The organism is Leifsonia sp., from assembly GCF_051955155.1.
Taxonomy (GTDB): domain Bacteria; phylum Actinomycetota; class Actinomycetes; order Actinomycetales; family Microbacteriaceae; genus Leifsonia.
The window spans coordinates 1-54027 of record NZ_JBQCGZ010000115.1 but is presented as its reverse complement, the minus strand read 5'-3'; the positions used below and the strand labels follow the sequence as shown (position 1 = coordinate 54027).

The 54027-nt window shown below is 70.9% G+C and carries 52 protein-coding genes and 1 tRNA gene; 38 read left to right on the top strand and 15 right to left on the bottom strand.

Annotation, left to right across the window (positions count from 1 at the left end; all coding sequences use genetic code 11):
- Positions 1-54: 54 nt before the first annotated feature.
- From ACTHMF_RS12605 to ACTHMF_RS12575, 7 genes are all read left to right on the top strand, one after another.
- Positions 55-1080, top strand: a complete 1026-nt coding sequence (locus ACTHMF_RS12605; RefSeq protein ID WP_440318006.1) for a LacI family DNA-binding transcriptional regulator — start codon at positions 55-57, stop codon at positions 1078-1080.
- A 125-nt stretch (positions 1081-1205) separates the two neighbouring features.
- Positions 1206-2534, top strand: a complete 1329-nt coding sequence (locus ACTHMF_RS12600; RefSeq protein ID WP_440318004.1) for an ABC transporter substrate-binding protein — start codon at positions 1206-1208, stop codon at positions 2532-2534.
- A 59-nt stretch (positions 2535-2593) separates the two neighbouring features.
- Positions 2594-3505, top strand: a complete 912-nt coding sequence (locus tag ACTHMF_RS12595) for a carbohydrate ABC transporter permease (RefSeq protein WP_440318002.1) — start codon at positions 2594-2596, stop codon at positions 3503-3505.
- A complete protein-coding gene (locus tag ACTHMF_RS12590) occupies positions 3502-4404 on the top strand; it encodes a carbohydrate ABC transporter permease (protein WP_440318000.1) in 903 nt (300 codons plus the stop codon). The genes ACTHMF_RS12595 and ACTHMF_RS12590 overlap by 4 nt, the downstream gene beginning before the upstream one ends.
- A gap of 119 nt (positions 4405-4523) precedes the next feature.
- Positions 4524-5546: a glycoside hydrolase family 130 protein gene (locus ACTHMF_RS12585; RefSeq protein ID WP_440318007.1), complete on the top strand. Its 1023-nt coding sequence runs from the start codon at positions 4524-4526 to the stop codon at positions 5544-5546.
- 100 nt (positions 5547-5646) lie between these two features.
- Complete coding sequence (locus ACTHMF_RS12580) at positions 5647-10164, top strand: discoidin domain-containing protein (RefSeq protein WP_440317998.1); 4518 nt, start codon at positions 5647-5649, stop codon at positions 10162-10164.
- Between the two features lie 38 nt (positions 10165-10202).
- The gene (locus ACTHMF_RS12575) at positions 10203-10961 is read left to right on the top strand and encodes an HAD-IIB family hydrolase (protein ID WP_440317997.1); all 759 of its coding nucleotides are present in this window, start codon (positions 10203-10205) and stop codon (positions 10959-10961) included.
- A 13-nt stretch (positions 10962-10974) separates the two neighbouring features.
- On the opposite strand, the gene ACTHMF_RS12570 is transcribed toward ACTHMF_RS12575, so the two are convergent.
- The 4 genes from ACTHMF_RS12570 to ACTHMF_RS12555 form a co-directional block, all read right to left on the bottom strand.
- Positions 10975-11445 carry a hypothetical protein gene (locus tag ACTHMF_RS12570; protein WP_440317994.1) on the bottom strand — a complete coding sequence of 157 codons (471 nt, stop codon included), beginning with the start codon at positions 11443-11445 and terminating at the stop codon, positions 10975-10977.
- Positions 11442-12902, bottom strand: coding sequence for a dihydrolipoyl dehydrogenase family protein (locus tag ACTHMF_RS12565; protein WP_440317993.1), 1461 nt, complete (start codon positions 12900-12902; stop codon positions 11442-11444). The genes ACTHMF_RS12570 and ACTHMF_RS12565 overlap by 4 nt, the downstream gene beginning before the upstream one ends.
- Complete coding sequence (locus tag ACTHMF_RS12560) at positions 12902-13345, bottom strand: VOC family protein (RefSeq protein ID WP_440317991.1); 444 nt, start codon at positions 13343-13345, stop codon at positions 12902-12904. Before ACTHMF_RS12560 ends, ACTHMF_RS12565 begins: the two co-directional genes overlap by 1 nt.
- A gap of 82 nt (positions 13346-13427) precedes the next feature.
- Positions 13428-14867, bottom strand: a complete 1440-nt coding sequence (locus tag ACTHMF_RS12555; protein ID WP_440317990.1) for an MFS transporter — start codon at positions 14865-14867, stop codon at positions 13428-13430.
- Between the two features lie 90 nt (positions 14868-14957).
- Between ACTHMF_RS12555 and ACTHMF_RS12550 the strand changes: the two genes are divergently transcribed.
- A complete protein-coding gene (locus ACTHMF_RS12550) occupies positions 14958-15497 on the top strand; it encodes a TetR/AcrR family transcriptional regulator (protein ID WP_440317988.1) in 540 nt (179 codons plus the stop codon).
- Positions 15498-15532: 35 nt separating this feature from the next.
- Here the strand turns inward: ACTHMF_RS12550 and ACTHMF_RS12545 are convergent, their stop codons facing one another.
- Positions 15533-18262 carry an Ig-like domain-containing protein gene (locus ACTHMF_RS12545; RefSeq protein WP_440317986.1) on the bottom strand — a complete coding sequence of 910 codons (2730 nt, stop codon included), beginning with the start codon at positions 18260-18262 and terminating at the stop codon, positions 15533-15535.
- A gap of 130 nt (positions 18263-18392) precedes the next feature.
- Positions 18393-18848, bottom strand: a complete 456-nt coding sequence (locus ACTHMF_RS12540; RefSeq protein WP_440317984.1) for a MarR family winged helix-turn-helix transcriptional regulator — start codon at positions 18846-18848, stop codon at positions 18393-18395.
- A gap of 62 nt (positions 18849-18910) precedes the next feature.
- Here ACTHMF_RS12540 and ACTHMF_RS12535 point away from each other — a divergent pair, with 62 nt between their 5' ends.
- Entirely contained in the window at positions 18911-19279 is a 369-nt protein-coding gene (locus ACTHMF_RS12535; RefSeq protein ID WP_440317982.1) for a VOC family protein, read from the top strand.
- Positions 19280-19314: 35 nt separating this feature from the next.
- Here the strand turns inward: ACTHMF_RS12535 and ACTHMF_RS12530 are convergent, their stop codons facing one another.
- The gene (locus ACTHMF_RS12530) at positions 19315-19854 is read right to left on the bottom strand and encodes a TetR/AcrR family transcriptional regulator (RefSeq protein WP_440317980.1); all 540 of its coding nucleotides are present in this window, start codon (positions 19852-19854) and stop codon (positions 19315-19317) included.
- 90 nt (positions 19855-19944) lie between these two features.
- Here ACTHMF_RS12530 and ACTHMF_RS12525 point away from each other — a divergent pair, with 90 nt between their 5' ends.
- Positions 19945-20658 carry an SDR family NAD(P)-dependent oxidoreductase gene (locus ACTHMF_RS12525; RefSeq protein WP_440317978.1) on the top strand — a complete coding sequence of 238 codons (714 nt, stop codon included), beginning with the start codon at positions 19945-19947 and terminating at the stop codon, positions 20656-20658.
- 15 nt (positions 20659-20673) lie between these two features.
- Here ACTHMF_RS12525 and ACTHMF_RS12520 read toward each other — a convergent pair whose 3' ends face one another.
- On the bottom strand, positions 20674-21240 hold the full coding sequence (locus tag ACTHMF_RS12520) for a TetR/AcrR family transcriptional regulator (protein WP_440317976.1): 567 nt from the start codon (positions 21238-21240) through the stop codon (positions 20674-20676).
- Between the two features lie 84 nt (positions 21241-21324).
- Here ACTHMF_RS12520 and ACTHMF_RS12515 point away from each other — a divergent pair, with 84 nt between their 5' ends.
- Positions 21325-22194, top strand: coding sequence for an NAD(P)H-binding protein (locus ACTHMF_RS12515; RefSeq protein ID WP_440317974.1), 870 nt, complete (start codon positions 21325-21327; stop codon positions 22192-22194).
- Here the strand turns inward: ACTHMF_RS12515 and ACTHMF_RS12510 are convergent.
- Positions 22191-23081, bottom strand: a complete 891-nt coding sequence (locus ACTHMF_RS12510; protein ID WP_440317972.1) for an aldo/keto reductase — start codon at positions 23079-23081, stop codon at positions 22191-22193. The two genes, ACTHMF_RS12515 and ACTHMF_RS12510, sit on opposite strands and share 4 nt — an antisense overlap.
- 83 nt (positions 23082-23164) lie before the next feature.
- On the opposite strand from ACTHMF_RS12510, the gene ACTHMF_RS12505 reads away from it, so the two are divergent.
- The 4 genes from ACTHMF_RS12505 (at position 23165) to ACTHMF_RS12490 (ending at position 26375) form a co-directional block, all read left to right on the top strand.
- Positions 23165-23749: a TetR/AcrR family transcriptional regulator gene (locus ACTHMF_RS12505; RefSeq protein WP_440317970.1), complete on the top strand. Its 585-nt coding sequence runs from the start codon at positions 23165-23167 to the stop codon at positions 23747-23749.
- Between the two features lie 76 nt (positions 23750-23825).
- Complete coding sequence (locus ACTHMF_RS12500; RefSeq protein ID WP_440317969.1) at positions 23826-24746, top strand: S1C family serine protease; 921 nt, start codon at positions 23826-23828, stop codon at positions 24744-24746.
- A gap of 64 nt (positions 24747-24810) precedes the next feature.
- On the top strand, positions 24811-25479 hold the full coding sequence (locus tag ACTHMF_RS12495) for a TetR/AcrR family transcriptional regulator (protein ID WP_440317967.1): 669 nt from the start codon (positions 24811-24813) through the stop codon (positions 25477-25479).
- Positions 25476-26375, top strand: coding sequence for an alpha/beta fold hydrolase (locus ACTHMF_RS12490; RefSeq protein WP_440317965.1), 900 nt, complete (start codon positions 25476-25478; stop codon positions 26373-26375). Before ACTHMF_RS12495 ends, ACTHMF_RS12490 begins: the two co-directional genes overlap by 4 nt.
- A gap of 22 nt (positions 26376-26397) precedes the next feature.
- Here the strand turns inward: ACTHMF_RS12490 and ACTHMF_RS12485 are convergent, their stop codons facing one another.
- Positions 26398-26829 carry a VOC family protein gene (locus tag ACTHMF_RS12485; RefSeq protein ID WP_440317963.1) on the bottom strand — a complete coding sequence of 144 codons (432 nt, stop codon included), beginning with the start codon at positions 26827-26829 and terminating at the stop codon, positions 26398-26400.
- A 108-nt stretch (positions 26830-26937) separates the two neighbouring features.
- Here ACTHMF_RS12485 and ACTHMF_RS12480 point away from each other — a divergent pair, with 108 nt between their 5' ends.
- The 13 genes from ACTHMF_RS12480 to ACTHMF_RS12420 all read left to right on the top strand — a co-directional run bounded on the left by ACTHMF_RS12480 (position 26938) and on the right by ACTHMF_RS12420 (position 40016).
- Positions 26938-28413, top strand: a complete 1476-nt coding sequence (locus tag ACTHMF_RS12480) for a glyceraldehyde-3-phosphate dehydrogenase (RefSeq protein ID WP_440317961.1) — start codon at positions 26938-26940, stop codon at positions 28411-28413.
- Positions 28414-28525: 112 nt separating this feature from the next.
- Positions 28526-29050 (top strand): DUF488 domain-containing protein, encoded by a 525-nt coding sequence (locus ACTHMF_RS12475; RefSeq protein ID WP_440317959.1) that lies wholly within the window; start codon positions 28526-28528, stop codon positions 29048-29050.
- Positions 29051-29083: 33 nt separating this feature from the next.
- A complete protein-coding gene (locus tag ACTHMF_RS12470) occupies positions 29084-31384 on the top strand; it encodes an FUSC family protein (RefSeq protein WP_440317957.1) in 2301 nt (766 codons plus the stop codon).
- 47 nt (positions 31385-31431) lie between these two features.
- The gene (locus tag ACTHMF_RS12465) at positions 31432-33027 is read left to right on the top strand and encodes an alpha-amylase family glycosyl hydrolase (RefSeq protein ID WP_440317955.1); all 1596 of its coding nucleotides are present in this window, start codon (positions 31432-31434) and stop codon (positions 33025-33027) included.
- A 126-nt stretch (positions 33028-33153) separates the two neighbouring features.
- Positions 33154-33855, top strand: a complete 702-nt coding sequence (locus ACTHMF_RS12460; protein WP_440317954.1) for a helix-turn-helix transcriptional regulator — start codon at positions 33154-33156, stop codon at positions 33853-33855.
- Positions 33856-33957: 102 nt separating this feature from the next.
- The gene (locus ACTHMF_RS12455) at positions 33958-34329 is read left to right on the top strand and encodes a VOC family protein (protein ID WP_314145991.1); all 372 of its coding nucleotides are present in this window, start codon (positions 33958-33960) and stop codon (positions 34327-34329) included.
- Between the two features lie 247 nt (positions 34330-34576).
- Complete coding sequence (locus ACTHMF_RS12450) at positions 34577-35002, top strand: hypothetical protein (protein WP_440317952.1); 426 nt, start codon at positions 34577-34579, stop codon at positions 35000-35002.
- A 294-nt stretch (positions 35003-35296) separates the two neighbouring features.
- Positions 35297-35755, top strand: a complete 459-nt coding sequence (locus ACTHMF_RS12445; protein ID WP_440317950.1) for a hypothetical protein — start codon at positions 35297-35299, stop codon at positions 35753-35755.
- A gap of 342 nt (positions 35756-36097) precedes the next feature.
- Positions 36098-36574, top strand: coding sequence for a hypothetical protein (locus ACTHMF_RS12440; RefSeq protein WP_440317948.1), 477 nt, complete (start codon positions 36098-36100; stop codon positions 36572-36574).
- A 229-nt stretch (positions 36575-36803) separates the two neighbouring features.
- Entirely contained in the window at positions 36804-37166 is a 363-nt protein-coding gene (locus tag ACTHMF_RS12435; protein ID WP_440317946.1) for a hypothetical protein, read from the top strand.
- Between the two features lie 259 nt (positions 37167-37425).
- A complete protein-coding gene (locus ACTHMF_RS12430; protein ID WP_440317944.1) occupies positions 37426-37932 on the top strand; it encodes a hypothetical protein in 507 nt (168 codons plus the stop codon).
- Positions 37933-38493: 561 nt separating this feature from the next.
- Entirely contained in the window at positions 38494-38808 is a 315-nt protein-coding gene (locus ACTHMF_RS12425; protein WP_440317942.1) for a hypothetical protein, read from the top strand.
- Between the two features lie 47 nt (positions 38809-38855).
- Positions 38856-40016, top strand: coding sequence for a MalY/PatB family protein (locus tag ACTHMF_RS12420; RefSeq protein WP_440317940.1), 1161 nt, complete (start codon positions 38856-38858; stop codon positions 40014-40016).
- On the opposite strand, the gene ACTHMF_RS12415 is transcribed toward ACTHMF_RS12420, so the two are convergent.
- From ACTHMF_RS12415 to ACTHMF_RS12405, 3 genes are all read right to left on the bottom strand, one after another.
- On the bottom strand, positions 40003-41037 hold the full coding sequence (locus tag ACTHMF_RS12415; RefSeq protein WP_440317938.1) for a YeiH family protein: 1035 nt from the start codon (positions 41035-41037) through the stop codon (positions 40003-40005). The genes ACTHMF_RS12420 and ACTHMF_RS12415 overlap by 14 nt on opposite strands.
- Positions 41038-41207: 170 nt before the next feature.
- The gene (locus ACTHMF_RS12410) at positions 41208-41879 is read right to left on the bottom strand and encodes an NADPH-dependent F420 reductase (protein ID WP_440317936.1); all 672 of its coding nucleotides are present in this window, start codon (positions 41877-41879) and stop codon (positions 41208-41210) included.
- 5 nt (positions 41880-41884) lie between these two features.
- Complete coding sequence (locus ACTHMF_RS12405) at positions 41885-42700, bottom strand: DeoR/GlpR family DNA-binding transcription regulator (protein ID WP_314145998.1); 816 nt, start codon at positions 42698-42700, stop codon at positions 41885-41887.
- 111 nt (positions 42701-42811) lie between these two features.
- On the opposite strand from ACTHMF_RS12405, the gene melA reads away from it, so the two are divergent.
- The 7 genes from melA to ACTHMF_RS12370 all read left to right on the top strand — a co-directional run bounded on the left by melA (position 42812) and on the right by ACTHMF_RS12370 (position 50203).
- Positions 42812-44137, top strand: coding sequence for an alpha-galactosidase (gene melA, locus ACTHMF_RS12400; RefSeq protein ID WP_440317935.1), 1326 nt, complete (start codon positions 42812-42814; stop codon positions 44135-44137).
- Positions 44134-45009 (top strand): class II fructose-bisphosphate aldolase, encoded by an 876-nt coding sequence (locus ACTHMF_RS12395; RefSeq protein WP_440317933.1) that lies wholly within the window; start codon positions 44134-44136, stop codon positions 45007-45009. The genes melA and ACTHMF_RS12395 overlap by 4 nt, the downstream gene beginning before the upstream one ends.
- A 131-nt stretch (positions 45010-45140) precedes the next feature.
- Complete coding sequence (locus ACTHMF_RS12390; protein ID WP_440317931.1) at positions 45141-46022, top strand: SIS domain-containing protein; 882 nt, start codon at positions 45141-45143, stop codon at positions 46020-46022.
- Between the two features lie 49 nt (positions 46023-46071).
- A complete protein-coding gene (locus tag ACTHMF_RS12385) occupies positions 46072-47391 on the top strand; it encodes an ABC transporter substrate-binding protein (protein ID WP_440317929.1) in 1320 nt (439 codons plus the stop codon).
- Between the two features lie 9 nt (positions 47392-47400).
- A complete protein-coding gene (locus ACTHMF_RS12380; RefSeq protein ID WP_314146004.1) occupies positions 47401-48354 on the top strand; it encodes a carbohydrate ABC transporter permease in 954 nt (317 codons plus the stop codon).
- Entirely contained in the window at positions 48354-49241 is an 888-nt protein-coding gene (locus tag ACTHMF_RS12375; RefSeq protein WP_440317927.1) for a carbohydrate ABC transporter permease, read from the top strand. The genes ACTHMF_RS12380 and ACTHMF_RS12375 overlap by 1 nt, the downstream gene beginning before the upstream one ends.
- Positions 49238-50203, top strand: a complete 966-nt coding sequence (locus tag ACTHMF_RS12370) for a carbohydrate kinase family protein (protein ID WP_440317925.1) — start codon at positions 49238-49240, stop codon at positions 50201-50203. The genes ACTHMF_RS12375 and ACTHMF_RS12370 overlap by 4 nt, the downstream gene beginning before the upstream one ends.
- A gap of 101 nt (positions 50204-50304) precedes the next feature.
- Here the strand turns inward: ACTHMF_RS12370 and mraY are convergent, their stop codons facing one another.
- Complete coding sequence (mraY, locus tag ACTHMF_RS12365; RefSeq protein WP_440317924.1) at positions 50305-51405, bottom strand: phospho-N-acetylmuramoyl-pentapeptide-transferase; 1101 nt, start codon at positions 51403-51405, stop codon at positions 50305-50307.
- Positions 51406-51512: 107 nt separating this feature from the next.
- Between mraY and ACTHMF_RS12360 the strand changes: the two genes are divergently transcribed.
- Both ACTHMF_RS12360 and ACTHMF_RS12355 read left to right on the top strand, forming a co-directional pair.
- Complete coding sequence (locus tag ACTHMF_RS12360; protein WP_440317922.1) at positions 51513-52151, top strand: DUF2510 domain-containing protein; 639 nt, start codon at positions 51513-51515, stop codon at positions 52149-52151.
- Between the two features lie 79 nt (positions 52152-52230).
- Positions 52231-52322 (top strand) — tRNA-Ser (locus ACTHMF_RS12355).
- Positions 52323-52491: 169 nt separating this feature from the next.
- Here the strand turns inward: ACTHMF_RS12355 and ACTHMF_RS12350 are convergent.
- Positions 52492-52974, bottom strand: coding sequence for a hypothetical protein (locus tag ACTHMF_RS12350; protein ID WP_440317920.1), 483 nt, complete (start codon positions 52972-52974; stop codon positions 52492-52494).
- Positions 52975-53260: 286 nt separating this feature from the next.
- On the opposite strand from ACTHMF_RS12350, the gene ACTHMF_RS12345 reads away from it, so the two are divergent.
- Positions 53261-53680 (top strand): hypothetical protein, encoded by a 420-nt coding sequence (locus ACTHMF_RS12345; protein WP_440317918.1) that lies wholly within the window; start codon positions 53261-53263, stop codon positions 53678-53680.
- The last annotated feature ends 347 nt before the right edge of the window (positions 53681-54027 follow it).

Here is a 54027-nt window from a genome sequence, read left to right as displayed (position 1 = left end):
GTTTCGGCATAGGATGGCCGTCGCTCGGGGGAGAGCGGGAGGCGAGGTGTTGTGGTGGCTGACCCACGGGTGACCATCGTCGACGTCGCCAACAAGGCCGGGGTCGCCATCAGCTCCGTGTCGAGCGCGCTCAACGGGCGGCCGGGGGTGTCGGATGCGACGCGGGCGCGCATCGTCCAGGTCGCCTCCGAGCTCGGCTTCGTCCCGTCGCTCCGGGGAAAGAGCCTGTCGGGGCGGCGGGCGTTCACGGTCGGGCTCGTCCTGCACCGGGATCCCGACGTGCTGGAGCTCGACCCGTTCTTCGGCGGATTCATCGGCGGGATCGAGGACGCGATCGACCCGCGGGGCTACGCGCTCGTGCTGCAGATCAGCTCGCAGACCGACGAGGTCTTGCAGCGCTACGAGAAGCTCGCCGCCGGCCGGCGTGTGGACGGCGTGTTCATCAACGACATCGAGGTCGACGATCCGCGGATACCGCTCCTGCAGAAGCTCGAGCTTCCCGCTGTCGCGATCAACCCGGGGGCGCCCTTCCCGTTCCCCGCGGTGCGTCAGGAGCCGGAGTCCGGCATCGCGGCGGTGATCGAGCACCTCGTGGAGCTCGGCCATCGGAACATCGCGTACGTCGGCGGCCGGCCGGACATGTGGCACTCCGTGCAGCGCGAGCGCGCGTGGCGCGCCGCCCTCGACGATCGCGGGCTGCGGCCGGGGCCCGTCGTGCCAGGGGACTTCACCTACCTCGGCGGCGCGTCGGCGGCCAGCTCGCTGCTCGAGCTCGCGGACCCGCCGACCGCGGTGGTGTGCGCGAACGACCTCTCCGCGATCGGGCTGATCGCCCAGGCGCAACACCTCGGCGTCGACGTTCCGGGCGAGCTGTCCGTCGCCGGCTTCGACGACATCCGGCTCGGGACGTACGTGCGCCCGCGCCTGACCACCGTCCACACGAACCCCCGTGAGCTCGGACGGGAGGCGGGGAAGATGCTCCTCGACCTGATCGACGACGGGACGGTCGAGGACGTCCGCGTCCCCGACGCCGCACTCGTCGTCCGCGGCTCCACCTCCCGCGTCCGAGCCGCCGGATAGCGCAGGTTGCAGGAACGGCTCGGGGCGTGCCATCATGGCCGAACCGAAACGTTTCGGTAGAAACGTTTCGGCAAGAGACATCATCCCGATACCCGCATTCCAGTTACTCGACGAGGAGACATCACATGGCAACGAAGAGGTTGCGCGGCATCTTGGGCCGGCGGCTGATCGCCGGCGCGGTCGCCGCCGCCACGATCGGCGCGCTTGCCGCCTGCTCCGGCGGCGGCGGCGGTGCCGGAGACGGCGAGCCGAACGGGAAGCTGCAGCTGCTGGTCTCGAGCAGCGACGCGACGGACGCCGGCTTCCGGGCGATCAACGACGCGTTCGAGAAGCAGTACCCGAAGGTCGACGTGGTCTTCTCCACCGTGTCGAACGACAACTACCCCGCGACCAAGTCCTCGCGCCTCACCGCCGGCAACCTCGACCTGTTCGTGGTCAAGGGCCTGATGGAGACGCCGTCGTACGCCAAGGACGCCGCGACCGACGACGCCCGCCTGGCGAAGGCCGGCGGCCTGGTCGACCTGAGCGGGGAGTCGTTCCTCAAGCAGTACACGCCGACCCTGCTCGACGCGCAGGCCATCGACGGCAAGCAGTACGCGGTGCCGACCGGCGTCAGCTACTACACCGGCGTCTTCTACAACAAGAAGATCTTCGCCGATAACGGCCTGAAGATCCCCAGCACCTGGAGCGAGTTCACCGCGGTCGTCGACGCGCTGAAGGCCAAGGGGATCACCCCGTTCGGCCTGGGCGGGAAGGACAGCTGGCCGGCCGGCCTGCCGATGCTCGCCTCCGTCGCCTCGCTGTACCCGACGGTGGCCGACAAGCAGCAGCTGGCGAAGGAGCTGTGGACGAACGCGGCCAAGCTCACCGACCCGACCGAGGTCAAGGTCCTGGAGCAGACCGAGTACGTGCTGAAGAACGCGCAGGAGGGTGCGGCCGGCGCCGACTACACGTCGATCCCGTCCGGGTTCGCGGCGGGCGACTTCGCCATGACCGTCGACGGCACCTGGGACCAGCCGACCATCGACGCGGCCGTCGCGAAGAAGTTCGACTACGGCTACTTCCCGTTCCCCGGCTCCGATGACGCGGCCGACAACGCGCTGCTGAACGGGAAGACCGAGCTGCAGCTGGCCGTCCCGACCTCGGCCAAGAACAAGACGGCGGCACTCGCCTGGCTGAAGTTCTTCTCGGACAAGAAGAACTACGAGCTGTTCCTGCAGAAGTCCGGGTTCTCGTCAGCGCAGCCCGGCATCTCCACCAGCCCGTTCCTGCAGTCCATCGGCCAGTACACCAAGTCGTACGAGCCGGCGTGGGACCAGGTCTGGTTCGCCAACAACAAGGCGGGGCAGGACGCGGTCTTCCCGTTCAACTACCCGGCACTCACCCCGCTTGGCTCGTCCACGCCGGAGCAGGCCGCCCAGGCCGCTCAGAAGGCCTGGTCGGCGGCCGGCTGACCCTGTCGGGCAGGGCGGTCCGCGTGACGCGGGCCGCCCTCCCGGGAGTCGAGAGACACATGACTGAATCGTTCCCCTTCCCCCGCCGCACCCCCGTCCGGCTGACGTTCGGGCTCGGGATGCTGCTGCTCGGCCTCTTCGGATTCGTTCCGGCCGTCGGCGTCCTGATCGCGTCGTTCACCGATCTGCGCGGCCTCCCGGGCCTCCCGATCAACTTCATCGGCCTGCAGAACTACGTCGACTTCTTCTCGCCCGCCAAGTGGGCGGACAGCGCGAACGCCCTGCGCAACACGATCATCTTCGCGGTCGTCAGCACCGTGCTGCAGATCGTGGTCGCGCTCGCCGTCGCCGTGCTGCTCAACCGCCGGCTCCGCGGCCGGGACTTCTACCGCGCCGTCGTCTTCATGCCGACGATCCTCGGTGTGACCGTCACCGGCCTGATCTGGTCGCTCGTCTTCAACGTCAGCGGCGGTCCCGCCGCGTCCGTCCTCCAGCTCTTCGGCGGACACTCGGCCTTCTTCGGCGACCCGCGCCTCGCCCTGACCCTGGTGATCCTGGTGCAGGTGTGGATGGTGCTCGGCGTCTCGGTCATCATCTTCCTGTCCGGCCTGCAGGCCGTGCCGGAGGAGCTGTACGAGGCGGCGGAGATCGACGGGGCGAGCGGGTGGCAGCGCTTCCGCAGCGTGACGGTGCCGCTGCTCGCGCCGTCCATCACCGCCAACGTCCTGCTCGGCATCGTCAACGCCCTGCAGAGCTACCAGCTCATCTACGTCCTGAGCGGCCCGAACAACCGCTCCACCCAGGTGCTCTCCCTGCTCGTCTACGTCCAGGGCTTCGGCGGCGCGTCCGGGACGACGCTGTCGCAGTCCCAGGGCTACGCCGCGGCGGTCTCGATGGTCCAGTTCGTGCTGGTGGCCATCGTGTCGATCATCGCCTTGGCCATCCTCCGCCGACGGGAGGTGAAGCTGTGACCGCCACGACCACCGACCCGACCCCGTCCGCCCCGGTCGAGGCGCTGCCGCCGGAGGCCGGCGCACGCCGCCCGGCGGAGCAGCGCCGGCGGCGCAGGCGCGTGCCGATCGGCGCGTACATCTGCGCGCTCATCCTCATGATCGTGTTCCTGTTCCCGCTGCTGTACCTGCTGAACACCGCTCTGAAGTCGCAGGCGGAGTTCGTCGCCGACCCGGTCGGCATCGTCTCGGACCCGCAGTGGGGCAACTTCGCGACCGCGTGGGAGAAGGGCGACTTCGGCGCCTACATCCTCAACAGCGTGCTCTACACGGCCGCGGGATCGGCGATCGGGACGCTGCTGACGCTCGTGCTGTCCTTCCCGGTCGCCCGCGGCTACGTCCGCGGCGCGAAGTACTGGTCGGTGGTGTTCGTGCTCGTGCTGTTCCTGCCCAACGCGCTCATCACCCAGTTCCAGCTGCTGCTGCGGCTCGGCCTCTACGACACGCAGCTCGGCTACATCCTGCTGGTGGGCGTCGGCGTCGGGGTCGGCCCGCTGCTGCTGAGCGGGTTCGTGAAGTCGATCCCGCGCGAGCTCGACGAGGCCGCCGCGATGGACGGGGTGGGATACTGGCGCTACCTGTTCACGTTCATCCTGCCGCTGGCCCGTCCGGCGCTGGTGACCGTGTTCATCCTTCAGGCGGTGTGGATCTGGAACGAGATCATCCTCGCGACCGTGCTGCTGGCCGATCCCACCAAGTTCCCCGTCACCGTCGGCCTCTACGCCTTCAAGGGCACGTACGGCAACCAGTGGCCGCTCCTGGCGGCCGCCACCTTCATCGTCGCCGCTCCGCTCATCGTCGGCTACATCTTCATCCAGCGCTACCTGGTCAACGGCGTCGTCGGCGCCGTCAAGGGCTGAACCGCGCCCGCCCATCGACCCGCCATCCACCTGCAAGAGAGGTCCTGTTGTCCACCACCCTCCGTCCCGGCAGCACCGCTGTCGCCATCCCCTACGTCCTCGAACGCGCCGGCGTCGTCATGGAGCCGGATCCGCGCGACCCCCGCCAGGTCGAGGGCGTGCTGAACCCCGCGACGGTGCAGGGACCGGACGGCACCGTGCACCTGTTCCCCCGGCTGGTGGCCGAGCACAACGTCTCGCGCATCGGCCGGGCCAGGGTCGTGCTGACCGACGGCGTGCCGAGCGGCGTCGACGGCCTGGAGGTGGCGCTGGAGGCCGAGCGCGGGTGGGAGCACGGGACCGGACACGGCGGGGTCGAGGACCCGAGGATCACACCGCTCGCCGACCTCGGCCTCCACGTGATGACCTACGTGGCATTCGGACCGCTCGGCCCGAAGCCCGCGATCGCCGTCTCGGCCGATGGCGTCGCCTGGCGACGGCTCGGGCCCATCCAGTTCGCCTACGACGACGCCCTCGACACCGACCTGAACCTGTTCCCCAACAAGGACGTCGTCTTCTTCCCCGAGATCGTCCCCGACCCGGAGGGGCGTCCGAGCTTCGCGATGCTGCACCGGCCGATGTGGGACTTCGGCTTCGTGCGGCCCGACGAGCAGCCGCCCCTCCCCGCGGGTGTGACGGACCCGCGCGCCAGCATCTGGATCTCGTACGTGCCGGTCGACGACGCCGTCCAGGACCCGGCCGCGCTCACCCGGCCCGGTGGGCACCGCTTCGTCGCCGGTCCCGAGTACGGCTGGGAGGCGCTCAAGATCGGCGCCGGTCCCGCGCCCCTGCGGGTGCCGGAGGGCTGGCTGCTGCTGCACCACGGTGTCACCGGCGATCTGCCGGGCGGCTCGTTCGTGCCGCAGGCCTTCAGCGTCAACTACGTCGTCGGCGCCATGCTGCTCGACGCCGACGACCCCTCGCGCGTGCTCGCCCGCACGAGCGACCCCTTGCTGACCCCCGAGACCGCGGACGAGACCGCGGGAACGGTGGCCAACGTGGTGTTCCCGACCGCGATCGAGGAGATCGGCGGAGAGCACTTCGTCTTCTACGGCGCGGCCGACACGCGCATCGCCGTCGCCCGCCTGGTCCGCACCATCTGACAGCACCACCCCCGCACACGAGGAGTCCAGCGCAATGACGCGTCATCCCGAAACGAACGCTCCACGTCCCCCGCTCCGCCGTCGCTCCCGGGCGGCGGCGGTGGCGGCCGTCCTAATCGCCGCGCTGCTCGGCGCGGCCGGGATCACCGCTCCCGCCCAGGCGGCCGACCTCGAGACCGACGTCTCCACCATCGTCTCCCGCCTGCAGGACTACTACCTGAGCCAGGGCGACGAGGTGCAGATCGCCAACGGCATCTACCTGGCCCAGACCTCGAACGCCCTCGACTACGTCGCGTCGCAGAACGCGGACGGCTCGTGGCCGGACGTGAACTACCAGGACACGACGAGCTCGGCGAACGGCAAGACGTGGGACGCCTACAAGGCGCTCTACCGGATGGTCGCGATCGCCCAGGCCTACCGCGACAAGACCGCGAAGGGCTACCAGGACCCCCGGCTGATCGACGCCGAGCAGCGCGCCCTCGCCTACTGGGACCAGGTCGATCCCGGCAACACCAACTGGTGGGAGACCGAGATCGGCGAGTCGATCGCCATGGGGCGCATCTCGATCTTCGTCGGCGACGCCCTGAGCCCGGACGCTGCCGCGCTCGCGATCAAGCACAACCAGGGCAAGCTGGACCCGGCGGGCGCCAACGGCGCCTGGCGCACCTCCGACTACCTCTACAAGGCCCTCGCCACCCGCAACGCCGACCAGATCACGGCCGGGTTCGCGACCATGGTGCAGACCGTGGCGGTGGACGACTCGGGGACGGTCCAGGAGGCCGTGCAGCCGGACGCGACGTTCTGGGCGCACGGCGCGCAGCTCTACAGCGAGGGCTACGGCATGGCGCTGTTCACGATGGTCGCGATGTGGGCCGACTCGGCGCGCGGCACGAGCCTCGCGTTCACGCGCGACCAGCTCGACACGATCGCGTTCTACATCGTCGACGGCACTCGCTGGCTGATCCGCGGCGAGATCGAGATGCTCTACCTGCTCTACCGGCCGGCGACCACGGTGGACGGCGTCACGAGCTACGCAGCCGTCTTCCTCGACCCGCTCGAGCGGATGGCGCGCACGGATCCGCTCTACGCGACCGACTACCGGGCGATGGCGGACAACATCCGCGGCACCACGGCGGGCAACGGCGCGATCGGCGACAAGTACTTCTGGCGGTCGGAGTTCTCGTCGCACCAGCGCGCGGACTACGGGATCGTCACCGGACTCAACTCGAACCGCACTGTCGGCAGCGAGTACCGGTCGACCATCCGCAGCGACGTCGGGAACGAGGTCGTCTGGAACCGGACCGGGACGACCGCCATCCAGGTGACGAACACGGAGTACACGGACCTGGGTCCCGCGTTCGACTGGTTCCACTATCCAGGGACGACCGTGCCGTACGTGAAGGAGACGACGCTCGGTCCGTCCGGTCGGTCGTCGAACGGCGGCGCGTTCACCGGAGGCGTCTCCGACGGCACGTACGGTGCGACCGTCGAGAGCCTGGACCGGGTCGGCACGCAGGCCCAGAAGAGCTACTACTACTTCGACGACGAGATGGTCGCGCTGGGGGCGGGCATCCGCTCGACGTCGAGCGCGCCGATCCACACCACGGTGAACCAGGTCGCCGCCAAGGGCAACGCCTCCGTCGACGGGGTCGCGCTCGATCCCGGAACGGACGCGAAGGTCGTCGACGACCCCTCGTGGGCCTACAACGACAAGGTCGGCTACGTGTTCCCGACCGACCAGGCCGTGACGGTGTCCGATAAGACACAGACCGGCAGCTACTACGGCGGCGAGCCGCAGAGCCACGACGCTTTCACGCTGTACTTCGACCACGGCAAGACGCCGACGGACGCCGGCTACGAATACATCGTGCTGCCGGCGAAGTCCGCCGCGCAGACCAAGGCGTACGCTGCCGATCCCGCCGTGAAGATCCTGCGCAACGACACCGCGGTGCAGGCCGTGCAGCATCCCGGCCTCAAGCGGACGATGGCGACGTTCTACCGCGCCGGATCGCTCGACCTCGGCGACGGCCGCACCCTCTCGGTGAGCCAGCCGAGCATCCTGATGCTCGACGAGTCCTCCGGCGCGCCGGTGGTGAGCCTGTCGAACCCGAGCCAGCCCGGGCTGCTCGTCGACGTCAGCCTGACCGGAGGCGCGTCGGCGTCGCGCGGCACGTTCGTGCTCGGCACCGGGGCGAACCTGGGCAAGACGGTCACGGAGCCGCTGGCGGCGGACGACTCGGACGGGTCGCCGTACAGCGCGAGCGGTTCCGCCGCCGGCGACGGTCCGGCGCGAGCGGGCGACGGGGACACGGCGACGAGCTGGCAGTCCGCGGGCGCCGCTCCCTGGCTTCGGCAGCGGCTCTCCGCCGGATCGTACGTCTCGGGCGCTGACATCGACTGGGGCGCCGACTACGCGACCCGCTTCCTCATCCAGACCTCGGCCGACGGCGTGAGCTGGACGGATCAGAAGCTGGTCCAGAACGGCACGGGCGGGCATCAGCACGTCGACTTCCCGGCGACGCCGGCGAGCTTCGTGCGCATCCTGCCGCTCGACGGCCCGGGAGGCGGCTCCTACGCGATCGCCGAGTTCGCGGCGGTCGCGAGCGTCAACCTCGCCCTCGGCGCGCCGACCACCGCGTCCGACGGGACGAGCCCGGCCAGCGCGACCGACGGCAACGCGACCACCCGCTGGATCGCCGACCGCACCGGCTCGCCCGACACCTCCTGGCTGCAGGTCGACCTCGGGACGGTGCGGAAGATCGGCGCGGTGCGGCTGTTCTGGGAGGCGTCCTACGCCAGCCAGTACACGCTCCAGGTCTCCGACGACGGCAGCACCTGGCGCGACGCCTACGCGACCCCGGCAGCGGGCAGCGACGGAGGCACCGACCTCGTCGCCCTGAACGCGTCCGGCCGCTACGTGCGGATGCAGACGGTGAAGCGCGCGCTCACGAGCTACGGCGTCTCGGTGTGGGAGTTCGAGGTCTTCGGCGACAGCGCGATCACCACGGCACCCGCCACGAGCGGCCGGGTGAACCTCGCCCTCGGCAAGCCCACCACCGCGGACAGCGTCTACAACAACCTGGCGAACATCCAGCCCTCCGCGGCCACCGACGGGTCGAAGACCACCAAGTGGTCGTCGGCGCGGCCGACCGGAACGGCCCCGTACACGAACCAGAACTGGCTGCGGGTCGACCTCGGCTCGGTGCGCCCGGTCTCGCAGGCCGTCGTCGAGTGGGAGTCCGGCAACTCCACCGACTACCGGATCGAGGGCTCGGTGAACGGGACGGACTGGACACCGCTCGCGCGCGTCCAGAACACCGGAACGGCGGACCACCGCCGCGACACCGCCGACTTCCCGACGGCGGAGGTGCGCTACGTGCGCGTGATCGGCTCGCCGGCCACGAAGTACGGGCTGAACGTCTGGGAGTTCGAGCTCTACGGCGGCTACAGCCTGGCGTGCGCCGCCCCGGTGAACGCGGAGCGCGACGGCACCGCGACGCTCGGCGCGACCATCGCGCCGGTCGACGGCGCGGACACCGTCTCCGCGTACTCGCTCGACCCGGCGGTGGCGGCGGTCGCGGGCACGCCGCAGGTCGCGGCAGGCGGCGCCATCACGGTCCCACTGACGACGGGGGCGCCGGGAAGCACCTCCATCGTGCTGGTGCACGGCGCGGGTGACGAGTTCGTCCGCTGCCCGGTCACCGTCGCCGTCGACCGCGGCGCCCTCCAGGCGCTCGTGGAGAAGGCGAACGGGCTGGACAGCACGCAGTACACGGCCGCCAGCTGGTCTCCGCTGCTGTCCGCGCTGGAAGCGGCCAAGGCGACGCTGAAGGCCGCCGACGCGACCCAGTCCGCGATCGACGCGAGCGCGGCGGCGCTGAAGCGCGCCCTCGACGGGCTGCGCGCCATCTCGGCCATCAGCGCTCCGGACGTCACGGCGGCCTGGGGGACGGCGGCGAAGGTCACCGTCACGGTCACGTCGGCGCTGCCGGTGAGCGGGAAGGTCGCGCTGACCGAGGGCGACAAGGATCGGGGAACCGCCGACCTGCGCGACGGCGTCGCGACGTTCACCCTCCCGGTCGGGCTGGCCGCCGGCACCCACACGCTGACGGCGACGTACTCGGGCAGCGACACGGTCGCGGGGTCCCGCACGACCGTCACGGTGACGGTCGCGCTCCCGCCGGCCTGGGTCAAGACGACCACCTACAAGGCCGGCGACATCGTCAGCTACCAGGGCGCGGTCTACAGGGCCGGATGGACGACGAAGGGCGAGCAGCCCGGAACGACCAGCACCGGCGCCTGGCAGCAGCTCGCGATGACCGAGGACGGCGCGACGGTGTGGACGCCGTCCCGCGTCTTCAACGGCGGCGACACCGTCGTCTATCAGGGCAAGACCTACCTGGCCGCCTGGTACAGCCGCAACGAGGTGCCCGGCGGGGTGACGGGGCCGTGGCAGGAGATCGCGACGGCGCCGGACGGCACCGCGCTGTGGACGCCGTCCCGCATCTTCAACGGCGGGGACAAGGCGAGCTACAAGGGCGTCGTCTACACGGCCAGGTGGTACACGCGCAATCAGGTGCCCGGTGTCGCCGGCGGTCCCTGGGCCGCTGCGGGATAGCGGCGACTCGTGTCATCCCTGAGGAAGGGAGTTCCGCGTTGACCCGTCTGATCGCGTTCGATCTCGACGACACCCTCGCGCCGTCGAAGTCGCCCCTCGATCCGAGCATGGCCGAGCGGCTCCGGCTCCTGCTGGAGGCGATGGACGTGTGCGTGATCTCGGGAGGGAGCTTCGGCCAGTTCCGCGACCAGCTGCTCTCCCGGCTGCCCGCGACGTCGCAGCTCCACCGGCTCCACCTCATGCCGACGTGCGGGACCCGCTACTACCGGTGGGACGGCGCCCGCTGGCAGCTGATGTACAGCGAGGACATCGACGACGGCGAGCGATCGGGCGCGCTCGCCGTCGTCGAGCAGGAGGCGATCCGGCTCGGGCTGTGGGAGGCGGAGACCTGGGGCCCTGCGCTCGAGGACCGGGGGTCGCAGATCACCTTCTCGGCGCTCGGCCAGCTCGCCCCCGTCGAGGCGAAGGCGCGCTGGGATCCCGACGGCTCGCGGCGCAACCGGCTCCGCGCGGCGGTGCAGTCCCGGCTGCCCGGCCTCGAGGTCCGCGCCGGAGGGTCGACGAGCATCGACATCACGCGCCACGGCGTCGACAAGGCGTACGGGATGACCAGGCTGGCCGAGGTCACCGGGATAGCCTTCTCCGACATGCTCTTCGTCGGGGACCGGCTCGACGCCGACGGGAACGACTACCCGGTGGTGAGGCTCGGCATCCCGACGCGGGCGGTGACCGGGTGGCCGGACACGGCAGCGGTCATCGACGACGTGCTCGCCCGGCTCCACCCGGTCGACGGCTGACGGCCGCTGCGCGTCACCACCAGTCGCCGCCGTCCAGCCAGCCGTCGAAGCCCAGCCCGCCGTCGAGGCTCGCCCACAGCGCGGAGGTGAGGGCGATGTCGGCGACCGTGTCGAGGATGGTGTAGCCGACGACGGTGCGCACGACCGGGTCGTCCGTGTCGCCGAGGGCCCGCCGGATCGCGCCGGGCCGGCGCTTCTCGGAGCGCGCCGCCGCCTTCGCGAGACTCTTCGGGCGCGCGTCCGCCGGCCGCTCGGCGGCGGTGGCCGCCTCCGCGCTGAACCGCTCGAACAGCAGGTCCAGCTGGGCGGGCGTGAGCTTCTCGAACGCCTCGACGTGCACGCGCTCGATGGTCTTCGGCGAGGACGACGCGAGCAGGCGCTCGTAGCGGGCGACCGCCTCCGCGTCCGCGCGCGTGACGCCCGGTTCGAGCGGGGTGCTCGGCAGGTCCAGGTTCTTCCCGAAGATACGGTCGATGATTCTCATGCTGCTGCTCCTGTTCGTTCGGTGCGGGCGGCCGGGCGGCCGTCGGTCTCCAGCAGCCGAAGCCAGATCTCGGAGACGGTGGGGAAGGCCGGCACGGCGTGCCAGAGCCGGGAGAGCGGGATCTCGGCGACGATCGCGGTGGTCGCGGTCTGCACGAGCTCGGCGACGTCGGGGCCGATGAAGGTCGCGCCCACGATGACGTCGCGGTCCCCGTCGATGACGAGGCGGGCCGTGCCCCGGTAGCCGGTCCGCGAGAGGGCGGCGCCGGCCACCCTGCCGAGGTCGTCGTCGACGACCCGCACGTTCAGCCCGGCCGCGCGGGCGGCCTCCGCGGTGCGTCCGACCGCCGCGACCTCCGGCGCCGTGAAGACGACCTGGGGGACGGCGACGTGGTCGGCGGTGGCGACGTGCGCGCCCCAGGGCGCGTCGTCGAGGGCGGCCCCGGCGGCGCGGGCGGCGATGGCGTCGCCGGCGGCCCTGGCCTGGTACTTGCCCTGGTGGGTGAGCAGGGCGCGCCCGTTGACGTCCCCGACGGCGTACAGCCAGTCCGTCCCCTCGACCAGGAGGGTGTCGTCGGTGGCGAGCCACGAGCCGGGGGTCAGCCCGACCCGCTCCAGCCCCACGTCCCCGGTGGCCGGCGCGCGGCCGGTCGCGACCAGCAGCCGGTCGGCGGTCACGGTGCCGGCGCTGGTGCGGACGACGTACTCGCCGCCGTCGCGCTCGACGGACTCGGTCGCGGTGTGCGTCAGCACGGTCGCGCCCGCGCCGCGGAGCGCGTCGGCCACCGCCTCGCCCGCGAACTCCTCCATCCCACCCAGCAGGCCGCCGCGCGCGATCAGGGTGACCTGCGAGCCGAGCGCCTGGTAGGCGGTCGCCATCTCGGTGGCGACGACGCCGCCGCCGACGATGGCGAGCCGGCCGGGGATCTCCCGGACGGCGGTGGCCTCGCGGTTGGTCCACGGCTCGGACGCGCGGAGCCCGGGGATGTCCGGGATGCGCGCGGCCGACCCCGTCGTGATCGCGACCGCGTGCCTGGCGCGCAGCTCGACGGTGCCGCCGTCGGCGAGGGCGACGGTCACGCGGCGCTCGCCGCTCAGCCGGCCGTGGCCGCGGACCAGCTCGATCCCGGTCGTCTCGAGCCAGCCGACCTGGTCCGCGTCGGACCAGCCGCTTGTCGACTCGTCCCTCCTGCGCAGCACGGCGGAGACATCCAGCCCGCCGGCGATCGCCTCGGCCACGCCGGGCGTCGCCCTGGCGAGCTCGAGGACGTGTGCGGGACGCAGCAGCGCCTTGGAGGGTTCGCACGCCCAGTAGGAGCACTCGCCCCCGACCAGCTCGCGTTCCACGATCACGGTCTCGAGCCCGCCCTGGACGGCCCGGTCGGCGACGTTCTCGCCGACGGGGCCCGCTCCGATGACGATCAGGTCCACCTCGCGGACCTCGGTGTGCGCGCTCATCAGCGGCCCGAAGCGCGGGTGACGACCTGCTGGATGGTCCAGCCGTTGCCATCCGGGTCGGAGAAGGAGGCGTAGCTGCCGTAGCTGTCGGTGGCCGGGTGCGGCCCCGGCACGCGGTTGACGTCGCCCTCGTAGTGGAAGACGCCGTCCGCGTCGTGCCAGATCTCGCTGACCTCGACGCCGCGCTCGATGAGCTCGGCGCGTGCGCCGGCGAGGTCGCCGGTGACGAGGTGCAGTCCCTGCGAGGAGCCGGGGGCCGCGCTGGTGAGCTTCTCGCCGAAGATGACCGACGCCTCGGAGCCGGGAGGAGTCACCTGCACGACGCGCAGGCCCTTGTCGGTGGAGAAGTCGGCGTCCAGCCGGAAGCCGGCGCGAACGTAGAAGTCCTTGGCGCGGTCGACGTCCCCGACGGGGATGACCGCGATCTCGAGCCTGAGGTCCATGAGTGCTCTTCCTTTCATAACTGGTTAGAACGGTTATGAGTGTGGCATGAGGACGCATAACCTGTCAAACAAGTTATTTTCATCACTCCGCGATGGCCGGGGCCGGGGCGGTGGCCGGGGCGGTCGCGCGCGTCCTCCGGGCGGCGACGAGCATGACGACGCTCACCAGGACGGCCAGGGCGTAGAACCCGGCCGCGACGTGGAAGACGCTCTGGTATCCGGCGACCTGCGCCGCCACGCCCGCCCGGTCGCCGCCGACGGCGATGAAGACGCCCGCCAGGATGGCGAGGCCGACCGAGCCGCCGAGCTGGTGCGCGGTGTTGACGAGGCCGGAGCCCGCGCCGGCCTGCTCGGCGGGAACGCCGGCCATCCCGAGCTGGGTGAGCAGGATGATCGCGATGCCCTGGCCGACGCCGAGGACGAGCAGCGGGAGCAGCACCCACGGCAGGAACGCGGTCGAGGCGCCGATCGTCGAGAGCCACGCCATCCCGACGAGGGCGAGGATCAGGGAGACGAGCAGCAGCCGCTCCTGGCCCATCCACTTCACCAGCGGGCGCACGACGTAGACGGTGGCGAAGAACATCCCGGTCAGCGGGATGAAGCTGAGGCCGGCGAGCAGGGCGCTGAAGTGCAGCACATCCTGGAGGTACTGGCTGAGGAAGTAGAACGTCGAGAACATCGCGCCGACGATCAGGATGCGCGCGAGGTAGGCGCCGGACCGGGTCGCGTCGGCGAACAGGCCGAGCGGGACGATCGGCTCCGCGCTGCGACGCTCGACGAACACGAAGGCGACGACGAGCGCGGCCGCGAGCCCGAGCAGGCCGAGCACGAACGGCGAGCCCCAGCCGAGCTCGCTCGACTCGATCAGGCCCCATACCAGCGCGGTCATCCCGAGCGTGATGGTCAGGGCGCCGAGCAGGTCGAAGCCGCCGCGCCGGCGTGCGGTCTCGGTGAGGAAGTACGGCGACAGGATCACGACGACCAGGCCGATCGGCACGTTGATCAGCAGGCCCCAGCGCCAGGAGAGCAGGTCGGTGAAGAGTCCGCCGACGATGATCCCGACGCTCGCACCGGCTCCGATGACCGCGCTGTAGATCGCGATGGCGCGGCTGCGCTGCTCCGGCTCGGGGTAGGCGCCGACCAGTAGGGCCAGCGTCGACGGGATCGCGAACGCCGAGGCGGCGCCCTGGAGGATGCGGGCCGCGAGCAGGGTGGGGACGTTGAAGGAGAGGCCGGCCAGCAGGGAGGCCAGCGCGAAGACGGCGACGGCGACCACGAACACGCGCCTGCGCCCCGCCAGGTCGCCGATGCGGGCGCCGAGCAGGAGGAGGCCGCCGAAGGCGAGCACGTAGGCGTTCTGCACCCACGAGAGCGAGGTCGGCGAGAAGCCCAGCTCCGCGACCAGGTGCGGAAGGGCGGTGGTGACGATCGAGGTGTCGAGCACCATCATCAGCTGCGCGCCCATGATGAGGGCGAGCACGACGGTCCGGCGCCAGGTCGGCGTCGTCGTTGTGGAAGACATCCGTACTCCTTAGGATTAGTGGGGGGTTCCCTCCGTTTATAGCACCAGAAACGGGGGGATGCCCCCACTTATTCCTGAGGAGGCACAAGAATGTCGGACCGCCCGCTCCGCGCAGACGCGCGCCGCAACCACGAGCGGATCGTGGAGGCGGCGACCGCGGTGTTCGCCGAGGCCGGATCCTCGGCCTCCCTCGAAGAGGTCGCCCGGCGCGCCGGCGTCGGCAGCGCCACCCTGTACCGCCGGTTCCCCACGCGCGGCGCGCTGTTCGAGGCCGTCTACTCCGAGCAGGTCGACCAGCTCCTCGCGCCCGCCGACGACCCGTCCGCCGGGCCGGGCACGGCCCTCGACGCGTGGCTGCGGCGGTTCGTGGAGTTCATCATCGGCAAGCGCGCGTTCGCCGAGGAGATGGCGCACGACACGGAGATCGTCTACGCCGCGAGGCGCCGCATCTACGGCACGGCCGAACCGCTCCTCGCCGCCGCCCAGGAGTCGGGGGAGGCGCGCACCGACGTGACGGCCGACGACGTCCTCCGGATGCTGAGCGGGATCGGCCTCGCCGACTACCCGCAGGATGGACAGCTGGAGCGCGTCATCGGCGTCTGCCTGGACGGGCTGCGGCCCCGCTCGTAGTCCTCCCGCGTGCCGCGAGGGTGCCGCGGCGCGGGTTACGGGCGGCGCGGGCGGCGGCGGAGGCGCAGCAGGAGGGCGCCGGAGGCGATGCCGGCGGCGGATGCCCAGAGCAGCCAGGTGGGCAGGTTGGAGCCGGTGCCGGGGAGGGCGCCCTCGCCGGACGGGGCCGTCCCGCCGGAGCCGCCCCCACCGGAGCCGCCACCGCTACCGCCACCAGCGCCCGGCGGCGTCACCGAGGGAGTCGTCCCGGTCACCGTCACCGTGACCGTCGTCGTCGCGCACAGGTCGGGGTTGAGCACCGAGCAGATCGTGTACGTGAACGTGTCCGTCCCGACGAAGCCGGGGGCGGGCGTGTACACGATCGAGGTGCCGTCGACCGTCGCGGTCCCGTGTCCGGGCGGTGTCGCGACGACCGGGGCGGAGGAGGCGCCCTCGTCGTTCGCCTTCACCGGGATGGTCACGGCGGTGTCTGAGGGCGTGGTCGCGGTATCCGGGTTCGCGATCGGGTACACATCCACCGTGACCGTCGCCGTCGCGCACAGCATCGGGTCGCCGTCGTCGCAGACGATCACCGGGTACGTCTCGGTGCCCGTGAAGCCGCGGCGCGGGGAGTACGTGGTCCGGGCGCCGTCCACGACCGCCGTCCCGCTGCGCGGCGGCGCGCCGGGGATGTAGGTCAGCGTCTGGCCGGTGTTCGGGTCGGTCGCGACGATCGTGCCGCCGACCGGGGAGCCGGTGACCGTCGTCAGGTGCAGCGGCTGGACGACGGGCGGGTCGTTGGCGGGGGTGATCGTGACCGTCACGGTGGCCGTTGCGCACAGCACGGTGTCCGTCGGCGAGCAGCGCTCGTAGTCGAACGTGTCCGTTCCGGTGTAGCCGGCGGCGGGCACATAGGTGATGTTTCCGGTCGCCGCGTCCACCGTGACCGTGCCGTGCGCGGGCGGGGTCACGAGCGTCGGCTCCGTCACCGCACCGAGGGAGTCGTTCGCCGCCACCGGGATCACGACCGCCGTGTCCTCGAAGGTCCGGGCCGCGTCGTCGCGTGCGGTCGGCCGGATCGGCAGGAAGACGGAGGAGGTGTCGCAGAGCACCGGCGATCCGTCGTCGCAGACCGTGTAGAGGAAGCTGTCGTCGCCGGTGAAGTCCACGTCCGACCGGTAGACGAACACGCCTCCCGGCGCGATCACGGCCCTGCCGTGCGCGGGCTGGCTCGAGATCATGTACGTGAGTGTCTGCCCGGCGTCCGGGTCGGTGGCGGTCACGCGTCCGAACAGCGGGATGTTCGTGAATCCGGGCTGGATCGCCGGGAACGCGTGCGGCGGGTTGTTCGGCGGTGGCGGCGCGGCGACCACCTCGGTGTCCGCCTGGCTGTCCGGGCTGCTGCCGTCGTTGTCCGCCGGGTTCGGGTCGTCCGTGCCGGCGGTCGAGCTGGCGGTGTCGTGCAGCACCGTCCCGATCGGCGCGGCCTGGCTGATGGTGAGGGTGCGCGTCGTGGAAGCGCCGACGGCCAGCGCGCCGATGTCCCAGCTGACGGCGCCGCCGGCGACCGTGCCGCCACCGGCGTCGACGACGCCCGACGCCTCAGCGGGAAGCCGGTCGGTGACGACGACGCCGGCCGCGTCGTCCGGTCCGGCGTTGGCGATCGTCAGCGTGTAGCTGACGTCGCCGTTCTCGAGCACGGTGGCGGGCCCGGTCTTCGTGACCGACACGTCGGCGAACGGGACGGTGTCCGCCGCGCACTCCGGCCGCGGCGCCTCGAAGTCGACGACGATACCGGCGAGGACGCGCACGACGTTCGCGATCGTCCCCGTCTGCACGTCGAAGATGTTTCCTGGGGGTGCCTGGGTCTGCACCTGGATGGGCGTTCCGGCCGAATCGCCGGTGAAGCGGCCCTGCACGCTGGTGGGGCCGGCGAACAGGTAGCCGCCGAATCCCGAGACCGTCCCGTCGTCGCTGAGGCCGGTCGCGGAGAGGACGCCCTCGACGGACTGCTGCCAGCCGCCGTTGTTCGTGAACGGGCCGTTTGCGATCACGATGCCGGCGTTGGCCGACCCGGACGCGTTGTTCGCGAGCGCGCCACCGGCGCGCACCCGGCAGAGGTTCGTGAACGCCGCGCCGCCGTTGACGGTCAGCGCGGTGGCGACCAGCACCGTGCCGGTGTTCTGCAGACCGCCGCTGAACGTGGCGGCGCCGTTGACGGTGACGACGCCGGTGTTGTCCAGGCTCGCATCGGAGTTCTCGTTGAACGCCCCGTCGACGGTCAGGCTGCCCGCGTTGCGGAAGGTGCCGGACGAGGGCGAGAAGCCGCCGCTGATCGTCAGCGCCGCGTCGGCGGCGATGGTGAAGGTGGACGCGCCGTTCACGTTCAGCCCGGCGAAGGTCGCGGTCCCCTCGACGTCGAGCGCGAAGCCGGTGCCGACCGAGATGGACGGGAACGATGCCGTGCCGTCGGCCGCGACGACGATCGAGCCCGCCGCGTTGTTCAGGTACGCGGGCTGCAGCGCGGCACCGGCCGCGACGCAGAGCGTCGCGCCGGAGGGGAGTGCGTCGATGCCGCCGGTGAACGTGCCGGAGGCGAGCAGGACCGTCTCGCCTGCCGCGATCGAGACGGAGGTGGCGGACGCGTCGAGCGTGCGGGTCGGTACCGCGCACTGCGACGCGAACGAGGCCTGGGCGGGGGAGAGCGGGCCGCTCACGACGAGAACCGCCCCCACCGCGAGCGCGGTGATGGCGGCGCCGAGTCGTCTGCCGCGGAGTCCACCCATGGCGGACAGTCTCCCATCGCCGCCGCCGCCGCAGATAGCCCCGGCCCCCTGCCATCCGTTCCGGAGTTCTTCACGCGACACGCCGCCCGGGGCGTGCAGAACTCCGGAACGGATGGCGGGGGAGGCGCGGCTACGGAGCGGCCGGGGAGTCGCGGAGCGAGCGGACCATGCTCCGCAGTGCCTGCAGGGCGGCGGCCTGCTCGGCGCCGGTCATGCCGGCGAGCATCCGCCGCTCCACCGACCGGACCGCCGCGCTCGCCGCCTCCAGGCTGCGCCGGCCGCGCGGCGTGAGACGCGTCGGGATCGCCTTGCCGACGGCCGCCTCGGTGGCTCGCGTGACGAAGCCGTCGCGTTCCAGCGCCTGCAGCAGCACGTTCATCGTCTGCCGGGTGACGAACGCGCCGCGCGCGAGCTCCGAGTTGGACAGTCCCGGCCGCTGGGCGAGCAGTTCGAGGCACGAGTAGTGCGTCACGCTCATCCCGAGGGGGCGCAGCACCTCCTCCATCGCCGCCCGCAGCGCGCTGGACGCCTCCTTGAGCAGGTAGCCCAGCGATGTGTCCAGGTGGATGACCTCGTCTTGACTCATGTCAGTATTCTGACATAGAGTGCTGAGTGTCAGAAAACTGACACGCAACGAAGGAGCACCCCATGCCTGTCACCGGCCCCGACTTCCTCTCTCTCCAGACCACCGACCTCGACTCATCCCGGGCGTTCTACGAGCGCTACCTCGGCCTCGTCCGCTCGCCGGCCGGTCCGCCGCACGCGGTCGTCTTCGACACGAAGCCGATCGCGTTCGCGCTGCGCGACCTCGTCCCCGGAACGGACATCGCCTCCGTCCCGCAGCCCGGCATCGGCGCGGCGATCTGGCTGCACGCGACCGACGTCCAGGCGATCCACGACGCTCTCGCCGCCGACGGTCACACCATCGTCTCCGCCCCGATCGACGGCCCGTTCGGCCGCACGTTCACCTTCGCCGACCCGGACGGGTACCACGTCACCCTGCACGACCGGGTCTGAGCGGGCGGCCCCGGAGCAGCCCCGCGCCGCCGGCGTCAGCTGAGCGAGTCGAACCAGGGCTCCACGACGCGCGCGATCACGTCGGCGTCGAGGCGTTCGAGGTCCGCGAGGCCGAGGAAGTGTCGCGCGATGGTCATGCCCAGGATGCTCGAGACCAGGACGGCGGCGCGCGTCCGTGCGTCCTCGTCGCCCCCGCCGGCGCGGGCGAGGACATCGACCCGCTCCTGGAGGTAGTCGCGCATCACGGCGGCTGCCTCTGGCGAGGTGAGCATGGACCGGAGCAGCGCTCGGGTGTGCGCCGGCAGCTCCCGGAGCCGCACGTCCAGCACCTCGGCGAGGTGCGCGGGCACGTCCTGCCGCTCCAGCTCGGGCGCCGGCTGCACGGCAAGGGCGAACAGCTTCTGCTTCGAGCCGTAGTGCTGCAGGACGAGCGAGGGGTCGACGCCGGCCCGCCGTGCGATCCCGCGGATCGTCCCGCCCTCCATGCCCTGCTCGGCGAACTCCTCCTGCGCGGCGTCCAGGATCTTCGCGGCGGTCGCCGTGCGCCGGTCCGCACGGGTCGGGGGCGTCTCCATGCGTTCACTCTACAGGTGGTGAGCGAAACGGTGTACTCTTTCGCTCATCAGCTGTTGAGCGAATGACTCGACCGGACGGAAGGATCCCGCATGGCAGACGAGAAGCGGAACGACGGCAAGCGGGTGCTGGTGGTGGGGGCATCGCGCGGGCTCGGCGAGGCGGTCGTCGAGGAGTACGCGCGGCGCGGAGCGCGGGTGATCGGCACGGCCCGCAGCGACGGCGGGACGCCGCTGCACCGGTTCGCGGGCGCCGCCGGCGGCGCCGTCGAGGTCGAGCGCGTCGACATCGCGGACCGGGGCGAGCTGGACGCGCTCGCCGAGCGGCTCCAGGGCCGCAGCTTCGACCTGCTCTTCGTGGTCGCCGGCATCTCGCTGGCCCCGCGCGGCGCCATCGCGGCCGACATCGACGACGCGGACTTCGCCCTGATGATGCAGACCAATGCACTCGGCGCGATCCGCGCGGTGGAGGCGCTCGGCCCGTTGGTCGAGCCGGAGGGCACCATCGCCGTCATGTCGTCCGGCCAGGGCAGCATCGCCGGCAACCGGTCGGGAGGCTTCGAGGTCTACCGCGCGACGAAGGCGGCGCTCAACCAGCTGATGCGCAGCTATGCCGCGCGGCACGAGGGCGACCGGCGCGCGCTGCTCCTGCTCGCGCCGGGCTGGGTGCGCACGGACATGGGCGGTGACGGCGCTCCGTTCTCGATCGCCGACAGCATCCCGGCGCTGGTGGACACGATCGAGGCGCAGAGCGGGATCGCCGGCCTGCGCTACCTCGACCGTCACGGCGAGACGGTGCCCTGGTAGCCGGCGCCGGGCGGATCACCCCCGCGGCGCCGGCCGTACGCCCTCGAGCTGCAGCCGGAGGTGGCGGCGCCAGTCCTCGTCGCCGTCCATGTTCGCCATGACGCCGCGCGTGATGAGGATGAAATCGTCCGTGCCGAAATCCGGGCGAAGCACCCCGGCCCGGACGGCGCGCTCGACGATGCGCGCCACCACGTCGCGGAACGCGTTCTTCTCGGGGGCGATCGCCTCCCAGCGCGGTTCCTCGGGGCCGAGCAGCGCCCGCCGGAACGCGGAGTCGCCGGCCACCGAGTCCAGGTAGCCGGTCAGCAGTGCGGTGAACGCCTCGTCCGCGTCCTGGTTCTCCTCCGCGGCCCTGGCCAGGTCGGCCGCCGCCGCGAACCGCCGGCCGACGATCGCGGCGATCAGGGCGTCCTTGTCGGCGAAGTGCCGGTAGAGCGTCCCGACGCCGACCCCGGCGCGGGCCGCGATCTCCTCGATCTGGACGCTCTCGCCGCGCTCGCCGAGCAGCTCGCCGGCGGCGGTCAGCAGCGCCTCACGGTTGCGGCGGGCGTCCGCGCGGAGGGGGCGTTCCGGCGAGGTCATGGCATCCGAGTGTAGTTGACAGCCGGGCGGTGCACGTGGATATCATGAAGCGGAATTCCGGTTCCGATTACGAAGGAGACCCGCATGATCGTCGTCACCACCCCGACCGGGCAGATCGGCTCCCGTCTCGTGCGCGAGCTGAGCGAGCGTGGAGAGAGCGTCCGGGTGATCGCCCGCACCCCGGACGCGCTCGACCCCGAGGTGCGCGAGAGCGTGGAGGTCGTCGCGGGCAGCCACGCCGACCCCGCGGTGCTCGACGCCGCGCTCGCCGGCGCCGACGCGCTGTTCTGGCTGGTGCCGCCCGGGCGGTCCGCCGCCGGCGCGCTGGCGTACTACCTCGACTTCACGGAGCCCGCCGTCGCCGCGATCCGCCGGCACGGCGTCGGGCACGTGGTCGGCGTCACCAGCGCGGGCCACGGCTACGCGCGTCCCGCCGGAGTGCTGTCGGCCGCGTTCGCGATGGACGAGCGGCTCGCGGCCTCTGGCGCCGCGTACCGCGCGCTGTCCCTGCCCTTCTATCTGGAGAACCTGCTCGGCCAGGCGGAGGGGATCCGCGAGCGCGGGGTGTTCTCGCTCGCCGCGCCCGGCGACCGCCCGTTCGCCACGGTCGCGACGAGCGACGTCGCCGTCGAGGCGGCGGAGCTGCTGACGGCGCGCGACTGGAGCGGTCGGGAGGACGTCCCGCTGTTCGGCCCGGACCGGCTGACGCTGGAGCAGCTGGCCGCGGTGATGTCCGAGGAGCTGGGCCGCACGGTCGCGTACCGGCCGATGTCGATCGACGAGCTGGCGTCCGCCATGCGCGCGGGCGGGGCGACGGAGCAGGCGGTGCGGGACACGACCGAGATGTTCGCGGCACAGGTCGACGGCATCTATGACGCGGATTGGGCGCGGGCGAAGACCGGGGCGACCGACGTCCGCAGCTGGTGCCGCACGGTCCTCGCCCGGCGCGTCTAGACCCCTGCGCCGTCGCCCGCCGCCACGGGACGCAGCGACGCGATCACCTCGGCGGGGAGCACGACATCCCCCGCCGCGATGTTCTCGGCGAGGTGATCGACGCTCTTGGTGCCGGGGATCAGCAGGGTGCGCTCGGAGCGGGCGAGCAGCCAGGCGAGACCCAGCTGCGACGGCGTGACGCCGAGCTCCGCCGCCGCGGCGATCACCGCCTCCTGTTCGGTGACCTTCGGCATGCCGGGGAATGCGCCGCCGAGCGGGAAGTACGGCACCCACGCGATGTCGTGCGACTCGGCCAGGTCGAGCACCGGCTCGCTGGACGGGTCCACCAGGCTGTGCGCGTTCTGCACCGCGGCGATGCCGACGGGGAGCGCGGCGGCGAGCTGGTCCCTGCTCACCTGGCTGAGGCCGATCGCGGCGATCTTGCCCTCGTCCCGCAGGGCGGAGAGCTCGGCGAGCTGGTCGTCGAGCGGGACCAGCTGGTCGCCGGTCGCGACGATGCCGGGTGCGACGTCCGCTCGGCGCAGATAGACGAGGTCGACGCGGTCCAGGCCGAGCTGGCGCAGGTTGGTCTCGACGCCCTCGCGCAGCTCGGCGGGCTTCTGCGTCGGGCGCAGGTGGGTGGCGGGGTCGTTGACGGCGCCGACCTTCGTGGCGACCACGACGTCGCCGGCCCGGCCGCGGATTGCGTCGGCGATGGCCCGGTTGATCGCGCCCGCCGCATAGAACGCTGCGGTGTCGATGTGGGTGACGCCGCGGTCGAGCACGCCGTTCAGGAAGGCGACGGCATCCTCGTGCGGCATCGACAGACGGTCGATCCCGCCCAGCTGCATAGCGCCGTAGCCGACGCGGCGGACGGTCTTTCCGGCGAGTAGCGTGTGATCGGTCATGGTGACCCCTCCATCGATGCGAGAATCGGAGCGAAGCGGAAGACGTTCCGCTTCGTCCACCAGCTAAACGGAAGAGGTTCCGGTTGTCAACATCCGCGAGTGCGAGACCCGCGCTGCGTGCCGACGCCGCGCGTAACCGCGCGAAGATCCTCGACGCCGCGCGACGCCTGTACGAGGAGTCCGGCGAGGCCGGGCCGGAGCAGGTCGCGCGCGCCGCCGGCGTCGGCGTCGGCACCCTGTACCGGCACTTCCCGAACCGCGAGGCGCTCGCGGCCGCGGTGTACGAGGACGAGCTGGAGCAGGTGGCGCTGGCTGCGGGCGACCTGATCCGCGATCACGCCCCGGCGGAGGCGCTCCGGCTGTGGATGGACCGCTTCGCGCGCCGCTTCGACATGAAGCGCGCGATGGGGGACGCTGTGTGGTCGCTGGTGCGCGTCGGCGCGGTGACCGCGGGGACGGCGCGCGCGCGGCTGACCGAGGCGGCGCAGGTGCTGGTGGACGCGGGGATCGCGAGCGGCGACGTCCGCGCCGAGGTCCGGGGCGAGGACGTCGTGGTCGCCCTGGTTGGCATCTGCGTCACCTGCCCGGAGCCGTCGCAGCGCGAGCAGGCGGGGCGGCTGATGGACCTGCTGCTCGCTGGCGTGGTCGCGGGCGGCGAACGGCGCTAGCCTGCGTGCGTGACTGCCGCGTCCGCCCGCCGCGAACGCGCATCACGGCGGCCGCGCGCGGAGCGACACTGGGCGTGTGAACGACTCCGATGCTCTCGACGCCTACTCGGCCGCGGTGGTGCGCGTCGCCGAGACCGTGCTCCCGTCGGTGGCCGCCGTCGAGGTGCGCACGCCGACCGGGCGCGGCGCCGGCAGTGCCGCGGTGATCAGCGCCGACGGGCACCTGCTGACGAGCGCCCACGTCGTCGCCGGCGCCTCCGGCGTCCGGCTCGCCTTCTCCGACGGCGGCTCGACCGACGCCCGCGTCGTGGGCGCCGACCCGCTCTCCGACCTCGCGGTGCTGCGGGCAAACGGCGCGGTCCCACGGCCGGTCGTGCTCGGCGACGCGAGCGGGCTCAAGGTGGGCCAGCTCGTCGTCGCACTCGGCAACCCGCTCGGCCTCGCCGGGAGCGTGACCGCCGGGATCGTCTCTGCGCTCGGCCGCTCGCTGCCGACGCCCTCCGGACGTGTGGTCGACGAGGTCATCCAGACCGACGCCGCGCTCAACCCCGGCAACAGCGGAGGCGTGCTCGCGGACAGCGCCGGCCGGATGGTGGGCGTGAACACCGCGGTGGCGGGGATCGGGCTGGGGCTCGCGGTGCCGATCAACGCGAGCACGCTGGCCATCATCGACGCGCTGAAGACGGCGGGACGCGTCCGCAGGGCCTGGCTCGGCGTCGCCGGTGCCACCGTGCGGCTGAGCGCGGAGGCCGCGGCGAAGGTCGGGTCGGCGGAGGGCATCCAGGTCGTCTCCGTCGTCCCGGGGAGCCCCGCTGCGGAGGCGGGCGCGCGGGCGGGCGACATCGTCGTCTCCCTCGACCGGGCTCCCGTGACCGACCCGACCGGGCTGCAGCGGCTCATGGTCGAGGCGGCGATCGGGCGGCGGATGGAGTTGACCCTCTGGCGCAACGGCGCCCTCGTGGACGTCGTCGTGGAGCCGCGCGAACTCGTCGGCTGAGCGCGGCGCCGTCGCGGCGGGCGGGTGTGTTACGATACGGTACGTGTCGTATATAAATCGAGGCGTGGGACGCCCGCGGGATGCCGGCCGCGAGGCCGAGATCCTCGGCGTCGCGTACGAGGTGCTGGTCGAGCGCGGCTACGAGGGGATCACCTTCGAGGAGGTCGCCCGGCGCGCGAAGGCGTCCAAGCCGACGCTCTACCGGCGCTGGAAGTCGAAGCGCGACCTGGTCGTCGCGGCCCTCCAGGCCGGCCCCGCGAGCACGGAGGAGCCCGGCGTCGTCGACACCGGTTCGCTGCGCGGCGACCTGCTCGCCCTGGCCCGCCGGCTGCGGGCGACGATGCACGCGACGGACGGCTACTCCGCCGTCGCCCTGCTGCAGGCGGGATTCGAGGACCGCGAGCTCGGCGACGCCATCGAGCACTCGATGGGACCGACCGGTGGACGCCTCCCCGCCGCCGTGATCGACGCGGCCGTGCGCCGCGGCGAGCTCCCGGAGGGGGCCGACCCTTTCCCCTACGAGGAGGTCACCGGCTCCGTCCTGCTGCTGCGGCGGCTGAACGACCTCGACACCGGGGACGCCTACCTGGAGGCGCTGGTCGACGCCGTCCTCCTCCCTGCCCTGCGCGCGAGCGCGACCGCCGCGGAGCAGCCCCTGCCCGCCGGCGTCTTCTCCAACCGCGCGGCGCCCGTCGCCGCCGCACCCGACAGCGAAGGAAACAGCCCAGCATGACCGTTCTGACCACCCCCACGATCGACGGATTCCGGTACGAGCGCCTCCCCGGCAGCGGAGGCGTCGAGCTGAACGTGGCCGTCGGCGGCTCCGGCCCTGCCGTCGTCCTGCTCCACGGCTTCCCGCAGACGCACTACATGTGGCGAGAGGTCGCCGCCCGCCTCGCGGACGAGCACACCGTGATCGTGCCCGACCTGCGCGGCTACGGCGCGAGCGGCAAGCCGGAGGAGGCGGACGCGGACACCTACGCCAAGCGGACGATGGGCGAGGACGTCGTTCGCGTCGCGGCCGCCCTCGGCCACGACCGGTTCGGGCTGATCGGGCACGATCGCGGCGCCCTCGTCGGCGTCCGCGCCGCCCTCGACCACCCCGACCGCGTGCGCTACCTCGGCATCCTGGACGTGCTGCCGACGCTCGACACCTGGGGCGTGCTGCACGGTGTGGACGCGAAGGTCGCCTGGCACCTCTACCTGATGGCACAGCCCGCCGGCCTGCCCGAGCGGATGATCGGCGCGGTCGCCGAGGACTTCTTCGCCTCGTTCCTGGACGCCTGGGACACCGATGGCAGCACGTTCACGCCCGAGGTGCGCAGGCACTACCTGGACAGCTCGGTCGCGGCCGTCCCCTCCATCGTCGCCGATTACCGCGCGAGCGCGGGCGTCGACCTGGAGCAGGACCGCGCCGACCGGGAGGCGGGGCGGACGCTCGCGATGCCGGTCGGGGTCATCTCCCAGGACTGGGGATCGCAGCTCGGCTTCGACCCGACGGCGATCTGGGGCGCGTGGTCGGACGACCTCGTCTACGAGCCGATCGACGCCGGCCACTTCATGGCGGAGGAGAAGCCGGACGAGGTGGCGCGTTTCATCCGCGCGCTCGCGGCGCGCGCGGACGGCTGACCCGCGCCGGGGCGTCGACGCGTCACTGCAGGCAGAACTCGTTGCCCTCCGGGTCGCGCATCATGATCGCGAACTCCTCGAACGGTCCCCACGACCCGGACAGCGTCTTCTCCTCGGTGGCGCCGAGGGCGACGAGCCGGTCGCGCTCCGCCTCCAGCTCCTCGCGGGTGGCCCGGCGGTCCTCGAAGGGCGTGATGTCGATGTGCATCCGGTTCCGGTGCCGCTTCTCGTGGCGGTAGCGCGTGAAGTAGAAGCGCTGGTGGGCGGGGTCGCCGTCCCAGGCCTCTGCGCGCTCCGCGAGGGCGTCGTCGTCCAGGCCCGCCTCGCGCAGGGCGGCGACCTCCTCCGGATCCCAGGACGTCCACTCCGGATAGCCCATCGCGGCGCACCAGAACCGCGCGAGCCTCGCCGGATCCTCCGCGTGGAACGTGACGTTCGCAACCCGAGCACTCATACCCCACACCCTAACCACCCCCTCCGCGCCCCACCCGTCGGGTCCTCAGCGGTCGCCTAGGATGGAGGCGGACAGTGCCGTCAGCGAAAGGGATGCAGAAGAACCACCATGGCGACTTTCAGTGCCGAGACCCCAGCCGCCGTCGAGTCGTACCGAGCCGCCTGGGTGGCACGGGAGGAAGCAGCGGAGCAGCTCATCCCGCTGATCGGGAGGCTGTACCGGGACCACGGCGTCGTCACCTCCATCCACGGCCACCGCCTCATCAACCTCTCCGCCACCGGCGTCATCTCGGTGCACGACCGCGCGCACGAGCTGGGCCACGACGAGCTGACGCTCGAGCGCACCAGGGAGGTGCTGGAGGGCCTGCTCGCGATCGCCCCCGCGCCCGCCTCCATCGACGTCGCCCGCCTGGCCATGTCGCTCCCGGGTGACGGCGACGTCCTCGCCCACCTGCGGGCCGAGATCGCGAAGGTCCCCGGCGAGGACGCCGGCCCCGACGCCACCGACGTCGTTCTCTACGGCTTCGGCCGCATCGGCCGGCTGCTCGCGCGCATCCTGATCAGCCACGCCGGCAACGGCCACGGGCTGCGCCTGCGCGCGATCGTGGTGCGCCGCGGCTCCGACAACGACCTGCTCAAGCGCGCCAGCCTGCTCTCGCGCGATTCCGTGCACGGCCCGTTCCCGGGCTCCGTGAGCGTGGATGCGGAGCACGACGTGCTGATCGCCAACGGCACGCGCATCCAGGTGATCTACTCCGACGATCCCGCCGGCGTCGACTACACCGCGTACGGCATCCACGACGCGATCGTCGTGGACAACACGGGCCGCTGGCGCGACGAGGAGGGGCTCGCGCAGCACCTGAAGAGCCCCGGCGCCGCCCGGGTGCTGCTGACCGCGCCGGGCAAGACACCGCTCAAGAACATCGTGCACGGGATCAACGACGACACGATCGCGGCGGACGACCGCATCCTGTCGGCCGCCTCCTGCACCACGAACGCGATCACGCCGGTGCTGAAGGTGATCGACGACGCGTACGGCGTCGCGCGCGGGCACGTCGAGACGGTGCACTCGTTCACCAACGACCAGAATCTCATCGACAACTTCCACAAGGGCGACCGCCGCGGACGCTCCGCCGTGCTCAACATGGTGATCACCGAGACGGGCGCCGCGAAGGCCGTCGCCAAGGCGCTGCCGAAGCTGGCGGGCAGGCTCACCGGGTCGAGCATCCGGGTGCCCACCCCGGACGTGTCGCTCGCGATCCTGAACCTCACGCTGGAGAAGCCGGCCACCAAGGCCGAGGTCAACGACTACCTGCGCCGCACCTCGCTGCACTCCCGCCTGCGCCAGCAGATCGACTACGTGGAGTCGCCCGAGGTCGTCTCCACCGACTTCGTCGGCTCCCACCGCGCGGGCATCGTGGACGGCCTGGCGACGATCGCGGACGGCGTGAACCTGGTGCTCTACGTCTGGTACGACAACGAGTACGGCTACTCCTCGCAGGTCGTCCGCGTCCTCGAGCGGATGGCCGGCAGCCACCCCGTCGTCATCCCCGTCCGCCCTGAGATCCGCCCCGCCCTCGCCTGACCGGCCCCGCGCGTCCCGCCCGCAGGCAGGCCGCCGAGCACAGGAAAAACGCTCGTCCCCGGCCGATTCCACGACGGTTTCCCTGTGCTCGCGGGCCGGGTAGGGTGCGGGCGTGAGCGTGGTGTTTACGGTGGGGCACTCGACGCGCAGCCTGGACGAGGTGGTCGGGATGCTGCGCGAGAACGGCGTCGACGCCCTGGTGGACATCCGCTCGTTCCCCTCGTCGCGGCGACTGCCGCAGTGGAACCAGGACGCGATCCGCGCCGAGCTGCCACCGGACATCGGCTACCGCTGGCTGCCGGAGCTCGGCGGCCGCAGGCACACGCCGGCCGGTGTCGCCAGCCCGAACGGGTTCTGGAGGGTGCAGGCGTTCCGGGCGTACGCCGACTACATGGCCACCCCGCCGTTCGCGGAGGGGCTCCGCACGCTGGAGCAGCTGGCGGCGGACGGCCGCCCCGCGATCATGTGCAGCGAGGCCGTGCCCTGGCGGTGCCATCGCCGGCTGGTCACGGACGCCCTGCTCGTGGACGGCGTCGAGGTGTTCGACATCCTGTCCGAGACCTCGGTGCGCCCGGCCGTCCTGACCCCGGCCGCCCGTGTCGTCGACGGCCACCTCGAGTACCCGCCGGAGAGCTGACGCGCTCCCGCCGGGCGGGACTAGGGTGTGCGCGTGGGCGTCGCGAGATGGCTGAGCCGGCACGATCCCGGCTACTCCGCGGTGCGGAGGGCTGGGCGGGCCGCGATCGCGGTCCCTGCGCTGTTCCTGCTCGGCAGCCGGGTGATCGGGAGCGCGGACGTTGCCCTGTTCGGCGCGTTCGGCTCGTTCGCGATGCTGATGTTCGTGGACTTCGGCGGACCGCTGCGGGAGCGCGTGCAGGCGCAGGCCTCGCTCGCCGTGGCCGGGGCGGCGCTCGTCAGCCTCGGCACGCTGGCGTCCTCCCCGGTCTGGCTGTCCGCCGTCGCGATGGCGGTGGTCGCGCTCGTCGTGCTGTTCGCCGGCTCCGTCAGCTCGGTGCTCGCCTCGGCCGGGACCGCGCTGCTGCTGGCGTTCATCCTGCCGGTCATGCTGCCGGGCGACGCTGCGACCCTCGGGCCGCGCCTGCTCGGCTGGGGCCTGGCGTCCGTCGTCGCCGTCGTCGCCATCACCGTGCTCTGGCCGTCGCCGGCGCGGGAGCCGCTGCGCGGGCCGGCCGCCGACGCGTGCCGCGCGCTCGGGCAGCGGCTGCGCGCCGAGACCGCGTACCTGCTCGGCGGCCCCGATCCCGCGCTGCTGGAGGCGCGCGACCGCACGGCGGCGGAGGCGGACGCCGCGGTCGCCGCGCTGCACTCCGCGTTCCTCGGGGCGCCGTACCGGCCGACCGGGCTCAGCACGTCCGCGCGCACCGTCGTGCGGCTGGTGGACGAGCTGAACTGGCTGAACGCGGTCATCCACCAGTTCGACCGCCTCGCACCGGGCGGGGTCGCGCCGCGCACGCCCCCGTCGCCCGGGCGCATCCACGAGGCCGCCTGGACGGTGAAGGACGCGGCGGCGGACGTCCTCGGCGAGGGCGCGATGCTGCTCTCCCAGCACGGCGGCGACCCGCGAGCCTTGGAGGACGCGATGCAGCGGCTCGCGACCGCGCGCGCCGCCGTCGAGCACGCGACGCTCACCGAGCCGGTCGCGGCCGGGGGCGTCGCCGGCGAGCGGGAGGCGGAGGGCTTCGTGCGCGCGCTCGACCCCGGCTTCCGCGCGCAGGAGCTCGGCTACGCGGTGGCGACCGTCGCGGCGAACATCGCCCTCACCGCCCGCGCCGAGCGCCGCACCTGGTGGCAGCGGCTGATGGGACGGCAGCCGGGCGATCTCGCGGGACCCGTCGCCGCGGCCGCGGAGCGCGCGAGCGGGTACGTCGGCTGGAACTCGGTGTGGCTGCGCAACAGCATCCGCGGGGCGATCGGCCTGAGCGCCGCCGTGCTGCTGGCCAAGCTCACCGGCGTCGAGCACTCCTTCTGGGTCGTCCTCGGCACGCTGTCCGTGCTTCGCTCGAACGCGCTGAGCACCGGCCAGACCGTGCTGCGCGGCGTGCTCGGGACGGTCGCCGGCGTCGTGCTCGGCGCGGCGGCGCTGTTCGTGATCGGCGACAACCCGATCGTGCTCTGGATCGTGCTGCCGCTCGCCATCCTGATCGCCGGCATCGCGCCGGCGGCCATCTCGTTCGCCGCGGGCCAGGCCGCTTTCACGGTCGTCCTCGTCCTGCTGTTCAACATCATCGCGCCGACCGGATGGACGGTCGGCCTGATCCGGATCGAGGACATCCTGCTCGGCGGCGCGGTGAGCCTGGTGGTCGGGCTGCTGTTCTGGCCGCGCGGGGCGGCGGCGTCGCTGCGGAAGGCGCTGGCGGCCGCGTATGTGGACGGCGTCGCCTACCTGCGCGCCGTGGTCGACCACGGACTCGGGCCGGCGCACGGCGGCGCCGCCGTGGACGCTCGGGCCCCGTCGCTGCGCGCCGCCGCAGCGTCCCGCCGCCTGGACGACGCGTTCCGCACCTACCTCGCCGAGCGCGGCACCAAGCGCCGCCCGCTCGCCGAGGTGTCGGCGTCGGTCACCGGCGTCGCCGGCGTGCGGCTGGCGAGCGACGCGATCCTGGAGCTGTGGCGCGACCGGGAGGCGGACGGGGACGCTAGCGCCGCCTGGCAGGCGCTGGACGCCTCCCTCCGGCTGCTCGACGACTGGTACCGCGGCCTGGCAGCACGGCTCGTCGCCGGGGACCCGCTCCCGGATCCCGCTCCGGCCGACCCCGCAGGCGCCGAGCTGCTGGCGGACGCCGTGCTGGAGGACCTGGACGGCGACGCGGGGACCGCCTCGGCGACCGCGGTGCGCATCGTCTGGACCGCCGACTACCTGGAGGTGGTGCGCCGGCTCGAACGCGCGATCGTCGCCCCGGTCGGCGTGCTGCGGGACGACGTGTCCCGCGGGGGAGTGCGCCCCGGCTGAGCGCGCCCGTCCCTTCCGGATGCGTGGCGGAGGCGTACTAGTGGGACGTGACCCACACTCAGCAGAACCGCACGGGACGCCGGACCGGATGGGCGGGAGGCGCGGGCGAACTCGTCTACGGGCTCGACCTGTCGCGCTTCGCCGACGGCGACGGCGACGGCTTCGGCGACTTCGCCGGCGCGATGGCGCACCTCGACCATGTGGCATCCCTCGGCGTCACCTGGATCTGGCTGCTGCCGTTCTACCCGAGCGCGCGCAGGGACAACGGCTACGACGTCGACGACCACCTCGCGGTGGACGAGCGCTTCGGCGACCTGGACGGCCTGCGCGCGCTGATCGCCCGCGCACACGAACGGGGGATGCGCGTCGCGATCGACGCCGTGCTCCACCACACCTCCGACCGGCACGCGTGGTTCCGCGCCGCCCGCGAGGCGCCGGACTCGGCGGCCGGCCGGTTCTTCGTGTGGAGCGACGACGACTCCACCGAGAAGGGCGACCACCCGATGTTCCCCGGCGAGGAGGACTCGGTCTGGGCGTTCGACGAGCGCGCGGGGAAGTACTACCACCACCAGTTCTACGCGTTCCAGCCGGACCTCAACGCCACCGACCCGGACGTGTTCGAGCAGATCGTGGAGGTGCTGAGCTTCTGGATCGGCGTCGGCGTCGATGGCTTCCGGGTGGACGCGGCGCTGCTGATCGTGCAGGGCAAGGGCCGTCCCGACACCGACGTGGACGACGGCTCGTTCTTCGACGCGCTGCGGGCGCGGCTGCGCGAGGTGCGCGAGGACGTGCTGCTGATCGCCGAGGCGGACGAGTCGCCGGAGCTGATGGCGTCGCTGGTGGAGCGCGACCGCTTCGACGCCGTGATCGACTTCAGCCTCAACAACGCGCTCATCCTCTCGCTGGCGCGCGAGGACTCCGCACCGCTGCTCGACGCGCTGCGCCGGCTGGATGAGAACATCCCGCCGGAGGCCCGCCTGAACTTCGTGCACAATGCCGACGAGCTGGACCTGGAGCAGCTGAGCGACGAGGAGCGCCAGGAGGCGTTCGCGGAGTTCGCGCCGGATCCCTCGATGCTGATCTACGGCCGGGGGATGCGCCGCAACTGGGCGCCGATGCTGCAGCCGGCCGACCGGGTGCGGATGACGATGAGCCTGCTGCACGCGCTCCCCGGCGTCCCGCTGCTGATGGCAGGCCAGGAGATCGGCGTCGGCGACGACATGAGCGTCGAGGGCAGGGGAGCGGCCCGCACCACGATGCAGTGGGACGACACCGCCTGGGGTGGTTTCACGACCGCCGCGTCGTCTCCGCTCACGCTGGGCGCGCAGGTGGACGGCCCGTTCGGCTTCCGCTCGGTGAACGTGGCGGCGCAGGACACCGACCCCGACTCGCTGCTGTCGCTCACCCGCTCCATCGCCCGCGTGCGCCGCGAGGCCGGCGCCGACGCCGACGGCTGGACCGCGCTCGACACCGGCGACCGCGCCGTGCTGGCGCTGAGGCGCGACGGCCTGCTGACGCTGCACAACCTGTCCGCGCACCCGGCCCCGGTCGCGCTCGCGGCCGGCCACGACGTCCACCTCGCCGAGCGCTGGGACGGCCGCACCCTCGGTCCCTACGGCTTCGCCTGGCTCCGCTCGGCGTGAGAGCGGTGTCACGGCCCCCTCGGCCCCGCCCTCGAATGGCAGGTTGATGTCACTATTCGCGTCCGAAAGTGACAACAATGCGCCACTCAACGTCCGGGCCGGCGGGGTGCGCGGGAGGATGGGGGCGTGAACAGGACGGAGCGGCTGTACGCGCTGGTGGAGGAGCTGCGCGCGGTCTCGCCCCGGCCGCGCAGCGCGCGCTGGCTGGCGGAGCGCTTCGAGGTGTCGGTGCGGACCGTCGAGCGTGACCTGTCCGCGCTGCAGGCGTCGGGCGTCCCGATCTGGGCGGAGCCCGGCCGCACCGGCGGCTACGCGATCGACGCTGCGGCGACGCTCGGCCCGATAGGGTTCACCCCGGACGAGGCGCTCGCCGTGCTGATCGGCCTCGGCACGCTCCGGCGCGGACCGTTCCGGCAGTCCGCGGGAACAGCGCTGCGCAAGCTGCTCGCGGTGATGCCCGACGAGGATGCGCGCCGCGCGACCGCCCTGGCGTCCCGCGTCCACCTGCTCGAACCGGACGCCGACGACCCCGTCCCTCCCGCGTTCGCGGCCTCCCTGCGAGCGGACCGCGTCGTCCGGCTGGTGTACCGCGACGGCTCCGGCGCCGTCAGCGAGCGCGAGGTGGAGCCGCTCGGGACCATCGGCAAGGACGGCGCCTGGTACCTGATCGCGTGGTGCCGGCTGCGCCACGGCGTCCGCGCGTTCCGCGGCGACCGGATGCTCGCGGCGGAGCTGACCGACGAGCGCCCGGCGCCGAGGGCGCTGCGCCGCGAGGACCTGGACATCCCGTTCGGGACGCTGCGCTCGGTGGTCGACGACGTGATCTGAGACCTTCGGGAAACGAGGTCTTTCGCGAAACACCGACAGCACGGTGTCGCCGCCGGGGACCAAGCTGGTCGCATCGATCCGATTCCCGACCAGGAGGTCCCCGTGCCGTTCGCATCCATCCGCATCATCACCGACGACGTCGACAGGCTCGTCGCGTTCTACGAGCGCGTCACCGGCCGGACGGCCGCCCGCCCGGCCCCGGTCTTCGCGCAGTTCGGCGGCACGGGGCCCGTCCTCGCGATCGCGAGCCCCGCCACCGTCGCCATGCTCGACGGCGCGGTCGTCCCCGCCGCGAACCGCTCGATCCTCGTCGAGTTCGAGGTCGCCGACGTCGACGCCGAGTTCGAGCGCCTCGCCCCGGACCCCGCGGACGTCGTCCTGCCGCCGAGCACGATGCCCTGGGGCAACCGCTCCGCGCTGCTCCGCGACCCCGACGGCAACGTCGTGAACCTGTTCAGCCGGCCGGTGGGGTGAGGGGCGCTACGCCAATCGGAGCGAGGGCGGTTTGTGTACGTACTCTCAGCATCTTGAACTTTCGTGCAGGATTCGCTGAGCGATAGCTTTCGGATGACGCCCGTTGGGCGACGCTCTCGGGGGAGTTCATGGTTTCGCGTTCGACGCTGGTTCTCGCTGCGGGTGTGATTGATCGAGTAAGAGCGGCGCGTTGAGCCGGGGAAGGCGCAGTGCATCAGGACATAACATGGACATTCATGGTCCAAGGATGACAGCGCGTATTGTCCGCAGCCGGCGTTTCAAGATCGGCTGGGCGGCCGTGGTGGTGGGGGTTCTCCTTCTCGGACTCGGTGCGGCGTACTACATCCGATCGAACCTTCCTGTCGAGCTGACGCGCGCTGATGTCGTGGGCACCTGGGTGGAGGATGGGGGGCCGGGCGTTGCCGTTTTCCACGAGGACGGAACTGCAGTGTTTGACAGGATTCCTGGCGGGTACCCGGCACCAACCGGCCACGGAACGTGGCACATTTTCGAATTCGATGTTCCGAAGGTCACCGTGAAGGTGGGTAGTCGCGGATTCGTTTTCACGTCGGCATGGAGCAACTTCCGAACGGTGCTCGTCACCTACACCGACGATCCCGACCAACCCTGGAGCAAGCACGTGTTCACCCGAAAAGCCGGCCCCGCGAAGTAGGGCCCTCATAACCGGCCGAATTGCTTCACTGGAGGATCCGCCTCACAAGTGACGCATTCGATTGTCGCGGCCGGCCCGGAAACACGTACAACTTCAACCGAACCAGCGCTGGTCATCTCTCTCAGGTCGGTCCGGGCACCCGGGAAATGGAGGCGGCCGAGATTGCTTGTCCTATAGGCAAGGAAACGACGCGGTTGTCACAAGGGGAAGCGGCACATTCGCAACGATCATAAAGGGGCGGCCCTCGTTTCCATGGCTCCAGAAGGCGGTCGGGTGGTGAGTATTTCGGCAACGATGGAGAGCCTCGTGGGTCGAGCGCTCATCGGTATTCGCAGGATGCGCTACATCGTGCACCAAGAGGTCTACAGCGACAGAGGACCCCTTGAGCTGACATTCGAAGGTGCGCTCCCGCTGGTTTTCGATACAGCTGGCAACGGTCAAGATCTACGCGTCGAAAGGGGAGCTTGGCGCGATCCTTTTGCTGAACCACTTTCTCAAGAGAATCGTGATTGGGTGGCAAAGGCCGGAAAGTGGCAGGCATTCGACGTTTCGGCGGAATGGCCGTTCAGCGCGCTGATCGGCCGCCCCTTGAGCGCTGTAAGAGCCATAGCCGGCCCGTCGGCCGCGCCTGAGATAGGCGGTTTGGTACTCACAATCGGGGTAGATCTACTGATTGAGGTCGGAGCAGACGAGCTCGAGGTCGAGGTTCTCACCGACAGCCCCGCTCGGGGTCCGGAGTCGTCCTCGAATTAGATCGGTGAAGGTCCACGATCACCTCTGGAATGCGGGTACAACGCCCAACACGATGCCTACTTGTCCAAGCTCATTCGCGACGCACAGGCGTATCTCGATTCGGACGAGGCGGGACCCGACCTTCGAATGAATTCCGCGCTAGGCAGCTACCAGATGGAAGCCCCTGGTCGGAATCGACTCAGACATGCACGGCGCGACGGTTATCTTCCGCGGCTCGAATCATTCGACGGCGGCAGCAGCATTTGGGATCATTCCGTGAACTGAGTCATTCTTGAACAACGTGATCCTCGCGCGACACTTTGGAATGGGGGCGACGGTAGCGCTTTCGCAAATCTACGAGACATGGACGTCCGCGGAGACACTCAAGTGGTAGAGCAACCCGTCAGCCCCGGCGCGACGCGCCTCAGCATCGCGCTTGGCATCCTCGCGGTTCTTTGTCTCGCTGGGTGTACCCCGGGCCTGAGATCGGCAGACGTTCCCGGCGACTGGATCCACCAGGGTACAGATGCGCAGGGTGCACAGCTGAGGCTTGAAGCCGACGGGCACGCCTCCGGGAGTGGATTGCCACCCTACGTGCTGTTTGCCGGCCCCAACGAACTCGATCCAAAGCGCAGATACAGCTTCGAGGGGATGTGGAAGCTTCGGGGAAACCACGTCGAATTGGACCTGACGCAGGTCACGGTTGACGGCGTCACGAAAGGATCCGCCTCGAGCCAGCTGTTGTACACCACCGGAACTGGTGACTCCTTGGCCCTCCACGTTCCGCTTGGCGACCCGGACGACAGCCCGAGTTTCACGTTCGTTCGAGAGCACCGCTAAGCCGAAGCTGCACGGGAAGTCGCGCCCGCCTTCGATGCCTGCAGTGTCCTGGCACCGGAGAATCGTCTCACACGAGCGGAGACCGCCCGTGTGCTCCGGACACTCACCGGTCAGGCACTTCTCGAGGTTCATATCGGCGCGTTGGCATCCGCCAACGCTCCAGTACCGACACGATCGACATCACGATGGACGGCAAAGACTACAAGATCCATCTGCCGAAGGGATCGAAATGATCAAGAGAACGTTCACCGAAGAGTTCCTCATCGAGGGCCTACGCGACTATTTGAGTATGTCGTGGGCAGCGTCTGTCGTTACGCCCGAAGATGACTCCACACTCTTCGAGGACAACAGAGCCGCGGCGGTCGGCATGGTCACTCTGCTCTTGCTCGAGGGCAAGATCGAGGCGATCGAACGGGTGAATGGTGGGTGGAAGCGAAGGGAGGAGGATCCGGGACAGATCGCCATCGAGATGGCACGGCGATGGCTGGAGGAATGGCCCAATGAGAACCCGACGCCCGGAGCGCTGGGCTGGTTGCGGAACACTCCCCTCGGTGATGATACGGCGCGCGCGAGTGAGGCAAGGGGAGAATGACGCTCTCCGTGTTAGGCCCTGCTGGCGACACAACCCTGAGTGCAGCTGAACCACACCACGGCGCTGATCCACGACCTGTCGCACCAATGTCTCTCGGTGTTCGGAGCCGCTCTGCTCGCGTGGCTCGTCGCCTGGGCGCCGCTCGCCAACGAGCAGTGACGGTGGCCCCTGGCGGAATCGGAGGACACGATCGGAAGGGCAAGATCATTACGGCCTTCCCGAAGACGGTTTCTTTGTATTCGGAGGATGACGACAATTGGTGACGACAATGAGCCTTGAGGAGCGGGTCGCGTTCCTGGAGAGCGTGATCTGGTCGAAGTTTGAGGCGATGGACGACATCGTGGTGGAGGTGGATCCGTCAGCGGGAACGATTCTTCTGCGGGAACAGCCGGGTGGGCTCTCTGATCCGAATCATCTGATGGTGGTGGATTTCTCGATCAAGCGTGCTGCGGTCGAGTGGGATGACCTCGTGAGGGAGGGTCGCGAGATCCCGCGTGATATGTGGAAGAGCGTGGACAGGAACGACGAGCGCGCTGTTGTCGTGGCGTTGCTTGTCGAGCGGCTAGATGGTGCTGCGAGAGAGACGGGTTCGCCGTGTACGCATCTTGTGTACGGGTTGAGTGACTTCAATATTGTGGTCGAGCCGGGCTCACGGGTGTATCCAAGATGGCAGGACAAGTGGGGCGACGAGGTCCCGTGGATGTCTTTGGAGCGGTTCACCTCGGAGGAGTTCTGGTTCCGTGATCCTCCGCCCAAGACGCTCTGAATCCCTTTCGCACATCTCTGAGATATGGACGTTCGCGGAGACGATCCGGTGGTAGAGAACCGCGTCAGTCGCGGCGCAAAGCGCCTCAGCATCGGGTACCCCGGCCTGAGATCGGCAGACGTTCCCCGAGACTGGTCACCACGGTAAGGATGCGCAGGGCGCACAGATGGGGCTTGAAGCCGCTGGCACGCCTCCGGAAGTGGATTGCCACCGTCCATGCTGTTTGCCGGCCCCAACGGGGACCCGGACGACAGACCGAGTTTCACGTTCGTTCGAAAGCACCGCTCAGTCGTAGCCGGACGGGAACTCGACCCCGCCTTCGATGCCGGAAGTGTCCTGGCGCCGGAGAATCCGTCTCACACGAGCGGAGATCTTATCGGCGCGTTGGCATCCGCCAACACTCCAGTACCGACACGATCGACAACACGATGAACGGCGACGACGACATGATCCACCTGCCGAGAGGATCGAATGACACTCTCTCCGTGTGAAGCTGGTCAACGACCGCATGGCGCGATCGGCACGCCGACGGGGTTGCGCGACCAACCCCAGCCAGTCCCGATGAACGACACGCTCGTCTTCGGCGGTCCCTTCATGATCACGGCCGCCATCGCGTGCCCGCTCGTCGGTGCCATCCTGCTCGTCGCCTTCCGCCGGCCGATTGCGCGGTGGCTCGCGGGGATCGTTCCCCAGAAGAACGCGCGGAAGGTCCGCGCTGCGGTCCTCGTCGCGGCCCTCGCGGTCGCCGCGTTCGTGGCGGGCTGGATACTCGCCGTCCTCGTGCCCGGCGCCCCGCTGCCCCTGTGCCTCTCTGTGCTAGGAGCCGCTCTGCTCGCGTGGCTCGTCGCCTGGGCGCTGCTCGCCAACCAGCAGTGACGGTGGCCCCTGCCAGAATCGGAACACGACGATCGGGAGGGACCCACATGGTGGTGCGCGCGGATGAGATGGCGGTGCTGCGGCGCCGGACCAGCGAGAAGTGGCGGACGTATCCCGAGGACGTGCTGCCGATGTTCGTGGCCGAGATGGACTTCCCGCTCGCGCCGGCCATCCGCTCCGCCCTGCACCAGGCTGTCGACGACGGGGACACCGGCTACATCAGCGGCACCGACACCGGGCTGCGCACCGCATTCGCCGCGTTCGCGGAGGCGCGCTGGGGGTGGTCGCCGTCGCCGGAGCGGATGGGCGTCACGACGGACGTCAGCGTCGTCATCGTGGAGTCGCTGCGCCGGCTGACCGCGCCCGGAGACGGGGTCGTCATCACCCCTCCCGTCTACCCGCCGTTCTTCGACCTCATCCCCGAGGCGGGCGCGCGCGTCGTGGAGGTGCCGCTGCTGGACGACGGCGAGCGGTACGCGCTCGACCTGGACGGAATCGACGCGGCGCTCGCGGCCGGCGCCCGCGGGGTGCTGCTGTGCAACCCGCACAACCCGCTGGGGCTCGTGCACTCCCGGGAGACACTCGAGGCGCTTTCGGAGATCGTGGAGCGGCACGGCGGATTCGTCGTCAGCGACGAGATCCACGCGCCGCTGACCCACAGCGGCACCGCGTTCACCCCTTACCTGTCCGTGTCCGATGCCGCGCGCGCGCACGGCATCGCGGCCGAGTCCGGGTCGAAGGCGTTCAACCTGGCCGGGCTCAAGTCCGCGATGTTCGTGGCGGAGGGCGAGCGGATGACCGAGCTGATCCGGTCGCTTCCGGAGGAGGTCACCTTCCGCACCGGCCTGTTCGGGCTGATCGCCGCGCGGGAGGGCTTCGCCGCCGGGCTCGACTGGCTGGACGACGTGGTCGCCGCGGTGGAGCAGAACTTCGCCGTCCTGCGGCGCGAGCTGGAAGCGCACCTGCCGGAGGCGCGCCTGCGACCAGCGGACGCGAGCTATCTCGCGTGGCTCGACCTGTCCGCGCTCGGCTGGGGCGACGATCCCGCCGCCGAGCTGGTGGACGCGGCGAAGGTGGCGCTCGCCAACGGCCCCGCGTTCGGGACGCAGGGCCGCGGCTTCGCGCGGATGAACCTGGCGTGCGCTCCCGAGACCGTGGTGGAGGGCGTCGCACGGATCGCCCGGGCGACGGAGCTCAGGCGCCGCTGACGGCGATCACCGCCAGGCTGGTCGCGGTCACGAGCGTGGACAGCGCGGCGCCGAGCAGCAGCGGCCGCCAGCCCGCGCGGCGGATCGCGCCGATGTCGGTGGACAGGCCGATGCCGGCGAGCGCGACGGACACCAGGAACACGCTCGCGGTCACGAGCCCGTCGTGCAGCGCGGGCGGGATCGGTACGAACGTGTTCGCGACGGCGACCATCAGGAAGCCCACCAGGAACCACGGCACCAGGCCGACGATCCGGCGCACGGTGAGCGGTGCTCCGGAGGCCCGCCTGCGGTGCTCGACGACGGCGAGGGTCACGCTGATCGGGATGATCATGAGCGTCCGCACCAGCTTGACCACCACCGCGTAGCCGAGCGCCGACGTCGCGAACAGGCTCGCCGCGGCCACCACCGAGCTGGTGTCGTTGACCGCCGTCCCTGCGAACAGGCCGAAGGTGTGCGGGTCCATCCCGAGCGCGTGGCCGAGGAACGGGAAGACGAGCACGGCGATCCCGTTGAACAGGAAGATCGTGGAGACCGCGTACGCGATCTCGGCGCTGGTCGCGCCGATGACCGGCGACACGGCGGCGATCGCGGACGCGCCGCAGATGCCGGTGCCCACCCCGATCAGAGTGCGCTCGCGCGCGGGGATGCGCAAGGCGCGCCCGAGCAGCCACGCGGCGAGCAGGCACACCGCCAGCGACGACAGCATCACCGGCAGCGAGCCGAGCCCGACCACGAGGATGCTCGACAGCGACAGCTGAACGCCCAGCAGCATCACCGCGAGCTGCAGCAGGAACTTCCCCGAGTACGCGACGCCCGGCGCCGCGCGTCCGCCGGGGCGCCGGATCACCGCGACGACCACCCCGATGACGAGGGCGGGGAGGGCGCTGCCGAGCGCGGGGACCAGCCGGGAGACGCCGGTCGCGACGAGCGCGATCGCGACCGTGAGCGCGACGCCCGGCGCGACCTCCACTCCGCGGCGGGTCAGACGGGTCGGCAGCGTGCGCAGGGGGAGTGCATCCATTCCATCGAGCCTGGTCGAGCGTCTCGCGGTGCGGTAGGCGCCGCGCGTTGTGCCGTCACAACCTGCGGTTGTGGGTGCCTGTCGCGTTCATTTCGCGCAAATGGCGGTTACGACGCGCTCGTGACCGACAATTGCCGCAAATGTTCGGCGGCGGGAGGCGCAGCCGCGGGTCAGGCGGGGGAGACGCGCAGGGCCACGGCGTCGGCGAAGCCGCGAGCGGTGAGCGCCACCTCGAAGCCGGCGACGGCCTCCAGGTGGCGCGACATGCGGAGCGCGCCCGCGTCCACCGGGTCGGTTCCGATCGCGCGGGAGAGGTCGATGACGAGGGACTTCGCCGCGTCGTCATCGGAGGCGACGAACGTCTGCGGCGCGGGGCCGCCCTCGGGCGCGGGAAGCGCGAGCAGTTCGGCGTAGACGGTGTTGAACGCCTTGACGACGCGCGCTCCCGGCGCGGCCTCGGCGATGCGCTCGGCGAGTGACGGACCTCCGGCGAGCCTGCTCTCCCAGTGCGGAGGATCGAGCGGGTTGCCGAGGTCGATCAGCACGGTGCCGGCGAGCACATCGCGCAGGCACGCCACGGTCTCGATGGCGACCGGGTCGTGGACTGCCACCACCACGACCTCGCAGCCCGCCGCGTCCCGGTGGTCGCCGCCGACGATCCGGCCCGCGGCATCCGCACGGGACGCGAAGGCGGCCGCGTCCGCCATCGTCCCCATCTCCGCGGCGACCGCCCGCGACCGCTCCGCGTCCCGGCTCCCGACCACCACCGCGTGCCCCGCCACTGCCAGCCGCGCGCCGAGGGCCCGCGTCATCGGTCCGCTGCCGAGGAAGCCGACGCGCATCCCGGTCACTCCTCGTCGGCGAGGACGATCTGGATGCCCGCCTCGCGCAGCTTCTCCAGCTCGGTCGGGTCGGCGCTGGAGTCGGTGATCAGCATCTCCACCTGGCCCACCTCCGCCATCTGCGCCAGGGCGACGTTCCCGATCTTCGAGCCGTCGGCGACGACGACCGTGCGCTGCGCCTTCGCGACCATCGCGCGGTTGGTGCGGGCCTCTGTCTCGTCGTGCGTCGTCACACCGGCGGTCGCGCTGATGCCGTCCGCGCCGAGGATGGCCGTCCCCACGTTGACTGCGTTGAACGTGCTCTCCGCGAGCGCGCCCACCAGCTCCAGCGACTGCGGCCGCAAGAAGCCGCCCGTCATCGCCACCCGCACGCCCGCGTACCCGGAGAGCAGGTTGGCGATGGTGAGCGAGTTCGTCACCACGGTGATGTCGCGGTGGTTCGCGAGCGCGCGGGCGACGCTCGCGGTCGTCGTCCCGCCGCTGAGCGCGACCACGTACCGCTCGGACGGGAGGCGCCGCACCATCGCCCGCGCGATCAGGCGCTTCGCCTCCTGGAACCGGGTGTCCCGCAGCGCGACCGGGATCTCGCTGCCGCGCTCCAGCGCGGACGCTCCGCCGTGCGTGCGCACGATGAGGTTCTGGTCGGCCAGGTCGGAGAGGTCGCGGCGCGCGGTCGCCGCCGAGATGCCGAGCTCGTCGGAGATGTCCGCCAGCGCAACGGTGCCGCGCTCGGAGACGAGGTCGAGGATCGCGACCAGACGCTCCGCGCGCCGGCCGGTGGTGACGCGGGCGATCAGTGATTCGGTGGTCGGAGAGAGCACGGGGGCTCCTTTCGCTGGTCGGACCGCGAAGTGATCAATCGATGTGATCACTTTAGCCGCGATTCGCTCATTCTGTTGCGCGGAGTTGACACAGTACCGCAGGATCGCACCATGCCACAGATCGTTTTCTTGGGCGCGGGAAGCGTCGTCTTCACCCGCCAGCTGCTCGCCGACCTGTTCCGCTTCGACGACCTGCCCCCGCTGCGCATCGTCCTCCACGACATCGACGCCGAGCGGCTCGCCGTCGCGGAGGGCACCGCCCGCCAGGTCGCGGCACGGTTCGGCAGGGAGGCCGACATCGCCGCGACGCTCGACCGCCGCGAGGCGCTCACCGGCGCGGACTTCGTGATCAACATGATCCAGGTGGGCGGCATCGACGCCACCCGCGTGGACCTCGAGGTCCCCGCGGCCGCGGGCCTGCTGCAGACCATCGGCGACACCACCGGCGTCGGCGGCGTCTTCCGCGGCCTGCGCACCTTCCCCGTCCTCAGCGGGATCGCCGCCGACAGGACCGAGCTGGGCCCGGACGCCTGGTTCCGCAACTACACGACCCCGATGGCGATGAACGTGTGGTGGCTGTCCGGCGTCGCCCCGAGCATCAAGACCGTCGGCCTCTGCCACAGCGTCTACTGGACGGTGCACGACCTGTGCGAGCTGATCGGCGTCCCGATGGAGGGCACCCACTACCGCGCCGCCGGCGTGAACCACCAGGCGTGGCTGGTCGAGTGGTCGCGCGACGGCCAGGACCTCTACCCGCTGCTGCGCGAGGCGATCGAGAAGGACCCCGAGCTGCTGCGCCGCGTGCGCGTCGAGATCTTCCGCCGCATCGGCTTCTACCCGACCGAGACCAGCGAGCACTCCTCGGAGTACCTCGACTGGTTCCTGCGCTCGCCGGAGCAGATCGAGCGGTTCCGGCTGAACCCGCTCGAGTACATCGGCATCTCGGAGGAGAACGTCGCCGAATTCGAGCACGCCAAGGCCGCACTCGCCGCCGGCGACGAACTGGAGCTGGAGGAGGGTGCCGCCGAGTACGCGCCGCAGGTCATCCACTCCATCCTCACCGGCACCGAGCGCATCATCCACGCGAACGTCGTCAACCGCGGGCTCATCGACAACCTGCCGCAGGGCGCGGTCGTGGAGGTGCCGAGCCGGGTGGATGCGGACGGCGTCCACCCGCTGCCGTTCGGCTCCATCCCGGTGCAGGGCGCGGCGCTCAACCGCACCTACCTCTCGGTCGCCGAGCTCGCCATCGAGGCCGCCCGCACCGGCGACCCCGAGCTCGTGCGGCGAGCGGTCCTCACCGACCCGAACGCCTCCTCGTCGCTCACCCCGGAGCAGATCTGGGCGCTCTGCGACGAGCTGACCACCCGCCACGCGGCCCTGCTGCCCGTGGCGCTCGGCGGCACGCTGGAGACGGCGCCGGAGTACGCGAAGTGACGCTGCGTCCCACCGCCGAGCTCGTCGGCGCGGCCCGCGCGGCCGGCACCGCGCTCGGCGCCTTCAACGTGCTCTCGCTCGACCACGCGGAGGCGGTCGCCGCCGGCGCTTCCGCCGCGGGTGCGCCCGCCCTGCTGCAGCTCAGCCAGAACGCCATCGCGTTCCGCGGCGGCCCCGAGCCGCTGCTCGCCGCCTGCCGGGAGATCGCGGCCGCGTCGCCGACGCCGCTCGGCATCCACCTCGACCACATCGAGGACAGGGAGCTGGTGGACCGCGTGCTCGCCCGGGCGGCGGAGCTGGGCGTCGGCTCGATCATGTTCGACGCGTCGACGCTCGACTACGAGGCCAACGTCGCCGCCACCCGCGAGGTGGCCGAGCGCGCGCACGAGGCCGGCGTCTGGGTGGAGGCGGAGCTCGGGGAGATCGGCGGCAAGGACGGCGCGCACGCGCCCGGCGTCCGCACCGACCCCGGCGAGGCCGCCGCGTTCGTCGCGGCGACGGGCGTGGATGCGCTCGCCGTCGCGGTGGGCAGCTCGCACGCGATGCTCGACCGCTCGGCGCGCCTGGACATCCCGCTCATCGAGCGGCTGGCGGAGGCCGTGCCGGTGCCGCTGGTGCTGCACGGCTCCTCGGGGGTGCCGGACGACGAGATCGCGCGCGCGGTGGCGGCGGGGATCCGCAAGGTGAACGTCGGCACTGCGCTGAACATCGCGTGGACGGGCGCGCTGCGCGAGCAGCTCGCCGCACAGCCGGAGGCGGTCGACCCCCGGAAGTACACCCGGGCGCCGCGCGCGGCGATCGGGGACCTGGTGGCGGCGTTCTGCGACGTCGTCGCGCCCGCGGCCACGCCCGCAACCGCATCGATCCGGTAGCAAACACGCAAACAATCAACCCGGCTGAGCGATATGCGCATTTCGATTGTCAATCGCTCAACGCCCACCAAGGATAGAGCCAGCGCACGGCGGAAGCGCCGCAACGCTCAGAGACCCACAGGAGCACCTTCGTGACACTGACCTCCCGCGAGATCGCCAGCCAGCCCGAGATCTGGCGCACCGCCCTCGAGACCCGCGCCGAGCAGGCCGACGCGCTGCTCGCCCTCCCCGGCTCGCGCGTCCTCGTGCTCGGCTGCGGAACCTCCGCGTTCCTCGCCGAGTCGTACGCCGCCCTCCGCGAGCGCGCCGGCCTCGGGATGACCGACGCCGCGTACGCGTCCGAGCCGTGGACGTGGCGCGACTACGACGCCGTCGTGCTGCTCAGCCGCTCCGGCACCACCACCGAGGTGATCGACGTGCTCGACATCATCCCGGAGGGCGTCCGCACGATCGCCGTCACCGGCGTCGCCGACTCCCCGCTCGCGGAGCGCTCCGACGACGTGCTGCTGCTCGACTTCGCCGACGAGAAGTCCGTGGTGCAGACCCGCTTCCCGACCACCTTCCTGCTGCTGGCCAGGCACGCGCTCGGCGAGGACGTCTCCGGGCTCCCCGCCGAGGCCGAGGCGCGGCTGACCGCTCCGCTCGGCATCGACACCGCGGCGCTCTCGCACTTCGTCTACCTCGGCAGCGGCTGGACCTACGGGCTCGCGCAGGAGGCGGCGCTCAAGATCCGCGAGGCGGCCCAGGCCTGGTCCGAGTCCTACCCGGCGCTCGACTACCGGCACGGCCCGCTCGCCGTGGCCGACGAGCGGTCGATCGTGTGGATCCTCGGCCCGGCCGAGCCCAGCCTGGTCGCGGACATCGAGCGCACCGGCGCCCTGGTCCGCACCTCGACGGGCGACCCGCTCGTGGAGCTCGCCGACGCCCAGCGCCTCGCTGTCGCCATCGCCGAGCAGCGCGGACTCGACCCCGACAACCCCCGCCACCTGACCCGGTCGATCGTGCTCGGCTGACCGGGACCTCCCCACACCCCACACCGGTACCCGAGAAGAGGAAACGACGATGAAGTCCCCATTCCGAAAGCGGATGCTCCGCACCACCGGCGCCGTCGCGGCCGCGGCCGTCCTGGCCGCGCTCGCCGGCTGCAGCGGCTCGCAGGGCGCGACCACGCTGGACCCGAAGGCGAAGGTCACCATCCAGGTGTGGTCCGGCCAGGCCGACGCGGCCGAGAAGATCATCGAGTCGCTCGGCAAGGAGTTCGAGAAGCTCCACCCGAACGTGACCGTCGACCTCTCGCCGGGCGCGTCGTCCACCGACCAGCTGCTGCAGAAGCTGTCCGCCGGTTTCGCCGGGGACCAGTACCCGGACGTGTCGTACGCGTTCGGGTCCTGGGCGGGCCAGCTGGAGTCCTCCGGCCGCACCCTGGACATCACCGACCAGGTGAAGAAGCCCGACGTGAAGTGGGACGAGTTCACCGAGGCCGCGCGCGGCACCGCGCAGCCGAGCGGCAAGAAGACGATCGGCTTCCCGGCCGTCGTCGACAACATCGGGCTGCTGTACAACAAGACGCTGTTCGACAAGGCCGGGCTCAGCTACCCGACCGCCGACTGGACGTGGGACGACTTCCGTTCGGCCGCCAAGAAGCTCACCGACCCGGCCAACCACATCTACGGCTACGGCTACTCGGTCTCCGGCAGCGAGGAGACCACCTGGCAGTTCTGGCCGCACCTGTGGCAGAACGGCGGCAGCATCCTCAACAAGGACGCGACCAAGGCCGAGTTCGCCTCCCAGGCCGGTGTCGACGCCCTGACCTTCCTGCGCTCGATGGCGGTGGACGACAAGAGCGTCTACCTTGACCAGACCGACACGAAGTTCGGCCAGCTGTTCACCAGCAACCGCATCGGGATGATCACCTCCGGCCCGTGGCAGCTGTCCGACCTGAAGACGGGCGGCACCGACTACGGCGTTGTGCCGCTTCCCGGAACGGACGGCGACCACCAGACCGCGTCCGGCCCCGACATCTGGGCACTGTTCGACCACAAGGACGCCAACCGCGCCTACTGGGCCACCCAGTTCGCCCAGTGGCTCACCTCGGCGGAGCAGGACGAACGGTTCAACGTCGCGCTCGGCAACCTGCCGCTGCGCAGCTCGGAGGCCGACTCGGAGGCGGTGAAGAAGGAGGCGTCCGAGTACCCCGGCTACGAGGTGTTCGTCGCCAACTCCGCCAACGTGAAGAACACGCGGCCCACCACGACCGGCTACGCCGGCCTCTCGGTGGCGATCGGCAAGGCGATCTCGTCGGTCCTGCAGGGCGACGGCGAGCCGAAGGCGGCGCTGGAGAAGGCGGCCACCGCGGCGGACACGGCCCTCACGAAGAAGTAGCGGCCGCCGATGGCAGACAACATCGCACCGACGCTCGGCCGGCCGGGCGCGTCCACGGACGCGTCCCGGTCGCGCCGGGCGCGCCGCCGCCAGGGGCTGCTCTCCTCGCTCACCGGATGGGGGTTCGTCGCCCCGGCGACCATCATCATCCTCGGCCTTTCGATCTTCCCCGCGCTCTGGGCGTTCGTCCTCTCCTTCCAGAGCTGGGACGGGTTCAGCGAGGCCACCTGGGTCGGCGGCGATAACTACGCCAACCTGATGACGGACGCCGACTTCGGCAACGCCGTGCTGAACACCATCGGCTTCACGCTGCTGTTCGTGCCGGCCTCCGTGCTGCTCGGGCTGTTCCTCGCGGTCGCGCTGAACCGCCGGATCCGCTGGATGGGCTTCTACCGCACCGCGATCTTCGTCCCGTTCGTGGCCTCCGCCGCCTCCACGGGCATCCTGTCCACGTATCTGTTCAGCCCGCAGTTCGGCCTGGTGAACAACGTCCTGCGCGTGCTGCACCTGCCGCAGCAGGGCTGGCTCGACGACCCCAAGCAGGCGATGCTCGTGATCGCCATCATGTCGCTGTGGGGGTCGGCGGCGTTCACCACGGTGATCTACCTGGCGGCGCTGCAGGACGTCCCTGCCGACCTGATCGAGGCGGCCCGCATCGACGGCGCCAACCGGTGGCAGACGTTCTGGCGGATCGTCTGGCCGCAGCTCGCGCCGGTGACCGTGTTCGTCGGCATCTGGCAGACGATCCAGGCCATCCAGCTGTTCGACCTCGTCTACACGACGACGCGCGGCGGGCCTCTGGATGCGACCAAGACGATCGTCTACTTCCTCTACGACAAGGCGTTCCACGCCCTGGAGTTCGGCTACGGGTCGGCCGCCGCCTACGTGCTGTTCGCGGTCACCCTGCTCATCACGATCGGCGTCGTCGTCTTCCAGCGGCGCCGGGGCTCGGAGGCGTTCTGATGGCCACGGTTCTCGACGAGGTCTCCCAGGCCTCCACCCAGGTCGCGCGCGAGACCGCGAGCAGGCCGGGAAAGCGCAGCAGGATGAGCGGCTGGCATTTCGTGCTGTTCCCGATCGCCATCCTGTTCCTGGTGCCGTTCCTGCAGATGGCGCTCGCGTCGTTCTCGCCGGCCAAGGAGCTGGTGGCGTTCCCGCCGCCGTTCATCCCGTCGCACTTCACTCTCGACGGCTACATCAAGCTCTTCGGGCAGACCGACATCCTGCTCTGGCTCGGCAACACGGTCATCGTCTCGGCGACCGCGATCGTCTCGAACCTCGTGCTGTGCTCGCTCGCCGGCTACGGGTTCGCCCGGCTGCGGTTCCGGGGGCGCAATTTCGGCTTCCTGATGATCCTCGCGACCATCATGATCCCGACGCAGCTGCTGATGATCCCCACGTACATCCTGTTCGCCAGGCTCGGCCTGCTGAACGGCCTGGGCGCCGCGATCGTGCCGTGGCTGGCGACCGCGTTCGGCATCTTCCTGATGCGGCAGTTCTTCCTGTCCCTGCCCGCCGAGCTGGAGGAGGCCGGCGCGATCGACGGCTGCAACCGCTGGCAGATCTTCTTCCGCATCGTGCTGCCGCTCGCGCGCCCGGCGCTGGCGACGCTCGCGATCTTCACGCTGCTCGGCGCGTGGAACGACCTGGTCTGGCCGCTCATCGCGATCAACAACCAGTCCGCGTTCACGCTGCAGCTGGGCATCGCAAACTTCCAGGGCGCGCACCAGACCGACTGGAGCCTGATCATGGCGGGCAACGTGATCGCCACGCTGCCGCTGATCCTGTTCTTCCTGTTCGCGCAGCGCCAGTTCATCGCGACCATGACGTTCTCCGGACTGAAGGGATGACCGGCATCGACGCCTTCGACAACCGTGTTGATGTGCTGGTGGTGGGGGACGCGAACCCCGACCTGCTGCTGACCGGGGACACGGTGCCGCGGTTCGGCCAGGCCGAGCAGCTGCTCGACGCGGCGGACCTGCTGCTCGGCGGCAGCGCGGCGATCGTCGCGTGCGGCCTCGCCCGGCTCGGGATGCGCACCGCGCTCGCCGCCGTGGTCGGCGACGACCAGTTCGGCGTGTTCGTGCGCGGCAGGCTGGCCGACGGGGGAGTGCTGGACCGCGAGGTGCGGACCAGCCGGACGCTGCCGACCGGCATTTCCGTGGTGCTGTCCGAGCCGTCGGACCGCGCCATCCTGACCCTGCCCGGCACCATCCCGACCCTGACGGCGGGCGCGGTGCGCGGCGCCGTCGACCGGCTGCGTCCCCGGCACGTGCACGTCGCCTCCTACTTCCTGCAGCCGGGCCTGGCCGCCGACCTGCCCGTGCTGCTCGCCGAGCTCGCGGCCGAGGGGATCACCCTCAGCCTGGACACGAACTGGGACCCCGCCGAGCGCTGGACCGGCCTGACCGACGTCCTCTCGCGCATCGACGTCTTCCTGCCGAACCGCGAGGAGGCCCTGGCCATCGGCTCCGCCGTGATCGGCCGCCGCACGAACGACCTGGACGAGGCGTCCTGCGCGCTGTCCGCCCTGGGCTGCCGGGTCGTGGTGAAGGCGGGAGCGGAGGGCGGCATCGTCTACGAGGACGGTGCGCGCGTCGCCGCTGCCCCGGGTCTGGTCGTGGACGTGGTGGACACCACCGGCGCGGGCGACAGCTTCGACGCCGGCTACCTGGCGGCGACGCTGCGCGGCGTCGAGAGCGAGGAGGAGCGCCTCCGCTGGGCGGCTGTCGCCGGCTCCCTCTCCGTTCGCGGCCGCGGCGGCACCGGCGCCCAGGCCACCCTGGAGGAGCTGGCCGGCGTCCTCGCCTGACCCGCGCCCCGCGCTGCCGCGAGCGGTCGCGAGCGGTCGCGACACGCCGCTACACGCGCGCGGAAACGGCGAGTCGTGACCGCTCGACCGTGAACGGCTGCCTACCCCAGCCCGAAGAAGAAGATGCCGAGGCCGACCGCCGCGCAGATCCCGGCGACGATCCAGAACCGCACGACGATCGTCACCTCCCGCCAGTTCAGCAGCTCGAAGGTGTGGTGGATGGGCGTCATCAGGAACAGCCGCCGGCCGCGCGTCGCCTTGAAGAACGCGCGCTGCAGGATGACCGACCCGGCCTCGATCACGAAGAGGCCGCCGATGAGGATGAGCAGCAGCTCGGTGTGGGTCTCGATCGCGAGGGCGCAGAGCGCGCCGCCGAGGCCGAGGGAGCCGGTGTCGCCCATGATGATCTTCGCCGGGTTGGTGTTCCACCAGAGGAAGCCGACGAGCGCCCCGCAGATCGACGCGGCCACGATCGCGAGGGAGAGCGGGTCGGCCGTCGTGTAGCAGCGGCTGAGCCCCTCCAGCTGCGACCCTACCGAGCAGGCCTGGCTGAACTGCCAGAACCCGATGAACACGTACGCGCCGATCGAGATCACCGAGGCGCCGGTGGCGAGGCCGTCCAGCCCGTCGGCGAGGTTCACCCCGTTCGTCGAGGCGGCCGCGAGCAGGTTGACCCAGAGGATGTAGAGGACGATCCCGACCAGTGGGACGCTCGTCGCGATGCGGGCGAGGTCGAGCGCTGGGACGTCGCGGATCGTCGAGATCGCCGTGGACGCCGCGGTCTCCCCGTCCGCGTTCGGGATGGTGATGGCGAGGATCGCGTAGAGCGTCCCGACGATCAGCTGCCCGGCGACCTTCGACCAGCCGCCGAGCCCGAGGCTGCGCTGGTTGCGCACCTTCAGGTAGTCGTCCACGAAACCGACCGCGCCCATCCCGATCAGCATGAGCAGCACGAGCAGGGAGGACGGCGTGATCCCCTCGCCGCCGTTCAGGATGCCCGCCGTGAAGAAGCCGAACAGAGTGGCGAGGATGATGACGATGCCGCCCATCGTCGGGGTGCCACGCTTGACGTGGTGCGACTGCGGACCGTCGTCCCGGATGAACTGGCCGAGCTCCAGCCTCCTGAACAGTCGGATGAACGCCGGCGTCAGCGCCAGCGAGAAGATCAGCGCGAGCCCGCCGGCGGTCAGAAGTGTCCCCACTCCAGCTATCGTGGCAGGCCGCGCGTCCCTCGCCGAATCCGGGCCCCGCGGGTCGGCGGAGCGTAGATTCGTCGGGTGCGGCCCCGGCCGCACAGAGTGGAGGACTCATGGCAGCCGCGCCCGGTTGGTACCCGGACCCGTACGGAGGTGCCGGCCTGCGCTGGTGGGACGGAGTGCAGTGGACGCAGCACGTCGCCGGGCCCGTGACGGCTGCCGCCGCCTACGCTCCCGCCGCCGGCCCGGCCGCCCGCCGTCCGCTCCCCGAGGGGACGCCGGTCTACACGCCCTGGATCTGGCTGGTGACGCTGCTTCCGCTGGTGAACGCGGTCATCCTGTTCACCTACCGCCCGTTCGACGGCTACACGCGGATGTTCGCGGACCCCCAGCATCCCGTCGTCCCGGACCCGGTTTCCCTGCTCGGGGGCCCGCTGTTCCTGGTGGGGACGGCCGTGAGCTGGATCGCACTGGCGCTGACGGTGGTCTTCGCCTGGCTCGACTACCGCGAGCTGACCCGCCGCGGCGTCGAGCGCCCGTTCCACTGGGCCTGGTCGTTCCTGGCGTCGATCGTCTATGCGATCGGCCGCTCGGTGGTCGTCCGGAAGGTCGCGGGCGGCCGCGGCGCCGCCCCGATCGCGGCCTCGATCGTCGTGCTGGCGCTGACCATCGTCGCCTCGCTCGCGATGATCCTGATCATCTTCGGCACCCTCATGCAGAGCATCCCCGCCGTGAGCGGCGTCGGCACCTGACGGCTCCGGACGCGCATGGACGAACCGCCCGATTCGTTACGTTATGATGGCTCTCGTGCGTCCGTTCGCGGCCGCGCAAGGAGACGTCGCATAGTCAGGCCTAGTGCACCACCCTGCTAAGGTGGAGTCCCCGATAGGGGACCGAGGGTTCAAATCCCTCCGTCTCCGCCAGTCGATCTCCCGGGACATACGTCGGTCGTGCGCGTCGGAGATCAACTGGCGACTGCCGGTGCGGAAACACTCAGGTCACTGTTGACCAAGCCGCCTGCCGGCGGCGCAGTACCCACCTCGTGAAAGCGCACAAATTCAACTGCCGCCGCTAGCGACGTCGGCACCTCAGCTAACGCGCGCCGATCGGACCGATTCCCGGGTAAGCGCGAACACCGAAAATCGAGGTTCTCAACTCATCTCGCATTTGAACGAGCTCGCCGTAGCCTCCTTCTCGGGTGTCATCGCGGCGGATCGTGAAGGCAGAATTCGGCAGATGCGAGAACTGGGCGTCGACCGCCTGCTTTAGGAGGTGCTCGTAGAAGGCGACGATGAGTTGGGAGCGTTGGCGTGTGTTCTCATCACTCGGGAAGCACACGACGTCGGCCAGCTGATGTTCTAGCTCAGCCAGCCGAACACGTATCTTGAGTCCATCGCGAGCGTCCGACTGACGCGGGCCGGACGCCTCTTTCCAGCGGGCGAGTAAAGCATCAGCCTGCGCAGCTGCGTCCAGCAATTCATCCAGCAGCTGAAGCAGCTCTTGAGGATCTGGGGTCGCCGAGACAAGCTCTTCTCGGGACCTCGCCTCCACAAGCTCACGCAGACGTCGCGCCATGTTCTTGCTCCCTCGCACAGATCTGGTGATCGGACAATAGCGCTCGGTTGGTATTCAGACCAGGGCCAATCGGGGACTGAGTACACACGTCCTGACTTGAGCTAGTAATTGTTGACACCCAGTTCGGCTTCTCCATACGTCGCCCTCATTGGCACAAAGCCGAACGGAACAGGGCAGAGCGGCGACCGAGCATGCTCGAACGCATAGACTCCTTCGTGGCAGGTGCTCCGAACGGACAACGCCTGGTCGCAACGATGCATTGAGCCTCATTGGGGGACACAAAGAAGTGAGCATCTCCGAGACGCACGCGTCGCAGGCATCTCCACGCCACATCTGGTATTTCGTTCTGTTGGGCGTTGATGTAGCGACCGCCATAATTTTGTTCGGTACGCTGCCGCGCCAGTTCGCGGGTCTTGCCTTGGTCGGGGGAGCGCTGCTCGTGGTTCTGATCGACCTGATCGCTCGTCGATCTTCAGAGTCGCCCTTGAGGCCTCCGTTGAGCCGAGCAGCCGTCACGTACCTGATCGTGCTCGGTGTCTGTCTTCTCTTAGCAATTGGCCTTGTCTGGGGTGTTGTTTGGCCCAGCAATGCGGACTGGTTGCTCTGGGTTCTTGCCGTGGCACTCTTCCTGCTCACGGCAGGCGGGGCCTTCGTGAGGAGCGGGCGCGCGCCGCGCAAGTCGGCCACATCTGTGGCAGCTCGCTGAGGCGAGGCGCCCGCGTAGTGGTCGCCTAGAAGGAAACGCAGGAGGCCACGATCCCGGCGGCCGTCCCCGACCTCGGAGCGTTCGGCTGGGCCCTGGCCGGCGTCGCTCTCGTCGCAGGAGTCGTGGTGGGAAGTCGCGCAGCCACGCGGTTCAGGGCGCGCTGGGCTCGGACAGCCGTGATCGCGATCGCCTTCGCGGGAGCCGGTGTTGCGCTCGTCAGCGGGATCGTTCAGCTCGCTGAGAGCCGGGCGGCTCTGCACTGCTGGAGCGCGGCGCCTGGTCCCGTGCGTCCTTCCACAGCGAGAACAGCTCAGCCGACACCTCCGGCGCGGCCACCAGGACGCCGC

Coding starts and splice junctions, on each gene's coding strand:
- ACTHMF_RS12425 (WP_440317942.1), top strand. CDS start 38,494: ATGAACGACACGCTCGTCTTCGGCGGTCCCTTCATGATCACGGCCGCC.
- ACTHMF_RS12480 (WP_440317961.1), top strand. CDS start 26,938: ATGGCGACTTTCAGTGCCGAGACCCCAGCCGCCGTCGAGTCGTACCGA.
- ACTHMF_RS12555 (WP_440317990.1), bottom strand. CDS start 14,867: ATGTCTTCCACAACGACGACGCCGACCTGGCGCCGGACCGTCGTGCTC.
- ACTHMF_RS12485 (WP_440317963.1), bottom strand. CDS start 26,829: ATGAGTGCTCGGGTTGCGAACGTCACGTTCCACGCGGAGGATCCGGCG.
- ACTHMF_RS12360 (WP_440317922.1), top strand. CDS start 51,513: ATGGCAGCCGCGCCCGGTTGGTACCCGGACCCGTACGGAGGTGCCGGC.
- ACTHMF_RS12550 (WP_440317988.1), top strand. CDS start 14,958: ATGTCGGACCGCCCGCTCCGCGCAGACGCGCGCCGCAACCACGAGCGG.
- ACTHMF_RS12445 (WP_440317950.1), top strand. CDS start 35,297: ATGGAGAGCCTCGTGGGTCGAGCGCTCATCGGTATTCGCAGGATGCGC.
- melA (WP_440317935.1), top strand. CDS start 42,812: ATGCCACAGATCGTTTTCTTGGGCGCGGGAAGCGTCGTCTTCACCCGC.
- ACTHMF_RS12530 (WP_440317980.1), bottom strand. CDS start 19,854: ATGGAGACGCCCCCGACCCGTGCGGACCGGCGCACGGCGACCGCCGCG.
- ACTHMF_RS12510 (WP_440317972.1), bottom strand. CDS start 23,081: ATGACCGATCACACGCTACTCGCCGGAAAGACCGTCCGCCGCGTCGGC.
- ACTHMF_RS12545 (WP_440317986.1), bottom strand. CDS start 18,262: ATGGGTGGACTCCGCGGCAGACGACTCGGCGCCGCCATCACCGCGCTC.
- ACTHMF_RS12535 (WP_440317982.1), top strand. CDS start 18,911: ATGCCTGTCACCGGCCCCGACTTCCTCTCTCTCCAGACCACCGACCTC.
- ACTHMF_RS12515 (WP_440317974.1), top strand. CDS start 21,325: ATGATCGTCGTCACCACCCCGACCGGGCAGATCGGCTCCCGTCTCGTG.
- ACTHMF_RS12440 (WP_440317948.1), top strand. CDS start 36,098: ATGGACGTCCGCGGAGACACTCAAGTGGTAGAGCAACCCGTCAGCCCC.
- ACTHMF_RS12350 (WP_440317920.1), bottom strand. CDS start 52,974: ATGGCGCGACGTCTGCGTGAGCTTGTGGAGGCGAGGTCCCGAGAAGAG.
- ACTHMF_RS12420 (WP_440317940.1), top strand. CDS start 38,856: ATGGTGGTGCGCGCGGATGAGATGGCGGTGCTGCGGCGCCGGACCAGC.
- ACTHMF_RS12410 (WP_440317936.1), bottom strand. CDS start 41,879: ATGCGCGTCGGCTTCCTCGGCAGCGGACCGATGACGCGGGCCCTCGGC.
- ACTHMF_RS12520 (WP_440317976.1), bottom strand. CDS start 21,240: ATGACCTCGCCGGAACGCCCCCTCCGCGCGGACGCCCGCCGCAACCGT.
- ACTHMF_RS12560 (WP_440317991.1), bottom strand. CDS start 13,345: ATGGACCTCAGGCTCGAGATCGCGGTCATCCCCGTCGGGGACGTCGAC.
- ACTHMF_RS12375 (WP_440317927.1), top strand. CDS start 48,354: ATGGCCACGGTTCTCGACGAGGTCTCCCAGGCCTCCACCCAGGTCGCG.
- ACTHMF_RS12490 (WP_440317965.1), top strand. CDS start 25,476: ATGACCGTTCTGACCACCCCCACGATCGACGGATTCCGGTACGAGCGC.
- ACTHMF_RS12595 (WP_440318002.1), top strand. CDS start 2,594: ATGACTGAATCGTTCCCCTTCCCCCGCCGCACCCCCGTCCGGCTGACG.
- ACTHMF_RS12370 (WP_440317925.1), top strand. CDS start 49,238: ATGACCGGCATCGACGCCTTCGACAACCGTGTTGATGTGCTGGTGGTG.
- ACTHMF_RS12570 (WP_440317994.1), bottom strand. CDS start 11,445: ATGAGAATCATCGACCGTATCTTCGGGAAGAACCTGGACCTGCCGAGC.
- ACTHMF_RS12435 (WP_440317946.1), top strand. CDS start 36,804: ATGATCAAGAGAACGTTCACCGAAGAGTTCCTCATCGAGGGCCTACGC.
- ACTHMF_RS12540 (WP_440317984.1), bottom strand. CDS start 18,848: ATGAGTCAAGACGAGGTCATCCACCTGGACACATCGCTGGGCTACCTG.
- ACTHMF_RS12385 (WP_440317929.1), top strand. CDS start 46,072: ATGAAGTCCCCATTCCGAAAGCGGATGCTCCGCACCACCGGCGCCGTC.
- ACTHMF_RS12450 (WP_440317952.1), top strand. CDS start 34,577: ATGACAGCGCGTATTGTCCGCAGCCGGCGTTTCAAGATCGGCTGGGCG.
- ACTHMF_RS12585 (WP_440318007.1), top strand. CDS start 4,524: ATGGAGCCGGATCCGCGCGACCCCCGCCAGGTCGAGGGCGTGCTGAAC.
- ACTHMF_RS12525 (WP_440317978.1), top strand. CDS start 19,945: ATGGCAGACGAGAAGCGGAACGACGGCAAGCGGGTGCTGGTGGTGGGG.
- ACTHMF_RS12565 (WP_440317993.1), bottom strand. CDS start 12,902: ATGAGCGCGCACACCGAGGTCCGCGAGGTGGACCTGATCGTCATCGGA.
- ACTHMF_RS12415 (WP_440317938.1), bottom strand. CDS start 41,037: ATGGATGCACTCCCCCTGCGCACGCTGCCGACCCGTCTGACCCGCCGC.
- ACTHMF_RS12380 (WP_314146004.1), top strand. CDS start 47,401: ATGGCAGACAACATCGCACCGACGCTCGGCCGGCCGGGCGCGTCCACG.
- ACTHMF_RS12600 (WP_440318004.1), top strand. CDS start 1,206: ATGGCAACGAAGAGGTTGCGCGGCATCTTGGGCCGGCGGCTGATCGCC.